Origin of the sequence: Lapidilactobacillus achengensis (genome assembly GCF_003946655.1) — a bacterium.
Classification (GTDB): Bacteria; Bacillota; Bacilli; order Lactobacillales; family Lactobacillaceae; genus Lapidilactobacillus; species Lapidilactobacillus achengensis.
In genome coordinates this window covers 1-57671 of the sequence record NZ_RHOV01000011.1, presented here as the reverse complement: position 1 = coordinate 57671, position 57671 = coordinate 1, and the positions used below count along the sequence as shown (strand labels likewise).

The following is a 57671-nucleotide window of genomic DNA, read 5'->3' as shown; positions in this document are numbered from 1 at the left end:
GCGCCGAAAATGAAGATGAACATAGTATTGTTGGCGCTGAGCATTGAGTTTTTGCCCAGGAAATCTTGATTGGTCGCCAAGGCCATGAACATATAGAAGGTCGCGGCGGCAACGACTAAGCCTGAGAAAAGGACCACGTAATCCTTCAAGCGGCTTTTGATACTGCTAAAAGCTAGCTTTCTTAACATGGTGTCCCTCCTATTCTGTAAAGGTGCCTAGATTATCAAGGATTTCTTGATAAAACGCCGCCCGATCGCGTTCGCCCCGGCGCAACTCGGAACCGATCTCGCCGTCTTTAATGAACAAGATCCGCTGACAATAGCTGGCCGAGAAAGGATCATGGGTCACCAACAAAATCGACACTTGATCGTTCCGGTTCAAACTGGACATGGTTTCCAACAATTCCCGGGCGCTATTGGAATCCAAAGCCCCGGTTGGCTCGTCACCAAATAAAATCGTCGGTTGATGCACCAACGCCCGCGCCGCCGCCACGCGCTGCTTTTGCCCACCGGATAATTCGGTGGGATAATGATCCAGCACGCTTTCGATCGACAAGCGTTTGGCGATTTTCATCACCAAAGGTTGGATCTGCTTCGGCGCGACGCCCTGCAAAGATAATGGCAAAGCAATGTTCTCCGCCGCGGTCAAATTCTCCAACAGGTTGAAATCTTGGAAAATAAATCCGATCTCGTGGCCACGGAAATCAGCCATTTGGTTGCCCTTCAACTGGGTCAGATCCTGCTGATTGATCCGGACCTCGCCACTAGTTGGTTTATCTAAGGTGGATAAAATATTCAACAGCGTCGTTTTCCCGGAGCCAGACGCCCCCATGATCCCCACAAATTCACCATTCTCAACGGTAAAATCAATATCTTTCAAAGCGGTAAATTTCTTTTCGTTACCCTTACCATATGTTTTAACTAGGTGTTGGACTGTTACGACTTCATTTGTCACGCTTACTTCCTCCGTTTCCTTATTTCGTTACCAAGTATAGCAAGGAACCGCGACCGGGTCATTCGCTTCAACTAACAAAACCTAGGTTGAACTAACAGCATCGTAAGGTTTGGCTAGGTCCTTGGGCCGATGACAGAATGTCGTTGCGCTTAATTGCAGGTGTTGGCGGGTGTTACGGACTGGAACGTGGTGGGCGTCGTTTTGAGCCAATCCGCAAGCCCGGCGGCTTGTCTCAAAATCAGGCCTTATTCTAAGCGATAAATCGCTAAGAATAATCTCACCGCTGAGCCACACGTCCTGAGGCGGTTGCTAGGCAGAATTGAGCTTGTCTGCAATCAAAGTTGGGTATCTGACAAAGTGGTTTTGCGAGCTAGAGGTCAAAACAATCGCCCTTTGTGGGGTGGTACGGCAACACCAACGGATTTGGATTAGAAGGTTGGTACAGTTTGCGTAGGTTGAACATCTCTACTTGTTTCCTTAACGATCCCTGGTTAGAAACCGACCGATCCAGCTGATTCATCAAGAACTTGCCTTAGTTCATCAGACAAACTGTACTGGTGTCACCAATTTAAAGCTAGTGACCACTAACCATGGTCGTTAATTGCGTGGTTCCCAATCAATTGACGATAGCTTGCCGGTCGGCGTGAGTGCTCAAATGACTATGGTAACGTTGAGCAGGTGGAGCGGAGCGGGCGTTGGTGGGCTGTTCGTTGGCTGTTCGTTGGCTGGCGGAAGGTCGGGCTGGGGGTGAGTCAGCCGCAAAACGTGTTCGCCGACCTAGCTTCTTCCGCTTAGCTACGCAACTATTCTGGAGGCATAAACCAGCCTCCAAAATAGTTGCTAGGCTAATGCTCAGAAGCTACCCAGGTCGGCTCTCACTCTGAATCAATTATTGTTGGCGATTTATCGCCTACAATAAGGCCGAGCTTGAAGATTTTCGGCGGTTTTCCGAAAAGCTTCAAGTCGTGCCCGCAGCGTTCCACCACCCCCAGCCCGACCTGGAGCCCTACCACATCTGCCAACCACCAACGCCACGCGCAGCGCAAACTGCGGCCGACATTGAAACGTGTTTACCGACCCAGCTCCCTGCGCTTAGCTACGCAATTGTTCCGGAAGCAAAATACAGCTTCCAAAACAATTGCTAGGCTAATGCTCAGGAGCTAACCAGGTCGGTTCACACTCTCGTGATTGACCTGTTTTCTCAAAACGCTTACAATATAAGAGTTCTACCTCAGATAAACTGAGCCCAAACCGAAACGGAGGTTTTTGCCATGACAGTTTTACCAGCGGTGCCGTTGACCGTGCCCTTAGTTGACGAGACCCGTGACATTACATATGAGAACGCGGCGGATAGCAATTACCGCGATTTGAAAATGAGCTTACTGATCCCGCGCACGCCCGAACCCAAACCGGCTGTCCTCTACTTTCCTGGCGGTGGCTTTATCGAAGCTGAGGCCCATAAATTAGTTCAGTTGCGCCTCGCTTTGGCTGAACGCGGGATGGTCGTCGCGGCCGCCGAATATCGGGTGATCCCTGATAAATTTCCGGCGTTAGTCCATGATGGGAAAAGCGCGTTACTATTTTTACACCAGCATGCCCAGGAATTCGGGATCGATCCCCGGCGAATCGCTGTTTTAGGTGATTCAGCTGGCGGCTATCTGGCGCAATTCTTGGGAACAACAAGTGGTAGCGCGCTGTTCATCGCTGACAAACTGGCGGCGGCGCAAACCACGGTCGCGGCGACGGTGTCACTTTATGGCATTAGTGATTTACGAAATATCGGCGCTGGTTTGGTCGCGCCTTTTCATGACACGCCAACGGCCACGGAAGCCTTGTTGGTCAATGGGGTCTCCTTGGGCAGCGATCAGACTAACGCGATCAACGCCGTGCCCCAATTGGCGGCGCAAGCCAGTCCAATTTCCTATGTCAAATCAGGTTTGAACCCGTTCCTATTGATGCACGGGTCCGCGGACGATTTCGTGTCACCGGTTCAAAGTCTGCAAATGGCAACAGCGCTGCAAGAAAAAGGCGTCGCCGCCGAAGCGGTGACCTTAACTGGTGCGGGGCATGGTTCCGCTGACTGGTTCCAACCAAGCGTCATCGCCTACATTACCGACTGGTTGGCCCGACAATTACGGCCGGAAAATACAACAAGCACTGGCACGATGACGCTTTAGGCCAGGCTAGCGCCTGAAACTCAGCACACATTGATTGTTCCAAGCGGCCCTTGCAATAGTTAGCGTGCTTGGTCACTAAAGCCAATCATTCCAATGTATAACTTTTCAATTCAAAATATTTTAGTTCAAAATTTTTAATTCAAAATTTTTCAATTTATCACAAGTAAGGAAGTTTTCTGACAATGACAGTACAGCAGCGAACACTATATGGTTTCGGCGATTCCTTGATTGCCGGTCACGAGTTGAGAATTGGACTGCTTGACGATTTCGCTCAGCGCGAGCATTTGACACTCCACAATTTCGCGGTAAATGGCGCCACAATGATTCCCACCAAACCCAGCGATCACACTTGGGCCAGCGAAAATCATATCCCCGATTTGGCGCGTCAATTGGCCCAGGCGCCAACTGCTGCGCCTGATTTGATTGTTTTTGACGGGACGACCAATGATGCGCTCAATTATGTCGATCAACTTTATCCTTTAGGCGCACCGGCCGCGGATTACCAAGTCACCAGTTTCGACCTGGCGAGTTACGCCGGCTGTTTCGAAAATGTGCTGGCGCAAATGCAGGCGAAATATCCTTTCGCGCCCCGTTATTTTGTGGCGGTGCACCATATGCCGGCGATTCCGCTAGCGCGGCAGGATCAGGTGCAGGCAATGGCGGCGCAACTTTGCCGCAAGTGGAGCGTGCCAGTGATCGATATTTACGGCGCCGGGCAGATCAACACCTTCAATCCTGAAATGGCGGCGCGCTTTTCTTATAATTCTGGCAGTCATCCCCAAGATGGCGATGGGACTCACTTGAACGCCCGCGGCTATCAACGGTACTACACGCCAATGTTGCAAGCGCAAATCAAGTTGGCGCCTCGCTAAATTGACTCTCACTAGACCGGATCTTCCTAGGCCATTTGCCCATACCATCTGGGAAACCAGCGCCCGAACATTTTCCCGACCCACTTCAGCCAAAAGCCAGCAAAAAAGACCAACCTCGCAGCGGCGCGTGCTTTGCGATGTTGGTCTTCTTTTATTCAAATCATTTGTTTTGAGCGACTAGAACTTGTGCTCGCCTAACGCGTGTTGCGCGGCTAAATTCAACAAACTCCATTGGCGATCGAAGCCTGGTTGGAAGAAGAAATCTGCCTCAGCCAAGTCTTCGAGGCGTAAGCCCTGCTGAATCGCCAACGCTAAAACATTGCCTTGGGCGGTAATATCGTAAGTTGATAAAACGGCGCCGCCCAGCAGACGATGGCTGGTTGGATCAAACAACAATTGAACATAAACTTCCGGATTGTCTGGTCCCACTGGCACATACGCCGGCCGTAACCAATCTTGGTAGAAGGATGTTTTGACCGCAACCCCGGCCTTAGCCGCCGTTGTGGTGTTTAACCCACTAGTCGCGAAATGGTAATCGAACACACTCAAAGCCGAAGAGCCCACCACACCCTTGAACGGCGCGCTAGGGATTTTCTCAAAAAGGTGGCGAATCAAATAGCGGGCTTCCCGGCGAACGACCGTCGCTAAAGCAATCGGCATTGGTTGCGCCGCGGGGATCGAATACGCCAGCACCGCATCGCCGATCGCATAAACATCGGGAACATTAGTGCGCAGATACTCATCGGTCTTGATCCAACCCCGGCTATCCAGAGCAACCGTGCCCTGCAACCAAGCGGTATTCGGTTGAACCCCAGCTGCTTGGATCACCAAATCGGTGGCGATCTCTTCGTTGTCCGTTTGCACAGCCGTCACATGGTCTGTGCCCAGATAGGCCTGGATCTTGGCGCCCGTGATCACCTGAACACCTTTTTCATCCAAGTGCTTCGCCAAAATATCAGTCATTTCGTGATCCAAATAAGCCCCTAATGGCCGCTCGATCACATCCAGCAACGTGACCGATTTACCCGCCTTGCGACTGGCTTCAGCTGCTTCGATCCCAATATAACCGGCGCCAACGACTGTCACATGCTTAACTGCGGGATCTTCCAACTTAGCCTTGATCTTCGTCGCCCAATCCAAGCCGCGCATCAAGTAAACATTCTGCAAATCAGCGCCAGGAACCGGCAACGATTTCGGTGTGACCCCAGAGCTTAAAATCAATTTATCATAAGGAACGGTTGTGGTCGCCTGCGTCTTTTGATCAACGACGGTCACGGTTTTATCTGTGGTGTTGATCGCCGTGACCAAATGATTGCTTAGAATATGCACGTTATTTTCAGGGAAACTTTCTGGGCTGAAATTGCGCACATCATGAACGTCAGTGACTTTGTTCTCCAGATACAGTTCCATGCCACAAGACATAAACGAAATAAAATCGCCCGCCTCAAATAATGTGATTTCCACATCATCATAGCGGTTCAATAATTCCAAAATCGATTGGTGCCCACCATGGGATGCACCGACAATAACAACTTTTTTAGTCATTAAAACAAACCTCCTAAGGATTCTTGCCAGATTTTAACGATTCTAAACTGTACGTCTCCAGTATAGGGTTCTTATTCCGGCGATGCAACTTTCCTACTTGGATCGTTTGTGGGTATTTCGGTGGCGACCTCTATTCGAAGCTCGGTGCTTAATTACAGGGGCATCGTTTGAAGCCAATCCGCAAGCCCAGCGGCTTGTCTTCAAATCGAGCCTTATTCTAAGCGATAAATCGCTAAGAATAATCTCACCGCTGAGCCACACGTCCTGAGGCGGTTGCTAGGCAGAATTGAGCTTATCTGCAATCGAAGCGCAGGATTTGACGAAGTGGTTTTGCGAGCTAGAGGTCAAAACAATCCCATCTTTTTTTGATGGTACGGCAATACCAACTGATTAGGATTAGTAAATCGTGGATTTTCGCATGGGCGGAGCTGGTTGCTAGGCAGAATTGAGCCTATTTGCAATCAAAGCGAAGGATTTGACGAAGTGCTTTTGCGAGCTAGAGGTCAAAACAATCCCATCTTTTTTTGATGGTACGGCAATATTAACCGATACGAATTAATCAGTCTGGATATTTAGGTGGTCTAACAGCACATCTCACTCATTTAATTAAATTATGGCCGGAAACTACCCGACTCAACTGATTCATCAAGAACTTGCCTCAGTTCATCAGACAGACTGTCCTGGTGTCACCAATTTTAAGCTGGTGACCACTAACCACGGTCGTCAATTGTGTGGTTCCCCATCAATTTGCCATAGCTTGTCAGCCGGCGTGAGCGCTCAAACGTCTGTTATAACGTTGAGCGGCTGGAGCGGAGAAATTCGGGGTGAGATCGCCGTGAAATGGTTGAGAGTGTGAGCCGACCTGGGTAGCTTCTGAGCATTAGCCTAGCAACTATTTTGGAGGCTGGGCTTTGCCTCCGGAATAGTTGCGTAGCTAAGCGGAAAAAGCTAGGTCGGCGAACACGTTTGGCGGCTTTGCCGCTTAGGACAAGGCCTGATTTTGAGACAAGCCGCGTACTTTGCGGATTGGCTCAAAACAGCGCCCACAGCGAGCTCACCCCGAATTTCGCAGCGCAAGCTGCGGACACATTACTTTTGTCTGCAGAACAACCCACCTCAGCCCAAGCAAGCACCCACTGCCAAAGACAACCAGTTTTTTCTGCTTTACGCTGGTGGACAATCGTGTTAAGATGAACTTATCTATAAAAGAAAGGACTGTCAAGAATGCGTTTGAGAATCGCCCCAAAACAACTTAACTCGAACACAACTAAATAAGCATTCACACGATTGATGACAGTTCCTTGGTCTTTTATTTTGATTGATAAAATTACCGGAGCCGCTTGAGTCGGCTCTTTTTTATGCCCAAAATCCGACTGTCAACCTCGCCTAGATGCTTATCTTTAACTAGGAGGTATTGCTTTATGACTGAAACTTATCAAACGATCCCTACCCGTGAGCGGGTAATTATTGGCGGCCTGAGCCACGGCAAGGCTAGCTTTGAATACACAATGACCGAATTGACCGAATTGGCGCGAGCCGATAATCTTGAGGTAATCGACCGGGTCACCCAGAATTTAGACCGGGTGGACGCGGCAACTTACTTCGGCTCCGGCAAGGTCAATGAAATCAAAGAATTGGCGCAAGGTTTGGACGTGGGCACGATCATCATCAATGATGAGCTATCGCCTTCGCAATTGGCCAATTTGGAGAAACGCACCGGACTACATTTTATTGATCGGACGGAATTGATCTTGGAGATTTTCGCGGATCGGGCCCATACGCGTGAAGCCAAGGCACAGGTGGAAATCGCGCGGCTGCAATATGCTTTACCGCGGATCCATCCCTCAGCCAACACTTTGGACCAGCAACGCGGCGGCGGCGGTTTAATGAACCGTGGCGCTGGGGAAACGAAATCCGAATTGAATCGGCGGACGATCCGTAAGCGGATCAGCGACTTGAAACAACAGCTGGCAGCCATGACGAAAACAGAACAAACCAAGCGCGAGCGACGGCGTAATAGCGCCTTGCCGCAAGTGGCCTTGGTCGGTTATACCAACGCCGGCAAGTCAACGACTTTGAACCAGCTACTGGAAGTTTTCTCCGGGGTAGCTGGCAGCAAGAAGCAAGTATTCGAGAAAAACATGCTGTTCGCCACCTTGGACACCAGCGTGCGCGAAATCCAATTACCAACGAATCAGCGCTTTCTCATGAGTGACACGGTCGGCTTCGTTAGCGACTTGCCCCACAACTTGATTGAATCGTTCAAAACCACCTTGGCCGAAGCGGCCCAAGCGGACCTGTTGATCCAAGTCGTGGATTATTCCGACCCGAACTATCGGGAAATGATGGTGACCACGGCCCAAACCCTGCAAGAAATTGGCATCAGCGATATTCCCATGATTTATGCCTTCAACAAGGCCGATCTTAAAGGTGACACCAAGTTTCCTGAACTGGATGGTCATGATATTACTTACTCTGCCAAAGATCCCGACTCCATCAAATTGTTAGCTAAATTGATCACCTCGATCATCTTCGCCGATTATAAGACCGTCAATTTATTGCTACCTTTCGACCGCGCCAAGGATGTGGCCGAACTTGAAGCCAGCGCCAACGTTCACCAGAAGGACTACACGGAAACCGGCACTCAGTTGAACGTCACTTTGTCGCCCCAGCAATTGAAAGAATATGCAGCTTTTCAAGTTGACCCTGTTCAGCCGTAAGCTCAGCGCACCCAGGTTGATGCCCACTAAATCAATGTGTGCCAGTTGCAACCACCCGAATCAAGTGTCTTTTGATTCGGGTGGTTTTGTATTTAGACAAGCCACCGCGAAATCGACTTTCAAGCATCCCGGGAAAGAAGCGCGCAATTGCGAACTTAAGAGTGTCTGCCACAAGAACTCATCGAGCAGACTAAGGTCAAAAAATGTCCAGACCAATTAGAAAACATTAATGGTCACAGTTAACCAGTTCTTTAGTCATCCGCCAAATCATCGAAAAAACAGATGTCGTTTCTGTCTAGACCGCTTCCACAAATGGGCATGGTATCGCTGGATTTATGGTGACCAAGTGATTAGCGTAACAAAAGCGCTTACTCAGACTAAATCTAATGATCCAAAAAAATAAATCGAATTAAATCGCTTTATTGTTCATTTTGTTCGATTTCGTGATTGACTTAATAAATCGTTTCAACTAATATACTTATAGATTGCAACAAAGTTCCAAAACAGTCGGGTCGGCATCGCCAAGTTCGACGCGAAATGAAGAATCGGGCAGGTTTTTTTCAAATAATTTAGGACAAACTTATTAAACTTAATGACGAGATCATTCCACGAATAAACATGCAATTCAATTGCGGTTTAATTGCGGATGAACTAGAATGGACAGTAGATGTTGCCACTTTACAAAGTAGACCCTACCAAATCCAAGACTGAGGAGGCGATTTGATGTATCGGTTTTTTGCCCAGCCACAAATCAATGCAAGAGATAATTCCGTATATGGTTATGAAGTGCTGTTACGCCAGAAGGATTGTAATATCTGGCATTTGCCTAAAGACTTCAATGATGTTTCGATCCAGGAGCAAACACGAATGTTGGAAACAACGGTTAATCAGCTGAAAACGGCGGTCAACCATCGGGTGCTCGCGTTCAATATCAACCTTGATCAAGTCAACAACCCCCTAACTTTGGGTTCGTTGATCGCCTTGAAGAAACGGATCGATCCGGCGGCTTTAATGATTGAGCTAACGGAGGCGCCTACCTTGCAACAGGTCAAGGAATTGAGCTTGACCTTGCATCAGTATGGCATCGGTTTGGTGCTGGATGATGTGGGCACTGGCTCGAATACTTACGAGAATATCAAGCATTTCCTGCCTTATGTTGACCAGATCAAACTGGCCATGCAGAATTTGCGCGAAAGCGGTGATGGCGAGCGGATTCCAGAATATTTGAAATTCTGGTCGAAGCAAGCTTACGAATATCGCTTGGATGTGGTCATCGAAGGTGTCGAAGATGAGCGCGACCAGATGTTGGCCCACGAATTTGGCATCAACATCCATCAGGGCTATCTGTACGGTCGTCCTAGTCTCGTTTAAATCTAAAAATACAAAAACTGAAAAGCATCGCCGCATTTAGTCACTGTCGTTTGACGATCAACTGACTGAATGTGGTGGTGCTTTTTTTGGCTAGCTTCACCGCGATAATAACGACCACAATCCAGCGAGTCTCCCACTCCCAACTACAGACTCACAGTAACTTCTCCGCCCTTCCGAACAGCTCTACTCGGTTTCTTCTGACCCTGTGCGCGACGATCCAGCGAATCCCTCCTGAAAGAGCACAGACGTCGCTTTATTTGGACATAATAAGACTTATATTTTTGCAGTTTGCATTATTTATGATATATTAGCAGTATATTATGTAGATAGTATGTCCAGATAATTTCTGATCTAACTTCATTTCAAGGAACTGGGGGGGTTACTTTGAAAAATCAAGTCGGAAGAAAAAGTAACATGGGGGTTCGACCGGTTTTACGTTACAAAATTTATAAGGATGGTAAATTCTGGGTTTACGCCAACATTACGGCCTTAAGTTTAGGGCTGTCCATGGCAATCACACCGACAAACGCGCAAGCGGCCACTGTCACAGTGGCGACACCGTCGGCAATCACAGCAACTGAAACGAATCAAGCAGTAGCGACTGATCATTCAGGTTCGCTCTCTTTTGGCACGCCGGAAACCACAACGACTACCAATAATGACATTGACGATGCGACAACTAAGAGCGTTGCTGATGACAACGCGGACCGCGAACAGACACCGCCAACAGCCGCGGAGGATGCGAACACCACACCCACTAAAGCGGAGGATTTGAACAATACCTACACTGACGCCAAGGACCAAACGGACAATGCAAACAAGGCCGCTACTGACGCCAACAAGAGTTTAGCCGTTCTGCAAGCATTATTGGCTGACGAAAAGCTAACACAAACCGACGGCTGGCAGGCTAAGTTGCAGGCCGCCTTGGACGATTTCAAAGCCAAGGCAGATGCTTTCACTGGTTCCGTCACAGATACTGACGCCACCGTAGCCGCCTACCAAAAGGCCATTGATGCGTTGATCGTCAGCAAGCCCAACGCTGTCGATAAAGTAACCCAAGGCGAGGATGGCAAAGGCAACACGATCGCTGACTATGACAACTTGGTCAAAGCTTACAAGGAACAGGTTGAGCAGCAATTGGCGGGTTTACAAAACAATCTTGACAATTACGACAATGCTACTGGCGTTAATGCGGCGCAAACGGCTTTGAAGACAGCGGCCGTGGCTTTGAACGATGCGATCGATAAATCTAATACGACTACGACCGTTACTAACTTGACTGAGTTGAAAGCCGCTTATGACGAAGCTTTAGCGGCTTACAATGCAGCAGTGGACACTTATAATGAGAACGAGAATGCAACAACCAAAATTCCAACTGTTCAAACCAACGCTGACGGCGAAACCGATGATGGTAAGAATCCTAGCGACCAAGCCTTTGAAGATGTGAAAAATTATTTGAACGCAAAAGAGGCGTATACCGCAGCTAAGAATGCCTACGATAATACGGCTGGTAAAGCTGACCAAGTGACGAAGCATTTGACGGCTTGGCAAACGGCAGTCACCCAATACAATGAAGCTTTGAAGACGTTACAAGATATTGATTTGTCAGGTATCACCGCCGCAGATACTGCTAAAATCAAAGAGGCCAAGGCGGTACAAGATGCCTCTGTTGCAACGATCAAAGCTCAAAAAGCCTATGATGCGGCCACTTCTGCCGATGAAAAAGACGCTGACGAATTAGCCAGCACAGCCAAAGAATTGAGTACCAAACTAGCAACTTTGCAGGCGACAGTCGATGCTTGGAATAAGACTTATACGGCGTATTTAGCCGCAGTAAAAGAGAAGGCGGCTGAAGATATCGCCATACCGGATTTGGGGACTTTAGGCCAAAGTGTTACCACCGCCCAAACGGCATTAAGTGGTTCGACAGTGGCCCTACAAACGAGCCAAACTACGTATAAAAATGCCTTAGACGCTTATCAAGCTGCGTTAGATGCCTACAATACTGGTCAAAACGCCGCACGCGGCGATTTGCCAGATTTGACAGCCTTCAATGACAGTTTGCAAACGCAATTCACCGCTAACAACCAGACGATGGCTGGCGCTAACGCCTTAGTCGCCGTGAAAAATGCCGAACGGGCTTTACAACAAAAAGTCAATGAGATCAATGGTTATGTGACGGGTATCAATAATACGCAAGCGGTTTGGCAGGTGACTGCTGACGCTGGTGCTGAAACTGGGGCTTGGAATTTATTGACCACGCAATTGGCGGCCATTGGTAGTCAACTATCGACGACCGGCGCAGCTTATCAAACCGCGGGCAAGAGTTATGAGACTTTGGTGAACAACTATTTGGCAAGTATTACAGCTTATAATAATGCTGTCACCGAAAAAGATCGTTTAGTAGCGTCAACTTACACCGATGTAAACACCGTCACTAGCAGTATCAGTGCGTTTAAGGAGTCACTGGATACTTTTCAAAATGCTTATGACGAGCTGATGAATACCATTGCAACTAATGCCCCTGATCTAGACGCAAATGAAAAGGCCCAGACTAGTTTGAGCAATGGGACCCAACTGTCAACGGATGGTACGGTATCAAAAACCAGTGACAGGGGGGTGAGATTTTTTCCGCAAGGGATTTATATGATCGGCGGGTCGAGCTTAGAGAGTATTGCCAGTCAGCCTTTTGATGAGAAAGATCTGGCAGAGGGTTTAGTTAATTTGAACATTGGTCAGGAAACTTTTGACGCTAACGATCTAGGTATAATTAATAAAGCGGATTTAATAAAAACTGAGGATGAACAAGGCAATGCAATTTACAAGCTAAAAGAAGCTGATAAAGCTCGATGGATGGGCGTTTTTAGGCGAAAATTACTGTCGACCTATGTGGACAATGGTAAGACTTATCATTTAGCGGCTTACTTTGTTCCGGGGACAAATGCTGATAACACTAACCCGGCCCGACCTGGTGGTTATTATACGTTTACGACCCTAGATCCAATCACCGAATTTTTCAATAATTTTTTGGGTAGTTCGCCGAATATCGGTAACAATCCTTACTTTTATTTCTATTATGTGGCTGAACCGGATAATATAACGAAGACAGAGACCGATGAAGCGGGCCAAACGAGTACGGTTTCGGCCATTACGATGCCAACAGCTGCAAGCATCGACAATTTAACCGCGGTCAACACAAACTTGGCGTTAACCGCTAATGGCACACTGGCCTCAGAACCGACCGTTAGCGAGATGACTGATGATTCGGCAACACTGAAATATCGTGGCGGTGATACCGTTGAAACAACTCTAGGAGAATTAAGTATTGAATCAGCGTCAACCATTACTTTGAACCATGCAGAAGTGCCGACCGATCCAACTGACCCAAGCAAACCGGATGGCTCGACTGATTCAACTGACCCCACAGACCCAGCAGATCCAGGTAATCCTAGCCGGCCGGTGAACCCTGATAATGGCAGCAATCACGATTATTCTGGTGATGATCATGGTAACCCAAATGATGATGACGCTGAAGAACCTGGCGGACTAGACAAAGATGAGAACATCGCCTTGCCCCAAACCGGCGCGAGCAAGACCGTCAAACAACAAGTGATATCAGCACTGCCACAAACCGGTGATCGCCAAACGCAACAACGGCGCCTTCAAGTCATTGGCACGGCGTTGTTATCTCTAGTTGTCTTAGTTGGTGGCTTGACCATCCGCAAACGTCGGGACCAACGAAACTAAGCTATTTTTTCGGTCACGGCTGTGAGCGTGAGCGTTGACTGGCTTTGAATCGCAAATAGCCCTAGAAATCGAAATTTGATTTCTAGGGCTATTTTTTCATCTTTTCGAGTGGCATTTATTCTCAATCTGGTGACTCAGTTTCATCCGCGACCACGTGGAGCAAATCACCGGGTTGACAGTCTAAGGCGGCACAGATCGCCGCCAGCGTGCTGAAGCGGATCGCCCGGGCCTTGCCGGTCTTCAGAATTGACAGATTGGCCAAGGTTAGGCCGACTTGTTCTGAGAGTTCAGTCAGGGTCATTTGCCGCTGGGCCAACAAGTGATCCAGTTCAACGACGATTCTCATCGGGTCACCTCATTTGAACCGAGCGTGGCTTGCTGCTGACTCAACTGCCACAGCAAATAAGCAAGCACCCCTAAGCTAAAAACGCCGAGGAAGAACACAAGGTTGAAGGTAAGAACTTGGGGGGTGCGGCTAACGTAAGCGTAACGCCACCAGCCAGGCAAACACAATAATTGCAGACCATTGATCCCCCAAAGTAGCCCTTGGATCCAGTGCAGGCGTTGCCGCACCAGGGGCGCGCCAAAACTAGTTTTGGTCAGACTTTGAAGGACAATAATCGTTAGTCCCAGCGCGATAAAACAGAGGATCCCGGCCAGATACATGATGATGCCTAACCCGATCGCGCCAGGGAGCCAGCCCACCAGACGAAGCCAATCGCCTAGGACGAAGGGCACCAGGTCAACTAGAATCAGACCGGCCAATGCGGCAATCAGTATCAACATCGTTTGCAGAAAGCGAATACTTTTTCTCATGATCATACGCTCCTTCTTTTGAAACGTGTTCGCCACCCCAGCGCTTTCCGCTTAGCTACGCCATTGTTCCGGAAGCAAGGTGCGCTTCCAAAACAATGGCTAGGCTAATGCTCAAGCACTACCCGGGGTGGTTTGCACTCTCCTTTTGAAACGTGTTCACCACCCCAGCTTCTTCCGCTTAACTACGTCTGGCTTCTGGAGGCAAGCCCCGCCTCCAAAATCCCGACTAGGTTAATGCTCAGAAGCTAACCGGGGTGGTTTGCACTCTGCTATATGGTTAAGTCGTGTTCTTCTTGAAGTTCCAGCGCTTGTTGCAAGAGTTGCTTCAAGACGCCGGCGAAAACGCCGATCACCAAGGCCGCGCCGACAAAGACAATGGCTAGCGCTAATAACCCAGGCGCATCGTCGCGATCGGCCCAAATGAAGAAGATCGGTAGTTCCAACGCATAAATCAAACTGATGGCCAACGCCTGATTTCGCAGGCGCGCCAAGGCGGTCACCGACGCCAGCGCGAAGGCTTGGCGCCGCTGGATCCGCCGCACCAGCTCCCCTGCTTGCCATAAGATACCCGCAAAGAGGAGCGCGGTTAGATATAGCCCTATTCCCATCAACGTCGGCCACCACCAAGCGCCAGGAAAGAGCCGCGCTAACCCAATTAAGAAGTGGGGAATCACAATGGCTGCCACCGCAGCCAAGCCCAGCGCCAGTACCAATAAGGCCAACTGCAGCAACCTTGTCTCGCGTTTCATAGTTTTCCTCGCCGTCCTTTATTATCGATTATCGATAAACTATATCTTGATTATAGCACCAATTTATCGATAAACAATAAACCCATCGCCATGTGACAAAACTGTTCGTTACTCTCAGCATACAAAAAACTGGTCCACGCCGCAAAATCACAGGCACTGGACCAGTTGGTGTTAACAATTTTTATCTGTGCGACACTTTTACCAAGCGGCTCGGCTTACCACAACGTGATCTTCGGGAAGATTTCTTTCAACCCGGAGAGAATCAAGGTTGGCAGGGCCGGAATGAAAATCACGGCCAAATACAGTTGCCAAGTCAGGGTCACCGTGCCGAAAACAGCGGTGAACAGTGGGAACATGGTCACAACCAATGACGCGACCGCCGCGAAGGAAACGGCGGCAACCAAGTGAAGATTGCTGAAAGGATTCCGGCGGAACAAGGTACGGGTGCTCCGCGCGTCAAACACGTGCCACAGCTGGCCGAATACCAAGGTCAGGAAGGCGATTGTTTGCGCCTCAGCGGCAGAATAGCCGGCTTGGGCCGCCCAAACGAAGGCCGCGAAGACCAAGCCGCCCATGAGCACGCCCCGGATCAAGACCCGTGACAAGAGACCGTTGGCGAAGACCGATTGCTTCGTGTCCCGGGGTTTCTCACTCATGATGTTCCGCTCCGCCTCATCATAGCCCAAGGCAAATGACGGCAGCGCGTCACTGATCATGTTCACCCACAAAACCATCAAGGCAGTTAAAGTCGGAGTCAATTCGGAAATCTGACCGATTGGCTTGGTAATGAAGAACACGCCCAGCAGCAAGGACAGCACTTCCGCCACATTGGTGGTCAACTCATGGCGAATGAAATTCTTGATGTTGCCGAAAATCGTCCGACCGGCCGCCACTGATTTCTCAATTGTCGTAAACTTATCGTCCATCAAAATCAAATCCGCGGAATCTTTGGTAACTTCGGTGCCATTGATGCCCATGGCGATCCCGATGTCAGCCGCGCGTAAAGCTGGCGCGTCATTGACACCATCACCGGTCATCGCGACGATTTCTTGATGGCCCTGCAACGCCTTGACCACCCGCTGTTTGTGTTCCGGAGAGACCCGCGCGTACACCCGAATCTCTGGCACCACTGCTGCTAGTTCCGCGTCACTCATCGCTTCGATCTCCCGACCTTGGACAACACGAGCTTGTTCGTCGTGAACGATTCCCAGCCGATACGCGATTGCCCGCGCGGTTTCCGCATGATCACCGGTAATCATCACCACATTGACACCAGCTTTAGCCAGCACCGCCACCGAACGTTTAACTTCGGCCCGGGGTGGGTCAATGATTCCCGCGATTCCTAATAATTGTAAATGCTGCTCCAATTCGGCCTGCGTCCCATTTTCAGCCAATTCCAACGAGATCGTTCGCTCAGCCACCGCCAACGTTCGTAACGCTTGTTGCGCGTAATGGTGGATTTGCGTTTCAACTTGCTCCTTGGCTGTCGCGACCGGCGTCATTTGATCGCCGAGCCAGACTTGATCGGTTTTGGTCAGGATCACATCTGGCGCGCCTTTGGTCAACACTTTGTATTGCGTGCCGTCTTTGACCACCACACTCATCATTTTCCGGGTGCTATCGAAAGGGAAAACCCGCAAAATGTCATAGTCATCCTGACCAGTTTGGTTCAACAGATCGTCACGGAAGACCTTGTCCTTCTGCCCGAGAACGATCAATGAGACATCGGTAGGATTGCCAAAAGGACGATATTGGCCGTGCTCGTTTTGCGAAACACTGGCCTCATTGTTCAAGACTGCCGCATGAACGAAGCGCTTGTAATCAAAACGTCCCACATCGGCTTCATCGACGGGCTCGATCTCCCCAATGGGCTCGTAGCCATTCCCATCGACTTCATAGGCGATGCCATTGGCCCAGAAATCAGTGACTGTCATTTCATTTTTGGTTAACGTCCCGGTTTTGTCCGACGCGATGAAAGTAGTGGCGCCCAGCGTTTCCACGCTGTTCAAGGACTTGATCAGGCCTTTACTTTTCGCCAGACTGGTGGCGCCAATCGTCAGTACGATCGATAAAACGACGGGCAAGGCATCAGGAATCGCCGCTACCGCCAAAGCAATCGCCGTGGACAGATTATCCGCCACGCCACTGACCGTCAACTGACCTGTGGCAATTACTTCTTTAGCGATGCCATAACCCAGCACGATCACCACGATCGCCGCTGCCACGTACATTAATTTGCGCGTCAAATTCGCCATGGTTTGTTCGATTGGTGTCTTCTTCGTTTCCACGCTATCCAGAAGATTGGCGATATGGCCTAGTTCGGTGGTCATCCCGGTCGCGACCACCACCCCGACCCCATTGCCATTGACCACGGTAGAGCCAGAAAAGCCCATATTGGTGCGATCACCTAACTGCGTGTCATCCGCCAACATAAAGCGAGTTTTCGCGACGGGCTCCGCTTCGCCGGTTAAGTGAGATTCGTTGATCTGCAATTCATTGGTGGCCAACCAGCGCAAGTCGGCGTCTAGGAAGTCGCCCATCTTCACGGATACAATATCACCAGCGACCAATTCAGCGGCATCAACCTTTTGCCAATCCTCATCGCGGAGCACGGCCACCTGATGATCGGCCAGTTGTTTCAACGAATCCAGTGACTTCTGCGCCTTAGTTTCTTGAACATAAGATAACACTGCGTTGCCAATGATCAAGGCGAAAATCGCGATCGCCTCGTATAAAGAAGCCTTCCCGTGACTGAAATCGCCGTTAACTTGAAAATCATAAACCGCGCTTAAAATCGCCAACCCAACCGCGATCCACAAAACGATCACGATGGGTTCCTTGAACGAGCGAATAAAGATTTTCCAGCCGGGATCCGGCTGTTTCTGAACCAATTCATTGCGACCATCACGTTCTAACCGTGCCGCCGCTTCTGTTTCAGTCAACCCGCGAAAACGGGAAGTTTGTAGTTTTTCGAGGACCTCTTTTCGATGTTGGTTATAAAACATAGTAAACTCCTTTTCAATTCAGACCGACAAAAAAACTATGCCTAACAGGCCCTTCTTCACCCCAAGAAGGTTTACCTTGAAAGCATAGCTCCAACCGATCGTGCAATATTTCGTTACAATTATTATTCCAGAAAAAACGGGTCCTTGTCAAGTGGCAAGTTACATTTTGTTACCAAAAACTCAGGAATTACTGTCAGCGCGCCGCTTGCGGGCTCTGGTTGAAAGTTGGTTGCCTTGAGCTAGATTGACAAAAGTAGGTAGGCCGCAGCTTGCGCTGCGCTGGGCGTTGGTGGTTAACAGATGTAGTGGGGCTCCAGGTCGGGCTGGGGGTGGTGGAACGCGGCGGGCACGACTTGAAGCTTTTCGGAAACCCACCGAAAATCTTCAAGCTCGGCCTTATTGTAGGCGATAAATCGCCAACAATAATATCGCGGCTGACTCACCCCCAGCCCGACCTTCCGCCAACTAGTAAACAATCCACCAACGCCACGCTCCGCTCCAGCCGCTCAACGTTATAGCAGTCGCTTGAGCACTCACACCGACCGGCAAGCTGTTGCCAATTGATGAGGAGCCACGCAATTGACGGCCGTTGTTAGTGGTCACAAGCTCTAAATTGGTGACACCAGTACAGTCTGCTTGATGAACTAAGGCAAGTTTTTGATGAATTAGCTGAATCGGTCGGTTTCCAACCAAGGATTGTTAAGGGAACAAGCAGAAATGTTCGGTCTGCACAAAATGTCCCAATTTCTAATCCGAATCCGTTAGCATTGCTGTACCACCAAAAAAGAAGCAATTGTTTTGACCTCTAGCTCGCAAAACAGCCTCGTCAAATCCTTCGCCGTGATCGCAGATAGGCCCAATTCTGCCTAGCAACCGCCTCAGGACGTGTGGCTCAGCGGTGAGATTATTCTTAGCGATTTATCGCTTAGAATAAGGCTCGATTTGAAGACAAGCCGCTGGGCTTGCGGATTGGCTTCAAACGATGCCCACTGCGTTCCAGCCACGACAAACGTCCTGAGGCGGTTGCGTCCACATCCAAACCCAGCCCATCTGCAATCAAGCGCAAGTCCAGCCACAGATTCGCCCTATCCCACACAACCATCGCCAACGCCTATTCCGTGCTCAACATGATCAGCACATCATCCGTCTGCATCGTCAGATCGGCCGGCACGGGAATGATGATTTTTTGATCACGAATCACCGCCATGATGTTGTAGTCGTATTTGTTACGAATATCCAGATCCGCCACCGTATGGCCAACCCATTGAGCCCGGGGGTGCAGCTCGGTAATCGCTTGCCGACCGGCGCGCTCTAAAATATCGATCATGTCCGGATCAACTAAGCTATGGGCGATTTTCTCACCCATTTCAATTTCGGGTAGAATCACCCGATCGGCGCCCAAGCGTTCGAGAATTTTCTTTTGGCGCTGTCCTAAAGCCTTGACGACGACTTTCGGCACGCCTAGCTCTTTGGCGGTCATGGTCGCCATGATCGCGGCCTCGAAATTCTCACCCATGGCCAAAACGACCACGTCGAAATCACCCAGGTCCAACCCTTTCAGCGTATCAGCGTCGGAAACGTCAGCCTGAACCAAGTGACTGGTGTAGTCCGCGGCCTCATTCAAGCGTTCTTCTTTGATGTCGCAAGCCAAAACGGTGGCGTCATAATCGGCCAAGGTGCGAACAATACTCATGCCAAAACGGCCCAAACCGAAAACGGCGAATTGTAAATTAGTGCGATCAATATCCATTTTTCTACTCCTATCCGATCATGACGGTCGCGCTAGGATAGCGCACATCATGCTGATTCATTTGACGCGTTAAGGCCACCATCACCGTAATTGGTGATAGGCGCCCGATGAACATGCACAAGGCGATGACGATTTTCCCGATTTCACTAAGGTGGGGCGTGATGCCGGTGGTCAAGCCCACGGTTCCCAGCGCCGAACTGACCTCGAAAATCAGATCCAATAAATTGTGGGAGAAACCTGAATTTTGTTCGGAAAAGGTTAAAATCACAACAGCGCCCAGCACCAAAAGCACAAACATGGAAACCACGGTCAAGGCTTTCTGGAGCAGTTGCAATGGTAAGGTGCGGTGAAAAGCGACCAATTGTGAGCGTCCCTTGATGGCCGCATGCACCGCGATCAAAATCAGCGCGATCGAAACCGTTTTGATCCCGCCGGCGGTGCCAGCTGGCGAACCGCCCACCAACATCAACATCGAGGAAATCCCCTTACTCAAGTCGGTCAAGCCCGCTTGGTCGATGGAGAAATAGCCCGCCGTCCGCAAAGTGACTGATTGGAAGAAGGCGTTGAGAATTTTGTTGCCCCAAGAAAGTGGGCCCAAGGTGGCCGGATTCTGCCATTCCAGCCCTAAAATCACCAAAGTTCCCACTAACAATAAGCCACCAGTCATGACCAACACGATTTTGGCATGAACCGAAAGCATCTGTAACCGCCGGCGCACCGACCATTGCCGCTTACTGCGCAACCGTTTGAAGAATTCAATGATCACCGGAAACCCTAAACCGCCGAGAACGATCAAGGCGCTGACCGTCAAGATAATGGGCCAATTACCTTGAAACGGTTGCAGGCTGCTGTTGCCGAGAATATCGAAGCCGGCATTACAGAACGCCGAAATCGCATGGAATACCCCTTGATAAGCGGCTTTCCCCCAACTGATCGATTGCGCCTGATGGAAGAAAACCGTCAATAAAATCGCGCCGCTCAACTCAATGCCCAAAGTGATTTGAACGACTCGCTTGATAAACGCGCCCATTCCCCCAATACGATCCTGACCAAAAGCTGTTTTGATGACCACGCGATTTTCCAAAGAAATGCGCCGGTTGAAGAGCAATAGACTGGCCGAGAAAATCGAAATGAAGCCAAGCGCGCCTAACTGGATCAAAGAAATAATCACCAATTGACCGAACAAGGTCCAGTGGGCCAGCGTGTTGACCACCACCAACCCAGTCACGCAACTAGCCGAGGTGGCCGTGAACAACGCATTCAAAAAGCCCACCGATTGCTGATCTTTGCTGGCGATGGGTAGATTTAATAATAGTGTGCCCAATAAAATCAGCCCGACGAAACTCAACGCAATCAACTGGGTGGCCGTTAAATGTTGGACTTTCTTCCCGTTCAAAAACGAAACAACCCCTTACCTAACTCGATTTGATTGCTTTCAGTATAGCACAAGTCCGCCTGCGGTTGGTATGTCGTTGGTAGCGGCAGGTGTGGTGGAAAGACAAAAGTAGCTTGGCCGCGGCTTGCGCTGCGAAATTCGGGGTGAGCTCGCTGTGGGCGCTGTTTTGAGCCAATCCGCAAAGTGCGCGGCTTGTCTCAAAATCAGGCCTTGTCCTAAGCGGCAGAGCCGCCAAACGTGTTCACCGACCTAGCTTCCTCCGCTTAGCTACGCAACTATTTCGGAGGCAAAGCCCAGCCTCCAAAATAGTTACTAGGCTAATGCTCAGAAGCTGCCCAGGTCGGCTCACACTCTCAACCATTTCACGGCGATCTCACCCCGAATTTCTCCGCTCCAGCCGCTCAACGTTTTAACAGTCGTTTGAGCACTCACGCCAACTGGCAGGCTATGGTCAATTGATGTAGGGCCACGCAAATGACAACCATGGCTAGTGGTCACCAGCTTTGAATTGGCGACACCAGTGCAGTCGGTCAGATGAACTGAGGTAAGTTCCTGATGAATCGGTTGAATTGATCGGTTTTCACTCAAGAATTGTTAAGGAAACGAGTACAGATCTTCGGCCTACACAAAATGTCCCAACCTCCTAATCCAAATCCGTTGGCATTACGGTACCATCCCAAAAAGGGCGATTGTTTGACCTCTAGCTCGCAAAACCACTTCGTCAAATCCTTCGCCTTGATTGTCGTGAAATTGTCCTTGGCGGCTTTGCCGCTTAGGACAAGGCTCGATTTGAAGACAATTCCCGCTTTTGGAATTGGCTTCAAACGATGCCCACCACGTTCCAGTCCGCAACAGCAGTCCCAGCCGGTTGCGCTCACGCGCAACACCCACTATACCTGCAATTAAGCGCAAACTGCTGGAATCCGTTGGCATTACCATACCACACCGAAAAGCGGCGCACGCAATTCAAAAAGCCGCCAGTTGACCAGCTGACGGTTTATTTTTGAAAGTCGATTTTTAGGTGTTTATCCTCGAAAATATAGCCAAAGCCGCGCACGGTTTTGATGATTTGGGGATTTTTGGAATCCAACTCGATTTTATCGCGCAGATGGCTGACATGGATGTCAACGATTCGCGAAGATTCCAGCTCGTCGTAGCCCCAAACCTTGTTTAGAATCTGTTCCCGACTCAAAACCTGACCATTATGGTTGATCAAATAAATCAGTAATTTGAATTCTTTCGGCGTCAATCCTAAATCAACCCCGCGGCGCAACACCTGATAATGTTGCAGATCAATGGTCAGATCGTCCAGATGGATCGCGGATGATTTGACCTCGTCCGCCAGCTCCGGATGCACCGGGCGCTCATGTTCGTGAGTCTTATACACCCAGATCCGCTGCTGGATCCGCGCGGATAGTTCCGCAAAAGAAACTTGGGCCGCCAAGTAATCATCAACTCTGAGCGCGAACAATGCCAGCAAATTATCTGGCGTGGGCGCGGCATCCAAAATCACGATGGGACCATTGATGGCGTCGCGATTTTGCGCGACCAGTTGGCTGGACGCTTCAAAACCAAGGCAGTCTAAGTCAACGATCACAGCGCTGAATTCTTGGCTGGCAATAGCCTGGGCCGCGCTTAAAGCGGATGTGACGTTAAACACCGAGAAGTGTTGTTCGGCGAGTTTTTCGTTAAGCATGATAAAAATTTTGAGCTGTTTGGTCAAGACCAATATCTTATTTTGCATTAGTCTACACCTAAACTTTCGCTTCTTGTCTTGGCACCTTTTTTGTTGAAATTGCTTATTCTTCTGATTGAGAGTAGGTTGCCCGCAGCTTGCGCTACGAAATTCGGGGTGAGCTCGCTGTGGGCGCTGTTTTGAGCCAATCCGCAAAGTGCGCGGCTTGTCTCAAAATCAGGCCTTGTCCTAAGCGGCAGAGCCGCCAAGGACAATTTCACGGCGATCTCACCCCGAATTTCTCCGCTCCAGCCGCTCAACGTTTTAACAGCCGTTTGAGCACTCACGCCGTCCAATAAGTTATGGCCAATTAATGAAGAACCACGCAATTGAAGACCGTGGTTAGTGGTTACAATCCATGAATTGGTGACACCAGCGCAGTCTGTCTGATAAACAAACCTAGTTATCAGTGCATCAACTGAATCAATCGGTTTTCACTCATGAATCGTTCAAGAGTACGAGTTGAGATGTTCAGCCTACGCAAAATGTCGCAACCGCCTGATCCAAATCCGTTGGTGTTGCTGTACCATCCCAAAAGTGGGCAATTGTTTGACCTCAATCTCGCAAAACCACTTCGTTAGATATCCAGCTCCGATTGCAGATAGGCTCAATTCTGCCTAGCAACCGGTTCGGGCCATGCGGCTCAGCAGTGAAATTATTCTTTGCGGCTTTGCCGCTTAGAATAAGGCTCGATTTTGAGACAAGCCGCGGGTCTTGCGGATTGGCTCAAAACGATGCCCACTGCGTTCCAGCCGCACAAATGGCCCGAACCGGTTGCGCTCACGCGCAACACCCTACCACACCTGCAATCAAGCGACCATCCAAGAATAGAAGCTGCCGATTCTAGCTCGGCGCCAAACATTGCCCATGCACTCAGCGGCGCTTATCGTTACTCAATTCCACAATATTCCCGGTTTTGCTATAAACAATCCATTCCGTAATATTGACGATATGATCCCCAATCCGCTCCAAGAACCGCGCGACCATCAGATAACTGGCGCTGGCCGGCGCCAGATCGACAGTTTGCGACTCGGTGTCGGTGATGGCTTTGCGAATCGTAATGAACTGTTGGTCAATCCCCAAATCAGCCTTCGCGACGTTCTCTGCAACAGTCGCATCTTCGTGGAAGTACGCGTCCAGCGCTTCTTCCAACATTTTGCGGACGCTGTTAGTCATTTCGGCGATTTGTTCCTCAACTTTGGGGATCCGTTGATTACCTTTAATATAAATCGTTTCGCGGGCAATGCCAACTGCATGGTCTCCGATTCGCTCTAAATCTGAACTAGCTTTGAGGATCGAGATCACTTCGCGGAAATTGGTGGCCACGGGTTGTTGCAAAGCCATTAAATAAAGGGCCTGTTTCTCCAAGTCGATCTCGTTTTCGTTGATGTCATGATCAGTGCTGATCACCGCGTGGGCCAGCTTCTTGTCGTGATCAATAAAGGATTTGGTGGACTGATAGATTTGTTCACTGACGGTGATGCCCATATTCATGAAGTTGGTTTGCAAACTCTTCAACTCATCAAAAAATTGTTGTGCCATGATTGTCTCCTATCCGAAATTATCCGAATTTCCCATTCAAATAATCACTGGTTGCTTGTTCCCGCGGCGTCATAAAAATCGTCTTGGTGGCGTCGGCTTCGACCAAATCGCCATTCAGTAAAAACGCGGTTTGATCAGAGATCCGGCTGGCCTGTTGCAAATTATGGGTCACGATCACGATGGTGTAGCTGTCTTTCAGACTTAGCAAGGTGCCTTCGATTTTAGCGCTGGCGATTGGATCCAACGCGCTGGTCGGTTCATCCAACAGGATCACTTCCGGCGCCCCGGCCAAAACACTGGCGAGGCAGACCCGTTGCTGCTGGCCGCCAGATAGCGATTGGGCCGAGCGCTGGAGTCGATCTTTAACCTCATCCCAAATTGCGGCTTGACGCAGGCTGCGCTCCACGATTTCGTCCGCTTTCTGGCGATCATGCAGGCCGATCATCCGTTGACTGAAAATCACATTCTCATAAATTGAGAAGGGAAACGGCGTTGGCTGTTGGTAAACCATGCCGATCTGAGTCCGTAAAGCGACCACATTGACTTTCGGCCCGTAAATATCTTGCTGCTCAAACTCGATCTCCCCACTGACAGTCACATCGGGAAGTAAATCGTTGCTCCGATTCAAACAGCGTAAAAAAGTCGATTTGCCGCAGCCGGAAGGTCCCATCAAGGCCGTGATTTGATTCTTGGGGAAATCCAAAGTCACGCCATGGAGGCTTTCGTGCTGACCATAGCTAACTTTAACATCTTTGGTTGTCAAACTATTCTCTGTCATGATCATCACCCGAAATTCCCTGACAAATAATCGTCAGTCATCGCCAAATGTGGCTTGATAAACAGCTGCGCGGTCGCGTCATATTCCATTAAATGACCGTCGTAAAAGAAGGCGGTATAATCGCTGATCCGCGCCGCTTGTTCCAAATTATGGGTCACGATAATGATCGTATAGTTCTGCTTTAATTCTAGCAAATTTGCTTCTATTTTGGCAGTCGAAATTGGATCTAAGGCGCTGGCCGGTTCATCCAAGAGCAAAACTTGCGGCATCGACATCAACGTCCGCGCTAAACACAGCCGCTGTTGCTGCCCGCCGGATAGTTGCAAGGCGTTGCGCTCCAGATCGCCATCCAATTCGGTCCAAAGATCAACCATGCTGAGCACCTGCTCCATCCGCTGGTGCAAATCACTGGCGCTGATCTTCTGATGTTCCAACACGCCAAAGGACAAGTTAAACCGAATCGAGCGCGCAAACGGATTCGGCTGCTGAAACAGCATTCCCACCTGTTGCCGCAATTGATAAACGTTCAGCTTGGGATCGTTGATGTTGATGCCATCAAGCATGATTTGGCCACCAATCGCGGCGACCTCATCATTCATCCGATTCAAACAACGCAGAAAGGTTGACTTACCAGAGCCTGATGGTCCGATCAAGGCCGTGATCCGATTTTTTGGGAAAATCGCGGAACATGGCTGCAAGGCCAAGGTTTCATCGTATTTAACGGTCAGATCCTTGGTCGTCAAGGCGTTGGGCAAATCGGGGAATTTCAAATATGTTTCTGCAGTATCGTACATCATTACACCTCATTAACAGTCGCGGCCACAACGGTGACGGCTAGCACTTAGCGATAGATTTTCCGTTGTAGTCGGTGGGACAGTTGCCGCGCCAGCAGATTGAACACCAAAATGGTCAAAATCAAAATAACGATCGTGCCTTTCGAGATTGCCTCGGCATTGGCGCCCAGTCCTTCGGTATTGACTTTCCAAATATGGACCGCCAATGTTTCCGCAGGTCGCAATGGATTCAGAAAGCTATTCGCGTCGAAAATATTCCAGTTCAGGTAATCCAACTTCGGCGCGCTTTGGCCAGCCGTATAAATCAAAGCTGCCGCTTCACCGAAAACCCGGCCGGCGCTAAGCACGATGCCTGAGATCATTCCCGGCATCGCCTCGGGCAAAATCACCTTGGTGATCGTATGCCATTTGGAAACACCAAGGGAAACGCCAGCGGTCATGCGCGCCTCTGGTACCGTCGCGATCGCCAAGGAAATACTTTGGGTCAAGATCGGCAGATTGAAGAAGGTCAACGCGATCGCGCCTGACAGCACGGAAAAGCCGATTTTGAACTTCAGAACTAACAACAGGAAGCCAAAGAGCCCGATGATGATCGAAGGTAACGAGCTTAAGGCTTGGATCGCCATTTCCGCGATGGCGGCGAACCGACTTTTCTTGCCGTAAATGGTTAAGGCAATGGCGGAACCTAAGGCGATGGGGAAAGACAACAGGAGCGTCAAGATCAACAAATACAATGAGTTGAAGAGTTGATCGCGAATGCCCAGCCCATCATCGCTGGCGGTGGTCAGAAACGACCAGCTGATCGTGGACCAGCCTTGAACCAGCAAATAGCCAATAAAGACGGCAATCAAGGCAATGATCGCGCCAACAATGGTGTAGATCAGGCCGCGGGCAAACTTGTCATTTCGATAACGATTCATTTGGCCTCGCCTCCTCGGGTGAATCCTTTGACGATCAAGTTAAAGGCCAAGGAGATCAGCAAGAGGATCAAGGCCAAGGTCCATAAGGCGTTATTGGGCAGCGTACCATCAATGGTGTTGCCAATATCGGTGGTCAATTTACTGGTCAGCGTTGCGGTGGGCGAGACCAGACTTGTGGGCATTTGAACGGTATTGCCGATCACCATCTGGACTGCCAGCGCTTCACCAAAGGCCCGGGCGATCCCATAAATCACGGCGATCATCAGTTTCTTCGCGGAGATCCGCAACATGACGTGATAGATCATTTGCCAATGGGTGCACCCCAAAGTATAAGCAAATTTCTGGTAACTGGGATCCACACTGCGCAAGCTTTCGATCGACAAGGACGTGATCGTGGGCAAGATCATCAAGGCCAAGATCAACGCCCCGGCCAAGATCCCAAAGCCTGTGCCACCGAAACGCCCGCGAATGATCGGTACCAAAACGGTCAAGCCGATGAACCCGTAGACAACTGAAGGAATTCCCAGCAGTAATTCAATCACTGGTTGGACAAAACGTTGCCCGAATTTCGGCTTTAGCGCCACCACGTAGATCGCGATAACAAAAGCTAGCGGTGTCGCCACAGCGGCCGCTAGCATAGTTGTCGAAAACGAGGTTGTGATCAAGGCTAAGGCCCCAATGTCCGCATGCCCATGGGCATCCAAGCTGGTGTTCCAATCTGCTGTTGTCAGAAACGACCAAACATTAACGTGATTTTTGGTGAACGTCTGTAGGCCTTTGCTACTAATGAAGTAGACAATCGTCACAACCAGTAGCAACAAGATCGTGACGCTGATATAGCAGAGTAGCCGGCCCCAATTATCTTGACGGATCTCCTTGGAGCGGGCAAAGAGTTTATCCTCTTTCATAATCTCACTTCTCGCTTACTTTATTTTTCGCTGACCTTGTTCTTCGCGTCCTTGACAACTTTCATGTCATGCATGCTGATATAGCCAAGATCTTTGACTGGGCCAGACTGAACATCTTTTGAGTCCATGTATTCCAGAAACTTCTTAGTCGCGCTGTCGATTTTTTCCTGAGTATACATATGTTCGTAAGACCAGATCTTCCATTCGTTGGTGGTCACGTTCTTGTCAGTCGGTTCAACACCATCGATCGATAATGGTTGGATATCATCTTTGAAGTATGAGAAAGCCAAGTAGCTGATCGAACCTGGCGTTGAGCGGACGATTTGTTGAACAGTCCCGTTGGAATCTTGCTCTTGTGACTTAACTGCCTTAGCGCCATCAAGCACCGCGTTTTCGAAAGTCGCGCGGGTCCCGCTACCTTCTGCCCGATTGATCACAGTGATCGCGCCATCTTTGCCGCCAACGTCTTTCCAGTTGGTGATCTTCCCAGTGAAAATATCCTTCAATTGAGCCATGGTAATGTTCTTCACGCCAACTTCTTTGTTAACGACTGGTCCCATCCCCACGACCGCAACTTTATGATCGACCAATTTAGAAGCGTCGATCCCATCTTTGGCCTCAGCGAAAATATCCGAGTTTCCAATGGTGACCGCGCCTTGCGAAACTTGACTTAACCCTGTGCCGGAACCGCCACCTTGAACGTTGACCACGATGTTGCTGTTTTCCTTTTGGAAATCCTTCGCCGCTTGTTCGACTAATGGTTGTAACGCGGTTGAGCCGACGACCATGATTTTAGCTGATTCTGCTTTCTTGCTGCTGGAGCTACTGCTGCTACCATTGGAAGCGTTGCCTGATCCGCTACAAGCGCCCAATAACATTAATCCGGCAGCGATCAGTGAACCTAATGCAAGTTTTTTCTTCATATCTCTACACTCCTGCTCTGTGTCATCCCTAATTTTGAATACAACCACAGTTTACCCAGTGAGTATAAATTTTCAGTATGATTTATGTAAATATCTTGTAAAGTTGCCACTTTTTCGTGAAAGTTTCTTTTTAGTAAGTGAGCGATTTTCAGCAAAAGCCAACAAAAAAACCAGCAAGGAGGCAGCTTGCTGGCAGGCAAATTAAAATATGGGTTAACTGCTATTTTGAAAAACTTGGGTGTCCGGCGCTTATCACAGAAAATGGATCAGCAAGTAGACAATGAGGGCGATTCCCAAGATGATCCCCATTCCGATAAAAATAACGTTATTGGCATGGATCCCGAAGTTGATATTACTGAAGATGTAATCAAACTTAGTCCCACGAAAAACAGAATCAGAGATTTCAATCTTGGCCATGTTGGGAATCATCAGGAGATTACGCTTGAACAACTCGGCATTTTCCACATTGAGGATCTCGGTGAACACGCGTTTATCTGTGGTCTGGAAGTCTAAGGTATACCAGTGCAGCACATTGCGGCGCCAAGGTCGGTTGTTATCGGCGGGAATAGATTCGCGATGCTTCTTCAATTTAAGCACAGGGATTCGATCATAATAGTAGGAATAATAAACCGTGGGATCGTCAATAAATTCGATCATCACGAAGAAAATCATCCGTCGATCCGTGAAAATCATCAGGCGATTGTCCCGCAGGCTGTCTTGTTCCTTGATGTAGTCCGCGGCGGTTGCGGTTTTAGCGGCATACATGCCCATCACCCCGCTGGTCGCCGCGTTCGAACCATTCTCATTGGTGACCGGCATCATATTGACGATTTTCTCATCAGGCTCCAGAATTTTATCAACTTCCTGTAACGCCTTCTGCAAAGTAATATATAGCTTGACTTTCTTGACCCGATAACGTTCGTGGAGCTCCGGGGTCAACCCGTTAAAGTAGCGGCCTTTGGGTCGTTCCGGAAAGCCATTGATTTGGTTAACAACATCAACAAACGGATTAAGTAAAGTAGTCATTGATAACACCCTCCTCTTGTAGTTTCTTGCGTCCGCGTGATAAATGCTTATAAACGGACCAGCGCTTCATCCGTAACTTCTTACCAATTTCTTCAGGCAAGAGATCATCACGATAAAATAACATGAAAACTTCCCGTTCTGTCTTCGAAAGCGAGGCGAAAATCGTCTCGTAATCTAATTCCTCCGTAATCGGCGGCGTAGACAGAACCACATGATCCAGCGTGGTGTTCTGCAGCATCGCTTTCAATCCCCGCTGATAATCGATCGTTTGATGCTTGACGATCGCGCTCAGCCAATTTTTGAAAGTGCCTTTATCCGCATCATACTGCCCGATATGCGACCACACTTGATAAAAGCAACGATTGGCAATATCCGCCGTGAAATCTCGTCGAAAATCATTCGGCAAATTGTGCAGAATCACTTGATTGATAAACCCGCCATAGCTAACGACCAACTCCGTCAAAGCCACTTCATCTTGTGCCCGCAAACGAGCAATCAACTCCGCTTCTTCCATCTCGACCCTTCTCCTTCCTTGACAAGAATCAAACCCTGTCATACTCGCTTACACCCTATATTACGATAGAACCCCCTGAGGTCTGACATTTTGCGCCAAAATAATTATTTTCTGATCAAAACAAAAAGCCAGCAAGGCGGCAACTTGCTGGCTGCGAATTAAAAATATGGGTTAACTGTTATTTAAGAACAATAAATAATCGTCACTTGAGAAAATAGGTCACGAGCTTCGGCAGGATGACTAATAAGAATAAAAGCACTCCCCCAACAATCAGCATGCCATTGCCACTCCAAATACTGAAATTGACGTTACTCATCGCAAAATCAAACTTGCTCCGACGCTTTACTCGATCGGTGACTTCGATCTCGGTCATCTTAGGGATCATCAGGAGATTGCGTTTGAACAGATCGGCATTATCCGCATTGAGGATCTCCGTAAAAACACGCTTATCCGTGGTCTGGAAGTCTAAGGTGTACCAGTGCAGCACATTGCGGCGCCAAGGTCGATGATTATCGGTTGGAATAGATTGTTTATGTTGCTTTAATTTAAGCGCCGGGATCCGATCGTAATAGTAGGAATAATAAACAGTCGGGTCATCAATAAACTCGATCACCACGAAGAAGATCATCCGCCGGTCCGTGAAAATCAACAGTCGATTATCCCGCAAACTGTCTTGTTCCTTGATGTAGTCTGTGGCTGTTGCGGTTTTGGCGGCATACATACCCATCACGCCACTTGTTGCCGCAGTTGAACCATTCTCGTTCGTGATCGGCATCATATTGACGATTTTTTCATCAGGCTCAAGGATTTTCCCCACTTGCTCTAAGGCTTTTTGCAAGGTGATGTACATTTTGACTTTCTTGACCCGATACCGTTCTTGGATGCCGGGACTCAGTTGCTTGAAATACAGCGAATGTGGTCGTTGTGGAAACCCATTGATTTGATCGACGACCGCCACAAATGGATTAGTTAAAGTAGCCATGAAAGACACCCTCCTCCTGTAGTTTTTTGCGCCCGCGCGACAAATGTTTGTAGACGGTCAAACGCCTCATTCGCATTTTCTTGGCGATTTCTTCTGGTAGATAATCCTCCCGATAAAACAGCATAAAAACTTGCTGTTCTGTCTTGGAAAGGCTCGCAAAAAGCTTGTCATAATCCAGCTCTTCTGTGACTGGCGGTGTCGGCACGATCACTTTATCCAGACTGATCGCCTTCGTTGTCGCCTTCAACCCGCGTTGATAATCGATCGTTTGGTGCTTGACGATCGCGCTCAACCAATTTTTAAAAGTGCCCTTATCCGCGTCATACTGTCCGATATGCATCCACACTTGATAAAAGCAACGGTTAGCAATATCCTCAGTGAAATCGCGCTGAAAATCGTTCGGTAAATTGTGTAAAATCACTTGATTGATAAACCCGCCATAGCTGACGACTAACTCCGTCAAAGCAGCTTCATCTTGGGCCCGCAAACGAGTAATCAACTCTGCTTCTTCCATCTTTGCCCTCCTCCCTCCTTTATAAAACCAAACCTCGTCAGATTCCTTACACCCTATATTACGATAAATCTTCATGAAACCTGACATTTTGCGCCAAAATAATTTTTTTCTGATCAAAACAAAAAATCAATCCATTGAAAAATGAATTGATTTCTTTTTTGCCGCAGTCCGAAGTATTTTCTGAGCGTTAATCTTGCTCCTCCGGCCGATACCAACAGAAAGTGATCAAAAAGGTCGCGCCAAAAGCAATGGCCACGGTGATCAGCGCATGGACGATATTCATTGGGTTGGCGCCGATAAACGCCGGCAAAGCCGCCAGTCCCGGCGAAACAAACGCATAACGCACCAGACCACTCAGGCCAGCGTACCAGCCGCCCAACGCGCCACCAATCATTGCCGCGATCAAAGGTTTACGTAAAACCAAGGTCACCCCATAAAGCGAGGGCTCCGTGATCCCCATTAGTGCGGTCAGTCCGGCAGAAAGGGCCGTTTGCCGCAATTGATGATCACGCGTCCGCAACGCGACCGCTAATGTCGCGCCTCCTTGGGCAATATTAGAGGCCAGCATCCCCGGGCCATTGATCGTTTCAAATCCCTGCTTGCTAAGTTGCATCGTGGCAATCGGGGTCATCGCCCAGGCGGTCCCGGTAATGATCAATAATGGTTGCAAGCCACCCATCAACAACGGGATCAACCAACTGACCCGTTGATTTAACCAAGCCGCGCCAGCCGCAATGCCATCGTTCAAGAATAACCCCACCGGTCCGATGGCGATCAGCTCTAACGGACCAATAATCAGCAGGATCAACAGCGGCTTGACGAAGAATTTGACAAAGCCGGGTAAGTTTTTCTCTAAGAAACGGTCCAGCTGGGCCAGCAGCCAAACCGTGAACACGATTGGCAAAACTGACCCCGCGTAATCCGAGGCCGCCACTGGTAATCCCAAGAAATGAACGTCTTTTCCCGACGCGAAAAGTTGTTGCAAGCTGGGATGTAACAGAATTCCCGCCACCGTGATCGCCATCGCGGGATTGACGGCAAATTGCACGGCCGCCCCATAAGCCAACAACATCGGCATGAAATAGAATGCCGCGTCCGCAATCGTGTTCAAGAGCTGATACGTCTGCCCACTAGCGGATAACCCCCCGGTCAAAACCAACAATGACAGGACAGCCTTGACCATCCCCGCGCCAGTCAGCGCCGGGATCATCGGTGTGAAAATTGTAGAGATCAAAGCAATCAAATTTCTTTTGGTTGGCACCGCCGTGGTTGGCGTCGCCGCAGTCGGCAACAACGCGCTGACTTGGCGATACAGCAATTCCACTTGCGCGCCAACAACGATCTGCAATTGGCCGCCATGGTTCACCACACTGATGATTTCTGGGAAACTTTGCAGCTTGGCGAACGCCACCAGTTGTGGATCTTTCAATACAAAGCGTAGTCTGGTGGCACAATGAGTCAAACTGACCACATTGTCTGCCCCGCCCACCAATGCCAACACTTGGCTTGCTAATTGTGTCATGGTGACACCCCCTTGATATCTCATTCGTGTTCACCACGTAATGAGAATAAATCTATCATGGTCGCCGGTTCATACTCAAGCGCTGTTCCGACTTTTTCTGCCTGGATTCTCTGTAAAAAATGACAGGCGGCTTTGGTTGGGGTTGCTTATTTGACTGACTTAAAGTAGACTGGCCGCAGCTTGCGCTGCGAAATTCGGGGTGAGCTCGCTGTGGGCGCTGTTTTGAGCCAATCCGCAAAGTGCGCGGCTTGTCTCAAAATCAGGCCTTGTCCTAAGCGGCAGAGCCGCCAAGGACAATTTCACGGCGATCTCACCCCGAATTTCTCCGCTCCAGCCGCTCAACGTTTTAACAGTCGTTTGAGCACTCACGCCAGCTGGCAAGCTATCGCCAATTGATGGGGAACCACGGAATTGACGACCGTGGTTAGTGGTCACCAGCTTTAAATTGGTGACACCAGGACAGTCTGTCTGATGAACGAAAGCATGGTTATGTTGAAACATCTGAACCCATCGACAGATTCAGCCAAAGTTGGCTTGGAAATAGTGGCAACGTTATCGACGCTTCTCAAATCGGTTGGCATAATCATCCAAATCCGTTGGCGTTGCCGCTCTATCAAAAAAGGGCAATGGTTTTACCATCACCCTTGCAAAGGCACTTCAGTAATCTCTTCACTTCAATTGCAGAACGGCTCAATTCTGCCTAGGAACCGGTTGGAACCACGGAATTAACGGCCGTGGTTAGTGGTCCCAAGTTTCAAATTGGTGACACCAGCACAGTCTGCCTGATGTACTGGGGCAAGTTCTTGATGGATCAGCTTAAGCGGCCGGCTTCCACCCATGAATCGCTAAGGAAACAGGTAAAGATGTTCAACCAATGCAAACTGTGCTAACCAACAAATCCAAATTAGTTGGCCTTGCCGTACCACCTCAAAAGAAGGCGATTGTTTGACCTCTTACTCGCAAAACCACTTCGTCAAATCCTTCGCTTCAATTGCAGATGAGCTCAATTCTGTTCAGCAACCGGCGGGGACTGCGCGGCTCAGTGGTGAAATTGTCCTTGGCGGCTTTGCCGCTTAGGACAAGGCTCGATTTGAAGACAAGCCGCGCACTTTGCGGATTGGCTCCAAACGATGCCCACCACGTTCCAGTCCGCAACAGCAGTTCCAGCCGGTTGCGCTCACGCGCAACACCCAACTCTACTGCCATCAAGCGTAGACTCAAAAAGAGAAATCCAACTTTTCAAAGCAAAACTAGCCGGCCCACTTACTTCAGCCGCTTCGCCAACGCCCGCGATAAACGGCTGAGTAAGAAACAAATCGCGAAATACAAAACCGCTAAAGCCACAAACATGGGAATCATATAGTTACTATTCTGCCCATAAATAATCTGCGCGTGATACATCAACTCTGGCAAGAGAATGATCGTCGCTAATGAGGAATCCTTGACCAGCGACACGAACTGGCTCACGATCGGCGGAACCATGCGGCGGAGCGCTTGGGGCAAAATAATGTACCACATCGCCTGTAAATAGGTCATCCCGTTGCTACGGGCGGCTTCCATTTGGCCATGGTCAACGGAAGCGATCCCGCTTCGAATGATCTCCGCCAGCATCGCCGATTCAAAGACGGTCAGAGCAACGATCGCCGCGGTCACGGTATTCAAGCGAATTCCCAAGGTGCCCGGCAGGCCGAAGTACATGAAGAAGATGATCAATAGTAACGGTAGATTACGAATCAAGTCGATCACGAACCCGACGATCATCGAAAGATATTTAACTTTGACATAACGAACAAACCCAAGAATCGCGCCAATAATAAAGCTCAGCACCACTGAAATAACGGAAACATAGATGGTGACCCACAAACCTTCGAAAAGGAAATGCATGTTGAGCCAGCTGTAAGCGTCAATAAAATTTTGCATCAACAAGTCCTCCCTTAATCATTGGCAGGCTGTTTTGCCCACCGTTTTTCCAAATAGCGCATCAAGTAGCTTAACGGCATGGTCATCAACAGGTAGAGCAGTCCCACCGCCAAATAGGTATCCGTGGTTTTCAAGGTTGAGGACACGATCAAGTTGGCCTGATACATCAAATCAAAGCCCGCCAAAAAGGCTAAGACGGACGAGTTCTTGACCAGGTTGACGAATTGGTTGCCCAAAGGCGGGATCACGATCTTAATCGCTTGAGGCAAGACAATATACCCCATCGCCTGTAAGTAGGTCATGCCGTTACTCCGAGCGGCCTCCATTTGCCCAATATCCACGCTTTCGATCCCGGCGCGAACCGTTTCGGCAATAAACGCCGAGGTGTAAATGGTCAGCCCAATGGTGCCGGCGGTGAAGCCATCGATCTGCACCACAAATTGTGGGATCACAATGTAGAAGAACAGCGCCACCACCAGCAAAGGAATGTTGCGGAAAATTTCAACGTAAATATTACCGATCACCCGCAATGGTTTCAACGGACTGATCACAAATAACGCGAAAATCACGCCAATGATCAAGCTGCCTAACAACGCTAACAAGCTGGCGGATAAGGTGATGCGCAGTCCAGCGACTAAATCAGCCCAATGATCTGTTAAAATCGTTATCATTTCACCACACCTCCATCAAATCCGTCGATCTTGCCAAACCATTTTTTCACGATTTTCGCGTAGGTGCCATCGGCTTCGATGGTTTGCAACGCCTGATCAACCGCTTGGTGGAACTTCTCTTGGCCCAAATTAATACCCAAGCCATAAGGTTCCTTGGTGAAAGTCCCACCGACGATTTCATAATCCGAATCATCCGCGGCCAGACCGTAAAGAATCGCGTTATCACTGGTCATGGCATCACCTTGACCCGATTTCAAAGCGGCAAAGGCTTGCGCGGCATCAGGCAATTGCAAAATCTTCGCTTCCGGCGCGGCTTTTTTAACGTTCTCCACCGAGTTGGAGCCTTGCAGCCCAATAACCTTGGTGCCCTTAGTCAGATCTTTAACGCTTTTGATCTGACTGCCCTTCTTGACCATCAGCGCCTGGCCGGCATTGAAGTAAACTTCTGAAAAGAGCACTTCTTTCTTACGTTCAGGGGTGATCGTCAAGGTTGAGGCCAAGGCGTCCACGTTGCCGTTCTTCAGTAAAGACATCCGCGTATTGGACGTCACCGGGACAATATTGACCTGGACTTGGTCGCCGAAGATCTCCTTAGAAACCGCCGTGGCAATATCCACATCAAACCCCTCGACTTTACCGGTTTTGATGCTCATCAGCCCAAACAAACGGGTATCACTTTTAACGCCCCAAGAAATTTCATTACTGGCTTTGACCCGAGTCAGCACATCTTGGCTGGCCAGATCATCACCACAGCCAGCTAAAACCAGCAATAAACTGGCCAAGGTCAACCAAAGGGCGATCAATTTCTTCTTTTTCCGTTGCATCGCTGGCCCTCCTAGCTGTTGTGAATGATTTTACTGAGAAATTCCTGCGCGCGAATATCTTGTGGGTGGGCAAAGAATTCTTTCGGCTCATGACTGTCTTCGCGGATTTGACCATCCGCCATGAAAATCACCCGATTGCCGACCTCGCGCGCGAAGCCCATTTCATGAGTAACCACAATCATCGTCATGCCTTGCTTGGCGACCTTCTTCATCACGTCCAGAACATCGCCGATCATTTCTGGATCCAGCGCCGAAGTTGGTTCATCAAACAGCAAGGCCTTAGGTTTCATCGCCAATGAGCGCGCGATGGCGATCCGCTGCTTCTGCCCCCCAGAGAGCATACTCGGCAACTTTTGCGCCTGGTCTTCCAAGCCAACCAGCTTCAACAACTGCATGGCCTCCGCTTCCGCCTCGGTCTTTGAATGTTTCAAGACCTTCTCTGGTCCGAGCGTGATGTTTTGCAAAACCGTTTTGTTGGCATACAAATTAAAGTGCTGGAAAACCATTCCGACATTCTTGCGAATCTTATTCATGTTGGTCTTGCGATCAGCCAAGTCGAAATCATCGACGATCAGCTGCCCCCCAGAAACCAGCTCTAACCCATTGATTGTCCGTAATAACGTGCTTTTACCGGAACCCGAGGGACCGATGATCGTCACGATTTCGCCCCGCTCGATCGTTAAATTAATAGCTTTCAACGCCTGAAATTTCCCGTAATATTTCTCAACGTTGTGGAATTCGATCATTGACATAAAATTACCTCCAAATTCTCATAAAGATCAGTGAATGTTCGCTAGCGCCTGAACATTATTTATATGTGACCCATGATACTAAAAAATACTGCTCTTTTTATCTTAATTGAAGCAGACCAACTCTGGCAAGAAAAAAATCACAGTACTGATTAAAATTTTTCGATTTTGCTTGTTTCCAAATGATTATGAATAGTCTAATCATAGCACAACAGCAAGGATAATGAGTACTTATTTTTTATTTTTCTCTCCCGCAAAATTCATTTTTTATGTTAAATAAAATTCACTGGCGTTATAAAAGGCGAATTCGCCGCATTAAGTCCTTATTAAGCTTTAATAATGTCAAGATCGGCGGCTTTTTCTCGTTCTGACAATCCGAACATTAGTCCAGAGATTGTGAAGATTGGTCGAGAGTTGGCGGTTGGCCTGTGTTTAATTGCAGGTGTGGGTGGGTTTGGTGGGGACGCAACCGCCTCAGGACGTTTGTCGTGGCTGGAACGCGGTGGGCACTGTTTTGAGCCAATCCGCAAGCCCGGCGGCTTGTCTCAAAATCAGGCCTTATTCTAAGCGATAAATCGCTAAGAATAATCTCACCGCTGAGCCACACGTCCTGAGGCGGTTGCTAGGCAGAATTGAGCCTATCTGCAATCGAAGTTGTGTATCTGACGAAGTGCTTTTGCAAGTGCGGTGGTCAGAACAATCACCCACTTTTGAGGTGGTACGGCAATGCCAACGGATTTAGATTAGGAGGTCGGGACACTTTACGTAGGCAGAACATCTCTACTTGTTTCCTTAGCAATTAATTGATGAAAACCGACCGGACTTATTTGATTCATCAAGAACTTGCCTCAGTTCATCTGACAGACTGCACTGGTGTCACCAATTTAAAGCTGGTGACCACTAGCCATGGTCGTCAATTGCGTGGCTCCTCATCAATTGGCCATAGCTTGCCAGCTGGCGTGAGTGCTCAAACGGCTGCTATAACGTTGAGCGGCTGGAGCGGAGAAATTCGGGGTGAGATCGCCGTGAAATTGGTCTTAGTGGCTATGCCACTTAGACCAAGGCTCAGCTTTGAGATTCGCGGGTTTTGCGAAGCTCAAAGTGACGCCCACAACGAGCTCACCCCGAATTTCGCAGTGCAAGCTGCGGCCAACCTACTTTTTATCTGAGAAGCGCAACGTTCCGGCAACGATTTACAAACACCGCGAAAACAGGTAAAATGCAAAGTGTTACATCGCATTAAGGAGGAAACTAAATATGAAGTTAACAAATTGGGCTAAAGTGGGGCTGACCTCCCTCGTGGCCTTAACTTTGCTGACCGCTTGTGGCGGCAATAGCAAAAAGAGCAGTACGGGCAAGAGTGAACAGGTCTTCACGCGAATGGAGGGTGACGTCATCGGCGGCATGGACTCCGCCGCCGTCACCGATTCGATCTCGGGACAAGCGTTAGTTGACACGATGGATGGGCTCTATCGTTACAACGGCGCCAAACTAGAACCGGCCGTGGCAACCAAAGTGGTCAAGCCGACCAACGATGGCAAGACCTACACCTTCGACCTACGCAAGAACGCGAAATGGAGCAACGGCGATCCTGTCCAAGCTCAAGATTTTGTCTATGGTTGGAAACGGGCCGTTGATCCCGCGACTAAATCACAGTATGCCTACCTCTTCGCCGGCGTCAAGAACGCGGACGCCATTATGAAAGGTAGCGAGAAGCCTGAGAACTTAGGGATCACCGCTGTCGATGCCCACACCTTAAAGGTTGATCTGGACTACGCTATTCCTTACATGGATGGCCTGCTGACCAACCCCGTCTTTTTCCCACAAAACGAAAAAGCCGTTAAGAAATATGGCAGCGAATATGGCACCGCCTATAATAAAGTTGTTTATAATGGTCCTTTCAAGCTGACTAAATGGACCGGAACGAACTTAAGTTGGAGCGAAGTCAAAAACAAGAGTTACTGGAACGCGAAAGCCGTGAAGTTAGACCGGATCGACGTGCAAGTCGTCAAGGAACCTTCCACCGCCTTGAACCTCTTCCAGAGCGGTAAATTGGACGACGCCATTTTAAGTGGCGAGTCCGCGCGGCAAATGAAGCAAGATCCATCCTTCAAGGCGCAACCGCAAGCCTCAACGTTCTACTTAGAATTGAACCAAAAGAAAGTGGCCGCTTTCCGTAACAAGAATATTCGGCTGGCCATGTCTAAAGCCATCAATCGGAAAGAATTTGTCACCCAAGTTCTGGGTAACTCTTCACTGGTGGCCCACACAGCTGTACCACAGAATCTGGCGCAAATGCCTGACGGGACCGATTTCGCAAAAGCGGCGACTAAGGGTCATGACTACCCAACAACTTTCGACAAGAAAGAAGCCCAAAAGCTTTGGAAGCAAGGCTTGAAGGAGCTCGGGATCACCAGTCTTAACGTTGATTTCTTGACTGACGACTCAGAAAACGCTAAGAAGTCCTCTGAATACTTCCAAAGTCAATTGGAAAGTGTGCTGCCCGGCCTGAAAATGAAGATCACCTCATTGCCGTTCAAATCGCGGCTAACGCGCTCTGAAAGTGGCGACTTCGATATTTGTATCACGCTTTGGGGCGCTGACTTCCCTGACCCGATCACTTATCTGGATCTCTTCACCACCGGCAACCAAAGCAACAATGGTAAATGGTCCAACGCAGACTACGACAAATTGATCCAAGCTAGCAAGACCACCGATGTAACCGACGAAAAGAAGCGGTTCAACGATCTCTTGCAAGCCCAGAACATTCTGACAGATGAGGCCGGGATCATTCCGGTTTATCAGACTGCCCAAGCTCACTTGGTCAACCCCAATGTCAAAGATGTCGCTTACTCACCATCAAACCAATACAATTTCGTCCACACCTATATCGCCAAATAATCGCAATTCAAGCAGATCTGCGAATGTAACAGACCCAGTTAGCACCGTGGTAAAAAAGCCGCGGTGTTTTTTTGAACGAAAAAATGACGGAAATTTATTGAAGTCGTGCAAATGAGTGCCTCCAGCTACCAAGAGCCCCCCAAAAATCTAGTTTAAAGCACGTTATAGCCTTTTTTGAAAACAGTTACCGACGTTCCTCCGAAGTTTAAAGGGTGCTTATGTCTTAACGACCATGCCAGGATTTGGCGCCAGGCCAAGATGTCGGTTTTCGCCAGATATAGCAGAAAAGAAGATTTGGCTATCAAGATTCAGGAATAAGCATAGATGTTCTCGGCTCATAGTCTGAGCTTCCCGGTAAATGGTGTTGTGGTAATCCATTTTACAGGGATCAGGGGGGGCGAACACATTTAAAACTGGAACGAAACTAGTGGTCGCATCAACCGCAGTGCCAGCTAGTAACAAATGGCTAATTAATGTTGCGACCTAATTTCTTCTCATAATAGAATTCGTTAGTTTTGTGAAAAGGATGAATTCAGGTGCTTCATTTATCCAAACGTGCGCCACCAAGCCATTTGTTAAAATTAAGAAAATATGAAAATGCTATTTACTTTTTAATCAAAGCGGGGTATTATAAAAACACGTAATCAATTTCCTGATTACGCTTTAAGCCTTGGACGTTTAAATGAGATCCCATTTCATTTTGTTGAAGTGCTTAAAAAAAGGGTGTGCGTTACCGCTGATTTCAACCACATCTTTCGTTATCCGTTTTCTCCTTATTTTTGATAAATAATTATTTTTATAATTATTTATATCTCCTTAATGCTGAAAGGAAATCCCGAGTATGGTCATGCTCGGGGTTTCTTTTTGTTTTCTCAGAAAGAAACTGCTATTTTGCGTCATAATCAGGTGATTCTACCGTAAATAAAAAGATAAATGAGATATTTTTGAAGTTTATTATTTACTTTTTAATCTCGATGTTGTATGATATTGCCTAATCACATTAGTTCGTCGTGATAAATCAGGCTTGGCAAGGTTAATGTCCAACAAATAAATGAGAGAATGATAATGACCTGGACAATCATTCGCTTTCTCTCAGATTCGCAGCACTATTTACAGGAGGAATCATGATGAAGTGGCAAAAATTAGCAAAATTAACAACCGTGGCCCTGGCCGCGGCAACCATTCTGGCTGCCTGTGGATCGAACAATTCCGGCTCAGGTAGTTCATCAACAAGTAGTTCCGCCGCCAAACAAGTTTTGACGCGGATGGAAGGCGATGTCATCAGTACGATGGACACGTCAGTCATGACAGACGCGATTTCCGGACAGGCAGCGGTCGATACGATGGATGGTCTCTATCGTTATAACGGTGCCACGTTGGAACCGGCGATCGCGACCAAGATCGTTGAGCCCACCAATGAAGGCAAGACTTACACGTACAAATTGCGGAAGGATGCCAAGTGGAGCAATGGCGACGCGGTCACCGCGGAGAACTTCGTCTACGCTTGGCAGCGAACCGTTGATCCCGCGACTAAGTCACAATACGCTTATCTGTATTCGGGTATCAAAAACGCCGACGATATCATGAACGGCAAGAAGGAAGCCAGCACCTTGGGTGTCAGCGCTAAAGATAGTCACACGCTGGTAGTCGAATTGGAACACGCTATTCCTTATTTCAAGACCATGGTGGTTAACCCAGCCTTCTTCCCACAAAATCAAGAGGTTGTTGAGAAGTACGGCGATAAATACGGCACTTCTTCTGATAAGGTCGTCTACAACGGTCCGTTCAAGTTGACTAAGTGGACTGGAACTAATAACAGTTGGAGTGAAGTGCGGAATAAGAGCTATTGGAACGCGAAAGCCGTCAAATTGGATGAAGTTAAGGTCCAAGTTGTCAAAGACAGCTCAACTGCTTTGAACTTGTTCCAAAGTGGCAAGATGGATGATGTCACGATCAGCGGCGAAACCGCGCAACAAATGAAGAACGATCCAAGTTACAAGCCATTGGCGCAAGCGACCGTCTTCTACCTCGAACTAAACGAGAAGAAAGTGCCCGCCTTCAAGAATGAAAAAGTACGTCAAGCTATTTCTAAAGCAATCAATCGTAAGGAATTCGTGAATAACGTTTTAGGTGATTCTTCGATTCCTGCCGCTAACCTTACGCCGCAGAATTTGGCCCAAACGCCAGACGGCACTGACTTCTCGAAAGCAGCCGCAAAAAACGCCGGCAACTCAACGAAGTATGACGCCGCCGAAGCGAAGAAGCTGTGGACAGAAGGCTTGAAAGAAGCCGGTGTGTCAAGCTTGAACTTGGAATACCTAACCGATGATTCTGAAGGCGCTAAGAAATCCGCCGAATATTTCCAAAGCCAGTTAGAGAAGAATCTGCCTGGTCTGAAGCTGACGATCTCCACCGTGCCATTCAAGAGCCGCTTGACCCGTTCTGAAAACGGCGATTTCGACATCGTCATGACGGCTTGGGGCGCTGACTTCCCAGACCCAATCACCTTCCTCGACTTGTTTACCAGCGACAACTCATACAACAATGGTAAATGGAACAGCCCTGAATATGATCAGCTGATCCAAGCTAGCAAAACCACTGATGTCACTGACGAAGACGCTCGTGCCCAAGATCTGTTGAAAGCCCAAGAAATCTTGACGAAAGAACAAGGGATCGTTCCAATTTATCAACGTGCTCAAGGCCACCTGATCAACTCAAAGATCAAGAACTTGGCGTACTCGCCAGCAAATATGTACAACTTCGTACACACCTATATTGCTGGCAAGTAACAAGCAAAGCATTTTTGCTTCAGGAGCTGACTTCTCAATTAGTTCCTAAACCTCTCCTAAACCGCAAGCTGGACACCGCCAGTTTGCGGTTTTGTTTTAAAAGTTGGCGCGTAGTTCGTCCGCCAGCGCCACCGCTGACAAGCACGGCCAGCGACGCGAAGTTGACTTCCTTTCTACCTATATAAGAGGTATGAACTTTTGCGGCGACTCCAAAGGGCGGCCAATGCGTTGGCGCCGCGGGCTTTATTTTCCACCCGATCAGGTGTCAAAATGGCGGTTCTCATTATTCACTTAGTCTGGCGCGCTCATTCAAACTTTGTCACAGCACAACTTCGTCCAATCAATCCGAAATTAGATGAGAAATTAATTAAAAACTCAATTTACAATTTGATCGTTTTACTGTAAGATAGGAACATGCGAATTAAGTAGCAGGTGATTCGGCGATCATTTTATTTATTGAGGCATATAGGGAGTGTAAAACATGAGGAAATATATTTTCAAACGTATCATGTACATGATCTTGACCCTGTTTATCATTGCGACGGCAACTTTCTTCCTAATGAAGTTGATGCCGGGCTCGCCTTACGCGAACCAAGCAAAAATGACGGCAGAGCAACGGGCGATCATGGATGCGCAATATGGGCTGAATAAACCCGTTTACCAGCAATATTTCATTTATTTGATTGGGATCGTCCAAGGTAACTTTGGGACATCATTCCAATTCAATAACCAACCAGTGTCGTTCTTGATTTCTAGTCGGATCGGGCCTTCCATGCAAATTGGGGCTCAGGCGATTGTTTTGGGTACGGTCTTGGGCATTCTTTTGGGCGCGTTAGCCGCGATCCGGAAGAATACTTGGGTCGATACACTGGCCACCTTTTTCGCGATTTTGGGACGTTCGATCCCGAACTTTGTTTTCGCCGTTTTACTCCAGTTCTACTTAGCATTCAAGCTCAAAATTTTCCCGATCGCTTTGTGGGATGAAGGATTTCGTTCGAGTATTCTACCAACGATTGCTTTGTCAATGGCCCCACTGGCAACAACTGCCCGGTTCATGCGGACAGAAATGGTCGATGTTTTGAACTCGGATTATATTGAATTAGCGCGGGCTAAGGGGAATACCCCTTGGCAAACCGTGGCTAAGCACGCATTACGTAATTCGCTGATTCCTGTTATCACGATCATCGGACCGATGGCGGTCGATCTGATGGTTGGTTCAATGGTCGTCGAGAATATCTTCTCGATTCCTGGTATCGGCGATCAATTCGTCAAATCAATCACAACCAATGACTATCCAACAATCATGGGACTGACCTTGTTGTACTCATTCATGTTGGTTGTTGTGATCCTGATCGTTGATATCCTTTACGGATTCATCGACCCACGAATCAGACTTAGCGGAAACGAGGGCTCTAACTAATGGCTGATAATACTTCTGATATCAAACTAAACGCGGACAGTTTCAAACCTGTCGCGGCCAATAACGTTGACGAACAAGAGAAGATTTCTGCGCCTTCCCTGACCTTCTTCCAAGACGCGATCCGCCGGCTACGGAAAAACAAAGCGGCGGTTTTCTCTTTCTGGTTGTTGGCGATCATTATTTTCATTTCGATCGTCTCGATTTGGTGGACGCCTAGCGATCCCAACGCGCAACATGTCGCCTACGCGAACTTACCACCGAAAATCGCGAATGGTAACATCCCTGGTTTCACTGGGAAAGCCAATGTTGGCGGCAATATCGTCGATAAATATGCGGCGGCGAAGGTTCCTAAGGGAACTTACTATGTTTTAGGCACCGACTATTTAGGCCGTGATTTGTTCTCGCGGCTGATGAAAGGGGTGGCCTTATCCCTGTTGATCGGTTTACTGGCGACTTTGTTCGACTTGGTGATCGGGGTGCCATACGGAATCATTTCCGGGTGGAAAGGCGGCAAAACCGATACGATCATGCAGCGGATCATTGAAATCATTTCTTCGATCCCGAACTTGGTCGTGGTGATCTTGATGTTGCTACTCTTCACACCAGGACTAGGTTCAATCGTCGTCGCCATGGGGATCACTGGCTGGATCACCATGGCCCGGCTAGTCCGGGCAGAAACGCTGACCTTGAAAACCCAAGAATATATTTTGGCAGCGCAAACTTTGGGCGAATCGCCTTTCCGGATTGCCCTAAAGCATCTGATCCCGAATCTATCCTCAACGATCATTATCCAGACGATGTTCTCGATTCCCACGGCAATCTTCTTTGAAGCCTTCTTAAGCTTCATTGGGATCGGGATCCCAGCGCCAAACGCTTCGTTGGGTACCTTATTATCAGATGGGCAAAAGACCTTCCGCTTCTTGCCTTATCAAATGTGGTATCCAGCGGCAGTCATCAGTATCATTATGATTGCTTTCAACTTGTTAGCTGACGGCTTACGTGATGCTTTTGATCCAAAAACACAGGAATAGGAGCGGCACAAGATGGAAAAGATTCTAGAAGTGAACGACTTACAAATAGATTTTGATACCTTCGCCGGCTCAGTGAAAGCTATTCGTAACGTCAATTTTCATTTGAACAAAGGCGAAACTTTGGCAATCGTTGGTGAATCCGGTTCTGGCAAATCGGTCACAGTCCGTAGCATCATGGGCTTATTGGCCAACAACGCCAAAGTCGCCAGTGGCTCGATCGATTTCAAGGGCCGCGATATTTTGAAATTAAGTAATCGTGAGATCGAAAAGATTCGCGGGAATGATATTTCGATGATTTTCCAAGATCCAATGACCTCTTTGGATCCAACCATGCCGATCGGCAAACAAGTCGCGGAGCCACTGTTGATCCATGGCAATGTGTCGAAGAAGAAGGCGATGGCCCGCGCTGAAGAAGTACTGGAACTGGTTGGGATCACCAACGCGAAGAATCGGATGAAGGACTATCCGCACCAATTCTCTGGTGGGCAGCGGCAACGGATCGTCATCGCCATCGCCATTGTCAACTACCCAGAGATCCTGATCGCTGACGAACCCACGACCGCTCTGGACGTGACGATCCAAGCGCAGATCATCGACCTCATGAAAGAATTACAAAACAAGATCGAAACATCGATCATCTTCATCACCCATGACCTGGGTGTGGTTGCTGGGATCGCCGATCGAGTCGCGGTCATGTACGCCGGCAAGATCATCGAATATGGTTCCGTTGACGAGATTTTCTACAATCCGCAACATCCTTACACTTGGGGGCTGCTGAATTCCATGCCGACCCTGGATACTGATTCCGATCGTTTATACGCGATTCCCGGAACGCCGCCGAACTTGCTGAACCCACCTAGGGGTGACGCGTTCGCACCACGTAATCCTTATGCGATGCAAATCGACTATCAGGCCATGCCACCTTTCTTTAAGGTCTCTGATACTCATTATGCGGCAACTTGGCTCCTTCATCCCGACGCACCCAAGACCGAACCACCAGTCGCCATTAGAAAGCGCCAGGAAGAATTCCGACGTTTGGTCGCTGAAGGTAAGATCACTCAACCTGAAAATGACGAAGGAGGCGTGAAGGACGATGCAGAATAATCCGCAACCTAACGAGCGCAAGAAGCTGATTGAGGTCAAGCATCTCAAACAATACTTCAACGCTGGTCGCCGCAATGAAGTCAAAGCCATCGACGATATCAGTTTTGATATTTATGAAGGTGAAACTTTCGGGCTTGTTGGTGAATCCGGCTCCGGCAAAAGCACCACCGGCCGCAGTATCATCCGGCTGTATAATCCAACCAGCGGTGAAATCAAATTCAACGGTACCGACATTAGCAAGATCAAGCATAAAGATATGTTACAATTCCGACGGGAAATGCAAATGATCTTCCAAGATCCTTATGCCTCACTGAACCCACGAATGAAGGTTAAGGACATTATCGCTGAGGGCTTGGACATCCATCATCTGGTCAAAACCGACGAAGAGCGTGATGCACGCGTCAACGAACTGCTGGATCTCGTTGGCTTAAGCCACGATCACGCCACCCGCTATCCCCACGAGTTCTCCGGTGGACAACGGCAACGGATCGGGATCGCCCGCGCCTTAGCGGTGGAACCACGCTTTATCATCGCTGATGAGCCGATCTCCGCCTTAGACGTGTCGATCCAGGCGCAAGTTGTCAACTTGCTGCGCGACATTCAAAAAGAGCAAAATTTGACTTATCTCTTTATCGCCCATGATTTGTCGATGGTTAAATACATCAGTGATCGCATCGCGGTTATGCATAATGGTCGCTTGATGGAGCTTTCCACCGCCAATGAGGTTTACAATCACCCCCTGCATCCGTACACCAAGAGCTTGCTCTCGGCCGTACCTTTGCCTGATCCGTTTTACGAACGGAATCGTCATCGTAAGAACTATGACAATAGTATCGAGAATGATGGCCAGATTCGTTCGTTGCAAGAAATCGTTCCCGGGCACTTTGTCCTCGCTACCGAGGAAGAAGTCGCTGGCTATCAAGCCGCCGCCGAAGAATACAATCTCGGTGACTAAATTTTGAATGCTTCCCCCGCTCGTCAGAGAACGCCTCTGACGAGCTTTTTTTGTTCAGAGTTCAGAACCAATCTGAGTAGCTCCTGAGCATTTGTCTAGCAAAAGTAGGTTGGCCGCAGCTTGCGCTGCGAAATTCGGGGTGAGCTCGCTGTGGGCGTCACTTTGAGCTTCGCAAAACCCGCGAATCTCAAAGCTGAGCCTTGGTCTAAGTGGCATAGCCACTAAGACCACTTTCACGGCGATCTCACCCCGAATTTCTCCACTCCAGCCGCTCAACGTTATAACAGTCGTTTGAGCACTCACGCCAATTGGCAAGCTATCGCCAATTGATGGGGAGCCACGCAATTGACGACCGTGGTTAGTGGTCACAATCTTTAAATTGGTGACACCAGTGCAGTCTATCTGATGAACTGGGGCAGGTTCTTGATGAATCAGCTGAGTCGGTCGTTTACCAGCAGAAATCAGTTTAAATGGGTGAGATAAAGCCACTGACTCTATCCGAAATATACCGACCTACTAATCCAAATCAGTTGGCATTGCCGTACCACCCAATAAATGGGCAATTGTTTGATCTCAATCTTGCAAAACCACTTCGTCAGATACCCAACTTCAATTGCAGATCGGCTCAATTCTGCCTAGCAACCGCCTCAGGACGTGTGGCTCTATCTAGAGTGAGAGCCGACCTGGTCAGTTTCTGAGCATTAGCTTAGCAACTATTTTGGAGGCGTGTTTATGCCTCCCGGAATAGTTACATAGCTAAGCGCAGGGAGCTACGTTTCCAGCCACGACAAACGTCCTGAGGCGGTTGCGTCCCCATCCACCCCCCGCACCTGCAATCAAGCAAAAGATTTAGAACAACCGATCCATCACCCATGGTTTGTTGCGAAAACAAATAGAGATGTTCAGACTACCCAAATATACCGACCACCTAATTCAAATCCGTTGGTGTTACAGTACCACCAAAAAGTGGGCAATTGGTTGACCTCTAGCTTGCAAAAGCACTTCGCCAAATCCTTCGCTTCGATTGCTGATAATCGCAATTCTGCCTAGCAACCGGCTGGGACTGCGCGGCTCAGTGGTGAAATTGTCCTTGGCGGCTTTGCCGCTTAGGACAAGGCTCGATTTGAAGACAAGCCGCTGGGCCTGCGGATTGGCTTCAAACGACGCCCACCACGTTCCAGTCCGCAACAGCAGTCCCAGCCGGTTGCGCTCACGCGCAACACCCACCAAAAGCCTGCAATTAAACACGGATTCAAGAACAGAAAGCAAACAATGCCGACCACGTTTCAGAGTGCGGAACACAACGGGTTTGACTTTGAGCATTAGCCCAGCAACAAAAAAACGCCCCTACCAGGGACGTCTGATTGATGCACATTTTTCAATTAAGCCGCTTGCCACTGGGTCAACGCATCGGCCGCTAGCGCGATACTGATGGCCGCATCCTTCGATAAGTTCTGGCGGACCAGCTCCGTGCTGCTGATGGCCACGACCGCGCCCAACACCTTGAAGCTATACGCGATGATTTGCAGGTCCTTACGCGGCGAGTAGCCTTCGGAATAGCTATCCTCGTGATTATATTCAAACTGGATCTCACCATCGGCTAAGGCGCCGTCAACGTGATTGACCAGCACCCGGTCCTGTAATTTGCTCATGGTGTCGCGCTCACCTGGTAAGGTCAGCTTGTGATCGGAAACCGTCCGATAGTAGGTCTCCTGTGACATGGTCAAATAAGTCGTCACGGGCTGTTCGAAAATATGCAGCGTGTCGATCAGTTGATAAACCTTGTCGGCCTCAAATTTGATTTTTTGCGCCACGATTTCATTAGTATTGGTTTGTAACCAATCAGCGTATTGTTTGATTGCTTCGCGTTCCATCTCTCGTCCTCCTAAAAATATCTATCCGCTTTTCATTTTACTTGTCTAACGGGCAAGAAACAACCCTCAGCCCTGACAAACGTCCTCAGACGGCGGTAGCGCGATGCTACCCCGCCGCACCTGACAAACCACACACACTTCTAACCATACCCCGGCCAAAATGGCTCAACCGTTCTAAATCAACATGCTAAATCAAGGTATGATCATGCATCGCATAATTGTGGTCAAAGGTGATCTCGGCGGTAACATCGCCGAGGATCTTCCGCAGATCGTGGTTGATGCCCACCAGCAATTCATCATCGCTAACCTTGACAGAATCGGGAACGATCACATCAAACTGGATCAGATGATCGCTGTTGACTAACCGCTCCACATGAAAGTCGTGGGTTTGCAAGCCCAACTGATAATGACCAATGACAGCTTGGACCGCTTCATAGATCTGAGCGGATTTCCGGCTCCGAATATCGATGGGATCCACATGGCAGACCATATGAATGTGTTGCTGATGCCAGAAATCATGTTCGATTTTGTCGATCACCTTATGGGCGTGGTTCAAGGACCAACCACTGTCCAACTCAATATGGACCGTGGCGAAAATACTATTGGGACCGTACTGGTGCACCATCAGGTCATGATAGCCCAGGATCGCCTCGGAGTCGTCCAAAAGAGTGGTCATTTTCGCCAGCAAGGCGTCTTCCGGCTGGTGACCTAGGAGCGAGCTGATAAAAGAGCGAATCATGGTCAAGGCGCTGATCAAAATATAAATGGCCACCGCTAACCCGACATACCCATCCAACTGCCAACCAGTCATATTCTGGATAACGGCGGACACAAGGACGGCGATGGTGGCATAAACATCATTCAAGCTATCTTTAGCAGTGGCAACTAAGGTCAACGAGTCAATGATTTGCCCGACTCGCCGGTAAAACAGCACTTGCCAGATCTTCAAACCGATCGACAGTGCGAGCACCACATAAACCGCCGGCGCATAACTTACACTGACTGGATCCAAGATTTTCTTAAACGACGTTGTGGTGAACTGCAAGCCAACAAACAGAATCACCATTGAAATCAGGAACCCTGCGATCGTTTCCGAACGTTCGTGACCATAGGGATGGTCGTGATCGGGTTTCTTCTCCGCCATCTTAAACCCGATCACCGTGACCACCGATGACAACATATCGGATAAGTTGTTCACAGCGTCGGTGATGATCGCGATACTACCCGAAATCACACCAATCACAATTTTCAACCCAAAGAGAATCAAGTTAGAAATAATACCAACCAAGCCAGCAAAGAAGCCGTAATTGGCCCGCCGCTCAAGCGCTGAGCGATGGCGATTCTTCTTCGCTAACCAATTTAAAAACAGTTGCATTGCTCACGCCTCCTTATGCCCCTAACTTACCTACCAGTATAGCACGGGAGCAACCGTAACCACAGCGATTGCCCTAAGAGACAATCTCCCCGATCGACCTAAAAGCCAAATAAAAAAACGCACCACCGAATTCGGAGGCTGCGTCCTTCTGCGTCCTTCCATGAAAGCTTACGTTAAATACCAAGAACTCTCAATCTACTACGATCAGAAAGACCAGTTCGTGGTGGAACCCCTAATTATTATTAGAGCTCGTTTCTTCAGCGTTCTGTGAACCTGCTCTGAGAAAATCAGCCCGCTCGCTAGCCAAGCGATCAGCCGCCGAAATCTTATCCGCCATATTCTCGTCAGCGGTGATGGTCAAATCGGTCGCCTCACTAACGATTTGATTGCCACCATGGCGTTTAGCAGTATAAGTTAATAAATCCACCCGATCAAAAAACTCCTTTGAAGTTTCATCCGTGGGTAAGGTCGAATTCAGCCCACCTGAAAAGGTCAAATCGATAATATTGCCTTTATATTGAAAGACCGTATCACGAACTTCCATCAGAACAGCTTGACTCGCAGCCTCCGCATCCGTGGTTGAGACCTGCGAGAAAACCAGCGCGAATTCCTCGCCCCCGATTCGATAAAAAGACGCGTCCTGCTTCGACTTTAAAGCTCGTTTCACCGCGAGACAGAAATTAATCAGGACATAGTTACCCGCCAAATGGCCATAAGTATCGTTAATGCACTTAAAGTGATCCAAATCCATGATCATCATGGCCAGTGGCAAGCCCTTCTCTTGACTTCTCTGGAAAGTATGCTCCATATTCAGGTTAAAAGCATGGTAATTATAGGTGTGCGTCAAACCATCAATATACGCTGCCTGGGTCCGTTTAAAAATCATTTCTTGGTTCAGCTGCATTGAATACGACAACATGTAAGGAATCGAAATCAACACCACCATTTGAATCATATAGGTAACGACTGTCGATAAGCTTGCCGTATACGTTTTAGCGTAGAGAACGTTATAGCTATAATAGCCCACCCAAAAAAGCAGACCGGCCAAGTTGAACAGAATCAGACGAACAACCCAATGCTTGATGTGCGGCGTATTTCCGATAAATAAAATCACAAAAAAAATCGCCGCATACATCATAATATAGAAGAGTGAGTTAACCGTGATTCCCCGAAAAATCAAATAACCCAAACAAATAATGTCGAACGACGCGATGACCACATCAGTACTCACGAACATCATCACCAGAATCAAGGTGACCAGTTTCAGATTAACCAGCAGCATAGGCGACGCATCATTATACTTCTGGAAAATAAACATGATCAGGCCGACCGAGGAGAAAAAAGCGGTTGCTAAAATCCGCAAACGCCAATCCATTTTTCCAACCCAGATTGCCTCGTTAGCATGACGCGAAGTGTAACTATTGCTAACGAATTGAAATAAGAAAAAAATCCCTAAAATGACCATGAGTTCAATAAACGCGAACCCATTACTATTAATTCGAATCATCTCAACAGCTCCAAAAAGAAATTCATACGATCAACACTCAATCGTTAAGCCCGTTCATCAACCGCGGTCCCACAGTGATTTGATCACGGCCTTTTTGTTTCGATAGATAAGTCAGACCATCGACCCGATCATAAAATTGCCGTGAGGTCAGGTCATCCGCTCCGGTTTGGGCCAATCCTCCGGAAAAAGTCAGTCTAATCGCCGTACCGCGATATATAAATTCGGCATCCCGTACACGCTGCTCGATTTGTTTAGCCAAAGCGAGCGCCTGAGTAGACTCTGTCTCAGAAAAAATCAGAGCGAATTCTTCGCCGCCAATGCGATAAAGTTTATACTCACTACTAACAGGGAGTTGCTCAAGCACCACTTCACAGAAATGAACCAAGACATAATTCCCCGCCAAGTGACCATAGGTATCATTGATGTGCTTGAAATGATCCAAATCCAATACCATCATTGATAAGGGTGTCTGATTCTCCTGACTAAATTGAAAGGCATGTTCCAAGTTCAAGTTAAAGGCGTGATAATTATAAACATGGGTCAAGCCATCAAGATAAACTTCCTGAGTCCGTTTGAAAACCGTCAATTGATCCAGCTGCATTGAATACGCAACCGTATAAGGTACCGAAATCAACACAATCATTTGTAACAGATAATAGAATAACTGGCGCACCGACATGTCCAACACATGCATGATTTGGACGTAAAATGCGTAGGTCGCCAGCCAATACAGCGCGCCCAAAAGATTAAAGAGCAGTAGCCGCCACCAAGGGCCGACTTTGGTGTTGCGCGTCACTCCTAGCAGAAAGCCGAATAAAACCGCATAAAAGACCACATAGGCCAAGGTGCTAGGATCAATGCCATGAAGCGCGAAATAATATAACGCCGTCACATCAAAGACAGCCACGATCACATCCTGGCTGACAAAGGTCATTACCATAATCATTGAAGCAATCACTAGATTGACCGCGATGCGTGAATCACTGGCAGTTAATTTCTGAAAGGTAACCAAAATAATCCCAACGAGACAGAAAAGAATCGTGGTAATCAAGCGTAACTGCCAATCCATTTTCCCGACCCAAACCGCATCATTTGAATGCCGCCGTGAATACGAATTCCCAACAAACTGAAAAACAAACAAAGTTCCAAAAATAACAAGCAATTCCATGACGATCAACGTCACGCCACTGATTTCAATCATTTTTCCTTCCTTACGAAATGTTTAAACCAACGGCACGATTGGGTTGAGCAACCGTACTTGCCCAACATTTCAGCGAGCATCATCATCAACGATTAGCATGATGATATGAAAAATGGAGGCCAGGCCTCCACCGATTTATTGTGTAATAAGAAATATACAACCTAAGTAAATAATACGTCTTTTATATATAATTATCAACTATGATTATCAGGTGAACAACCAAAAATAGGCTACTTTGATAAAAATATCTGTAACTACTGTGACCAGTTTGGATCAGCCATTAAACGCTCCACAAATGGTCAGACCTTGTTGCTGCGGCGTCGAAGCCAGTCAACCAGCCTTAGACGACCGGCAGCCGTGGCCGGTTCCTTAATTCGCGGTTTTGGCGCGACAGCCGACGAGATGATCGTCCACCACCCCAACTGCCTGTAACCACGAGTAAATCACAGTGGGACCGACAAATTTGAAACCCCGCTGTTTCATATCTTTGGCAATCGTTTTGGCCAAAGGTGAGGTGCTAGGCACATCAGCATCTTGGCGCGGCCGATTGATGATCGGTCGACCATCAACGAAATGCCACAAGTAAGTAGCCAAGGAGTCATACTCGCCGCTTGCGTCCAATTTCAAGATTGCCTGCGCGTTATTGATCGTGGCACTAAGCTTCAGCCGATTGCGAATAATGGTCGGATCTTGCAACAGGCGTTCCAAATCGTTGTCCGTCAGCGCCGCGACTTTGGTCAATTCAAAATCGGAAAAAGCTGCTTCGAAAGCCGCTTGCTTGTTTAGCACCGTTTGCCAACTCAATCCTGCCTGATAGGTTTCCAAACACAACCATTCAAAGAGCAACCGCTCGGAATGTTCTGGTCTCCCCCAAATCTGATCATGGTACTGTTGTAGCGCTGGTGACCCCTGCGCCCAAGAACAATTAGCCATCAAAAAAGCCTCCATTCACCGTTCACCTTATTTTAACAGAGGTCAACGGAAATGAGGGCAATGGTTAGAATTATTTGGCTACTAATAATTTGAGACGCTTCAGGAATTATTTCTTACGGCGCCGACCTTGATACTTGTTTTCCAAATCGGTCCGAACGATCAACACATCGCACGGTGCCTGACGATTGACATATTCAGTGACCGAACCCACCAGAACACGTTCCACCGCATTTAAACCAGTCGCGCCGATCATAATCAAATCAGTATGATGATCCCGGGGAAAATCTTTGGCAATCACGACTTTAGGATTTCCAAAACGGACATGGATACCAATATCTTTCAGCCCATCACGCTCGATCGTGGCCGCCCGAAGATTCTCAAGATAGCTTTGCGCGTCCTCAGAAATCTGGTAGATCGCATCGCCAGTTAAGCCGCCACCATAATTGCCAACAAACTGTTTTGTATCCAGCACGGTCAGTAGATCCAAATGTGCGCCGTTTGCTTGAGCGACTCGCTTGGCCTTGTTAAAGGCTAACTCTGCTTCAGGCGAACCATCGACTGGAACCAAGATATTACGATATTCTTGCTCTAACATTTCTAGCACCCGCTTTCTCTTCTATACTAAAATCATAAACTTAAACGTTGATAAATACAAGAATCAAGACATATCATCTTCGCCACCCAGCATAGTCAAAACTAATCATGCAGTAACTTCAGCACTTCTTGAGTCGTAAACGATAGACTTTGGCGAACTTCGACTTGTCCCGGATCAGCCTCCGTAAAGGACTGTGGCACCTGCATCCCAATCAAGGTCGGCAAAACCAGCAAGCTGACTGTTGGCCACGGTGTCCGCGCTGCCGGCAAGCTCCGGCTCAATGTCATGAGTACCGTCGGCAATTGCACCAACGCGCATTGTTCCGCAAGATGATAGATCAAGGAATCAACAAAGTCATCATTGACCGCGCCAGCCGTTAACAAAGCAGCATCAAAGCCGCTCATTATTCTGTCCAGATCCAAAACGCGGATCAGCCACGCGAATGGATCTGTCTCGATCGTCGCCCCTAAGCAAGACAAGGCGCCAGCCACGCCACCGGCCGCACCGGTCCCCACCGTTTCGTTCAAATCAACACTGAATAACGTCCGCAAGGTGCGATTGACCGCACCAGCACGGACATCTAGACGAACCACTTGTTCCGACAGTAAGCCCAACTGCTTACCGGCCTTAACGATGCCACCATCATGACCACTATAATTCGTGGTTTCCTTGGTCAAAACGGTGAGATGGACCTTCGCCAATAATTCTGAAGTCTTGGCCAAATTGATCGAGCCAAAATTGATCAACGGATTCTCACCAACGGGGATCGGATCCCCGCTCTCGTCAGAAATCACGGCGCCCAACGCCTGCAACATTCCCAAACCACCATCGATCATCCCCGTCTCGCCCAGGATCAAAACGATCTCCTTAGCCTCATTAGTGACCGCATCCAGGATCAGCTGGCCTAGGCCATAGCTCGTCGCGTGGAACAAATCATGATTCTGATAAGTTTGACTCAAAACAGGGTTACTGAAACTCGTTGTATCGATCAAGGCGGTGGTCTCATCTTGCAAAACCGTCAATAAATAGGTGGTCTGCGCGCTACCCCAGGTCGGACCATAGAAGGTAAAATCAACCAGCTCACCATCATTCCATTCATGCATCCCAGCAATGACCTGATTCAACTCCCCATTAAATGGCAATGAGGTCACCTCATGATCCCGATGATCTTGTTGTAAAACTTCCTGCAGAACTTGGCCACAGTCCGCACCTGAAACGTTCGCGGCCAAAGCCTGATTTGCAATCAAAATTCGCATAGTGCACCTACCATTCTCAAAATAATCAAAAAGATGATCCAAACGAAAAAATGACAAACAATTGCATGACACTGATTCTCTGTTATGATTAAGACGTTCCCAATAAAGTGATTGTGAGGTTTATTAAATGACAACACGTCTTCTAAAAATTGAAAGCGGGCACAATTTTCGCGAATTGGGCGGCTATGCCACTCAAGATGGACGCCATCTGAAATATCATAAAGTGATCCGGGCCGGCCATCTCTGCGATCTTTCCACGACCGACCAACAGAAACTAACTGCTTATGGCGTTCGCCAAGATGTCGATTTCCGGTCGCGCGATGAGGTCGACAAGGGCCCTGATCGGGTGCCCCAACAAGCTGATTATATTTTCAATCCGATCTTTGCCGTTGATGAGACCCGCAGTACCGAAAGCGCCGCCCAAATCGCCGCGACGCTAAAAGCGGATCCAAACGCCGGCTACCAACAGATGATCAAGGTCTACCATAATCTTATCACGGACCCGCACGCACAGAAAGCCTTTCGCCAATTCTTTGCCTTACTTTTGGCCAATGACAAAGATAATGAAGCCTTACTGTTCCATTGTACTGGGGGCAAGGACCGTACTGGCATTGGCGCTTACTTGTTCTTGAATGCTTTGGGCGTTGATCAACGGACGATTCGCGAGGATTATCTCTTGACCAACACCGTCACGAAAACATACTTGGATGAATTCTTGACCAGTTTACGAAATAAAGGCGAGAGCGAGATCTCAATCCAGAATACCCGCTCTTTCTGGGTCGTCGAACCTGGTTATTTAGATCAAGCCGAGCACGATATCGCAGAAACTTCTGGAAATGTTCACAATTTCTTAACAAATATCTTGGATTTAAGTGAAAACGACTTACGTGATCTCCGCCGCATTTACTTGACCGCTGAGTAGCAGCCCAAGCTTCGAAAAATCGAAATCAATTGGGCACAATTGCTTCATAGCTTTCCTTTACTATAATAAGCGTAGTCAATAAATGACTTCCCCCCCCAATAATTTTGAAGCACAAATTTCTTTTTCATCTCCCCCCAATACTTGAAAAAGATAACATTCGATAAGAATGGAAAAGACAGGCCATAGGCGCCTGTCTTTTTTTGTGCTCTTTTTTTGGGTCTAGAATTTTGCGAACTTCCGGGTCTAGAATTTTTGGTGTTGAAAGATGATTTCACACCAGGAGTTCTAGACTTTTTTGATGACATAAAAAGGCATCTACGCCTCCTAGTGCTATACTTTAAGTGACTAAACCAAAGGTAAGCGAGGTAGGTATAGATGTCCCAA

Annotated in this window: 60 protein-coding genes, 1 pseudogene and 1 other annotated feature (1 of these 62 running past the window's edge); of the genes and pseudogenes, 18 read left to right on the top strand and 43 right to left on the bottom strand. The window is 48.5% G+C overall.

All coding sequences use genetic code 11. The features are described 5' to 3' along the window. From EKM94_RS07520 to EKM94_RS07510, 3 genes are all read right to left on the bottom strand, one after another. On the bottom strand, positions 1-188 hold the 5' end (the start) of the coding sequence (locus tag EKM94_RS07520) for an ABC transporter permease (protein ID WP_125599873.1). The gene continues 1663 nt to the left of window position 1, outside the view; the window shows 188 of its 1851 coding nt (coding positions 1-188); its start codon is at positions 186-188; its stop codon lies beyond the left edge, outside the window. 10 nt (positions 189-198) lie between these two features. Further along, positions 199-954: an ABC transporter ATP-binding protein gene (locus EKM94_RS07515; RefSeq protein WP_125599870.1), complete on the bottom strand. Its 756-nt coding sequence runs from the start codon at positions 952-954 to the stop codon at positions 199-201. A gap of 81 nt (positions 955-1035) precedes the next feature. Then, the gene (locus EKM94_RS07510) at positions 1036-1248 is read right to left on the bottom strand and encodes a hypothetical protein (protein ID WP_125599867.1); all 213 of its coding nucleotides are present in this window, start codon (positions 1246-1248) and stop codon (positions 1036-1038) included. A 307-nt stretch (positions 1249-1555) separates the two neighbouring features. On the opposite strand from EKM94_RS07510, the gene EKM94_RS12390 reads away from it, so the two are divergent. From EKM94_RS12390 to EKM94_RS07500, 3 genes are all read left to right on the top strand, one after another. Further along, complete coding sequence (locus EKM94_RS12390) at positions 1556-1705, top strand: hypothetical protein (protein WP_164511151.1); 150 nt, start codon at positions 1556-1558, stop codon at positions 1703-1705. 520 nt (positions 1706-2225) lie between these two features. Next, positions 2226-3131: an alpha/beta hydrolase gene (locus EKM94_RS07505; RefSeq protein WP_125599864.1), complete on the top strand. Its 906-nt coding sequence runs from the start codon at positions 2226-2228 to the stop codon at positions 3129-3131. A gap of 182 nt (positions 3132-3313) precedes the next feature. Beyond that, on the top strand, positions 3314-4003 hold the full coding sequence (locus EKM94_RS07500) for an SGNH/GDSL hydrolase family protein (RefSeq protein ID WP_125599861.1): 690 nt from the start codon (positions 3314-3316) through the stop codon (positions 4001-4003). A gap of 177 nt (positions 4004-4180) precedes the next feature. On the opposite strand, the gene EKM94_RS07495 is transcribed toward EKM94_RS07500, so the two are convergent. Then, complete coding sequence (locus EKM94_RS07495; RefSeq protein ID WP_125599858.1) at positions 4181-5548, bottom strand: FAD-dependent oxidoreductase; 1368 nt, start codon at positions 5546-5548, stop codon at positions 4181-4183. An 82-nt stretch (positions 5549-5630) separates the two neighbouring features. On the opposite strand from EKM94_RS07495, the gene EKM94_RS07490 reads away from it, so the two are divergent. The 6 genes from EKM94_RS07490 (at position 5631) to EKM94_RS07465 (ending at position 13386) form a co-directional block, all read left to right on the top strand. Then, complete coding sequence (locus EKM94_RS07490) at positions 5631-5816, top strand: hypothetical protein (RefSeq protein WP_125599855.1); 186 nt, start codon at positions 5631-5633, stop codon at positions 5814-5816. Between the two features lie 345 nt (positions 5817-6161). Then, positions 6162-6404, top strand: coding sequence for a hypothetical protein (locus EKM94_RS07485; RefSeq protein WP_125599851.1), 243 nt, complete (start codon positions 6162-6164; stop codon positions 6402-6404). A gap of 110 nt (positions 6405-6514) precedes the next feature. After that, the gene (locus EKM94_RS07480) at positions 6515-6742 is read left to right on the top strand and encodes a hypothetical protein (protein WP_125599848.1); all 228 of its coding nucleotides are present in this window, start codon (positions 6515-6517) and stop codon (positions 6740-6742) included. A 227-nt stretch (positions 6743-6969) separates the two neighbouring features. Beyond that, a complete protein-coding gene (gene hflX, locus EKM94_RS07475; RefSeq protein ID WP_125599845.1) occupies positions 6970-8268 on the top strand; it encodes a GTPase HflX in 1299 nt (432 codons plus the stop codon). A 723-nt stretch (positions 8269-8991) separates the two neighbouring features. Continuing rightward, entirely contained in the window at positions 8992-9639 is a 648-nt protein-coding gene (locus EKM94_RS07470) for an EAL domain-containing protein (protein ID WP_125599842.1), read from the top strand. Between the two features lie 384 nt (positions 9640-10023). After that, on the top strand, positions 10024-13386 hold the full coding sequence (locus EKM94_RS07465; protein WP_125599839.1) for a KxYKxGKxW signal peptide domain-containing protein: 3363 nt from the start codon (positions 10024-10026) through the stop codon (positions 13384-13386). A gap of 121 nt (positions 13387-13507) precedes the next feature. Here EKM94_RS07465 and EKM94_RS07460 read toward each other — a convergent pair whose 3' ends face one another. The 13 genes from EKM94_RS07460 to EKM94_RS07405 all read right to left on the bottom strand — a co-directional run bounded on the left by EKM94_RS07460 (position 13508) and on the right by EKM94_RS07405 (position 23166). After that, on the bottom strand, positions 13508-13732 hold the full coding sequence (locus EKM94_RS07460) for a helix-turn-helix domain-containing protein (RefSeq protein WP_125599836.1): 225 nt from the start codon (positions 13730-13732) through the stop codon (positions 13508-13510). Further along, on the bottom strand, positions 13729-14202 hold the full coding sequence (locus tag EKM94_RS07455) for a hypothetical protein (RefSeq protein ID WP_125599833.1): 474 nt from the start codon (positions 14200-14202) through the stop codon (positions 13729-13731). Before EKM94_RS07455 ends, EKM94_RS07460 begins: the two co-directional genes overlap by 4 nt. A gap of 269 nt (positions 14203-14471) precedes the next feature. Beyond that, positions 14472-14951, bottom strand: a complete 480-nt coding sequence (locus tag EKM94_RS07450; RefSeq protein ID WP_125599831.1) for a DUF2975 domain-containing protein — start codon at positions 14949-14951, stop codon at positions 14472-14474. 215 nt (positions 14952-15166) lie between these two features. Continuing rightward, positions 15167-17956, bottom strand: coding sequence for a cation-translocating P-type ATPase (locus EKM94_RS07445; protein ID WP_125599828.1), 2790 nt, complete (start codon positions 17954-17956; stop codon positions 15167-15169). 50 nt (positions 17957-18006) lie between these two features. Beyond that, positions 18007-18052: a sequence feature (sodium ion sensor (DUF1646 type); this cis-regulatory element may regulate processes involved in with the transportation of sodium ions), on the bottom strand. 369 nt (positions 18053-18421) lie between these two features. After that, positions 18422-18649: a hypothetical protein gene (locus EKM94_RS07440; protein ID WP_125599825.1), complete on the bottom strand. Its 228-nt coding sequence runs from the start codon at positions 18647-18649 to the stop codon at positions 18422-18424. Between the two features lie 185 nt (positions 18650-18834). Beyond that, complete coding sequence (locus EKM94_RS12805) at positions 18835-18960, bottom strand: hypothetical protein (RefSeq protein WP_263853232.1); 126 nt, start codon at positions 18958-18960, stop codon at positions 18835-18837. A 107-nt stretch (positions 18961-19067) separates the two neighbouring features. Then, positions 19068-19706 carry a potassium channel family protein gene (locus EKM94_RS07435; protein WP_125599822.1) on the bottom strand — a complete coding sequence of 213 codons (639 nt, stop codon included), beginning with the start codon at positions 19704-19706 and terminating at the stop codon, positions 19068-19070. Between the two features lie 10 nt (positions 19707-19716). Next, complete coding sequence (locus tag EKM94_RS07430; RefSeq protein WP_125599819.1) at positions 19717-21102, bottom strand: TrkH family potassium uptake protein; 1386 nt, start codon at positions 21100-21102, stop codon at positions 19717-19719. Between the two features lie 19 nt (positions 21103-21121). Further along, positions 21122-21337 carry a hypothetical protein gene (locus tag EKM94_RS07425; protein ID WP_125599815.1) on the bottom strand — a complete coding sequence of 72 codons (216 nt, stop codon included), beginning with the start codon at positions 21335-21337 and terminating at the stop codon, positions 21122-21124. Positions 21338-21447: 110 nt separating this feature from the next. Beyond that, on the bottom strand, positions 21448-21690 hold the full coding sequence (locus EKM94_RS07420; RefSeq protein ID WP_125599813.1) for a hypothetical protein: 243 nt from the start codon (positions 21688-21690) through the stop codon (positions 21448-21450). Positions 21691-21765: 75 nt separating this feature from the next. Then, complete coding sequence (locus EKM94_RS07415; RefSeq protein WP_125599810.1) at positions 21766-21993, bottom strand: hypothetical protein; 228 nt, start codon at positions 21991-21993, stop codon at positions 21766-21768. 106 nt (positions 21994-22099) lie between these two features. Then, complete coding sequence (locus EKM94_RS07410) at positions 22100-22846, bottom strand: response regulator transcription factor (RefSeq protein WP_125599807.1); 747 nt, start codon at positions 22844-22846, stop codon at positions 22100-22102. After that, positions 22846-23166, bottom strand: a complete 321-nt coding sequence (locus EKM94_RS07405; RefSeq protein ID WP_125599804.1) for a hypothetical protein — start codon at positions 23164-23166, stop codon at positions 22846-22848. Before EKM94_RS07405 ends, EKM94_RS07410 begins: the two co-directional genes overlap by 1 nt. A gap of 320 nt (positions 23167-23486) precedes the next feature. On the opposite strand from EKM94_RS07405, the gene EKM94_RS07400 reads away from it, so the two are divergent. Continuing rightward, positions 23487-23684: a hypothetical protein gene (locus EKM94_RS07400; RefSeq protein ID WP_125599802.1), complete on the top strand. Its 198-nt coding sequence runs from the start codon at positions 23487-23489 to the stop codon at positions 23682-23684. A gap of 26 nt (positions 23685-23710) precedes the next feature. On the opposite strand, the gene phoU is transcribed toward EKM94_RS07400, so the two are convergent. The 17 genes and pseudogenes from phoU to EKM94_RS07315 form a co-directional block, all read right to left on the bottom strand. Further along, on the bottom strand, positions 23711-24379 hold the full coding sequence (phoU, locus tag EKM94_RS07395) for a phosphate signaling complex protein PhoU (protein WP_125599799.1): 669 nt from the start codon (positions 24377-24379) through the stop codon (positions 23711-23713). Positions 24380-24398: 19 nt separating this feature from the next. Continuing rightward, a complete protein-coding gene (gene pstB / locus EKM94_RS07390; protein ID WP_125599796.1) occupies positions 24399-25157 on the bottom strand; it encodes a phosphate ABC transporter ATP-binding protein PstB in 759 nt (252 codons plus the stop codon). A 5-nt stretch (positions 25158-25162) separates the two neighbouring features. Then, entirely contained in the window at positions 25163-25954 is a 792-nt protein-coding gene (locus tag EKM94_RS07385) for a phosphate ABC transporter ATP-binding protein (protein ID WP_125599793.1), read from the bottom strand. Positions 25955-25998: 44 nt separating this feature from the next. Continuing rightward, positions 25999-26871, bottom strand: coding sequence for a phosphate ABC transporter permease PstA (gene pstA, locus EKM94_RS07380; protein ID WP_125599790.1), 873 nt, complete (start codon positions 26869-26871; stop codon positions 25999-26001). Beyond that, positions 26868-27779: a phosphate ABC transporter permease subunit PstC gene (pstC, locus tag EKM94_RS07375; protein ID WP_125599787.1), complete on the bottom strand. Its 912-nt coding sequence runs from the start codon at positions 27777-27779 to the stop codon at positions 26868-26870. The genes pstA and pstC overlap by 4 nt, the downstream gene beginning before the upstream one ends. 20 nt (positions 27780-27799) lie before the next feature. Continuing rightward, positions 27800-28702, bottom strand: a complete 903-nt coding sequence (locus EKM94_RS07370; protein WP_125599784.1) for a phosphate ABC transporter substrate-binding protein PstS family protein — start codon at positions 28700-28702, stop codon at positions 27800-27802. Between the two features lie 252 nt (positions 28703-28954). Continuing rightward, the gene (locus EKM94_RS07365) at positions 28955-29728 is read right to left on the bottom strand and encodes a hypothetical protein (RefSeq protein WP_125599781.1); all 774 of its coding nucleotides are present in this window, start codon (positions 29726-29728) and stop codon (positions 28955-28957) included. Then, the gene (locus tag EKM94_RS07360) at positions 29712-30242 is read right to left on the bottom strand and encodes a sigma-70 family RNA polymerase sigma factor (protein WP_164511150.1); all 531 of its coding nucleotides are present in this window, start codon (positions 30240-30242) and stop codon (positions 29712-29714) included. Before EKM94_RS07360 ends, EKM94_RS07365 begins: the two co-directional genes overlap by 17 nt. 202 nt (positions 30243-30444) lie before the next feature. Then, the gene (locus tag EKM94_RS07355; protein ID WP_125599775.1) at positions 30445-31224 is read right to left on the bottom strand and encodes a hypothetical protein; all 780 of its coding nucleotides are present in this window, start codon (positions 31222-31224) and stop codon (positions 30445-30447) included. Beyond that, positions 31208-31738 carry a sigma-70 family RNA polymerase sigma factor gene (locus EKM94_RS07350; protein WP_164511149.1) on the bottom strand — a complete coding sequence of 177 codons (531 nt, stop codon included), beginning with the start codon at positions 31736-31738 and terminating at the stop codon, positions 31208-31210. The genes EKM94_RS07355 and EKM94_RS07350 overlap by 17 nt, the downstream gene beginning before the upstream one ends. 217 nt (positions 31739-31955) lie before the next feature. Then, positions 31956-33284: pseudogene (locus EKM94_RS07345) on the bottom strand (PTS transporter subunit EIIC); the annotation flags it as partial. A gap of 135 nt (positions 33285-33419) precedes the next feature. Beyond that, on the bottom strand, positions 33420-33761 hold the full coding sequence (locus EKM94_RS07340; RefSeq protein WP_125599766.1) for a hypothetical protein: 342 nt from the start codon (positions 33759-33761) through the stop codon (positions 33420-33422). A 486-nt stretch (positions 33762-34247) separates the two neighbouring features. Further along, on the bottom strand, positions 34248-34466 hold the full coding sequence (locus EKM94_RS07335; RefSeq protein WP_125599763.1) for a hypothetical protein: 219 nt from the start codon (positions 34464-34466) through the stop codon (positions 34248-34250). 57 nt (positions 34467-34523) lie between these two features. Then, positions 34524-35180, bottom strand: a complete 657-nt coding sequence (locus tag EKM94_RS07330) for an amino acid ABC transporter permease (RefSeq protein ID WP_125599760.1) — start codon at positions 35178-35180, stop codon at positions 34524-34526. 14 nt (positions 35181-35194) lie between these two features. After that, positions 35195-35851 (bottom strand): amino acid ABC transporter permease, encoded by a 657-nt coding sequence (locus EKM94_RS07325; protein ID WP_125599757.1) that lies wholly within the window; start codon positions 35849-35851, stop codon positions 35195-35197. Next, the gene (locus tag EKM94_RS07320) at positions 35848-36675 is read right to left on the bottom strand and encodes a transporter substrate-binding domain-containing protein (RefSeq protein ID WP_125599754.1); all 828 of its coding nucleotides are present in this window, start codon (positions 36673-36675) and stop codon (positions 35848-35850) included. Before EKM94_RS07320 ends, EKM94_RS07325 begins: the two co-directional genes overlap by 4 nt. An 11-nt stretch (positions 36676-36686) precedes the next feature. Further along, the gene (locus EKM94_RS07315) at positions 36687-37427 is read right to left on the bottom strand and encodes an amino acid ABC transporter ATP-binding protein (protein ID WP_125599751.1); all 741 of its coding nucleotides are present in this window, start codon (positions 37425-37427) and stop codon (positions 36687-36689) included. Between the two features lie 803 nt (positions 37428-38230). On the opposite strand from EKM94_RS07315, the gene EKM94_RS07310 reads away from it, so the two are divergent. The 7 genes from EKM94_RS07310 (at position 38231) to EKM94_RS07280 (ending at position 47624) form a co-directional block, all read left to right on the top strand. Continuing rightward, on the top strand, positions 38231-38593 hold the full coding sequence (locus EKM94_RS07310; RefSeq protein ID WP_125599748.1) for a hypothetical protein: 363 nt from the start codon (positions 38231-38233) through the stop codon (positions 38591-38593). Between the two features lie 88 nt (positions 38594-38681). Then, positions 38682-40325 carry a peptide ABC transporter substrate-binding protein gene (locus EKM94_RS07305; RefSeq protein WP_125599745.1) on the top strand — a complete coding sequence of 548 codons (1644 nt, stop codon included), beginning with the start codon at positions 38682-38684 and terminating at the stop codon, positions 40323-40325. A 1127-nt stretch (positions 40326-41452) separates the two neighbouring features. Further along, positions 41453-43114 (top strand): peptide ABC transporter substrate-binding protein, encoded by a 1662-nt coding sequence (locus EKM94_RS07300; RefSeq protein WP_125599742.1) that lies wholly within the window; start codon positions 41453-41455, stop codon positions 43112-43114. A gap of 481 nt (positions 43115-43595) precedes the next feature. Then, the gene (gene opp3b / locus EKM94_RS07295) at positions 43596-44534 is read left to right on the top strand and encodes an oligopeptide ABC transporter permease (RefSeq protein ID WP_125599741.1); all 939 of its coding nucleotides are present in this window, start codon (positions 43596-43598) and stop codon (positions 44532-44534) included. Continuing rightward, positions 44534-45565 carry an ABC transporter permease gene (locus EKM94_RS07290; RefSeq protein WP_125599738.1) on the top strand — a complete coding sequence of 344 codons (1032 nt, stop codon included), beginning with the start codon at positions 44534-44536 and terminating at the stop codon, positions 45563-45565. Before opp3b ends, EKM94_RS07290 begins: the two co-directional genes overlap by 1 nt. A gap of 12 nt (positions 45566-45577) precedes the next feature. Next, complete coding sequence (locus EKM94_RS07285; protein ID WP_125599735.1) at positions 45578-46669, top strand: ABC transporter ATP-binding protein; 1092 nt, start codon at positions 45578-45580, stop codon at positions 46667-46669. Continuing rightward, on the top strand, positions 46659-47624 hold the full coding sequence (locus EKM94_RS07280) for an ABC transporter ATP-binding protein (RefSeq protein WP_125599732.1): 966 nt from the start codon (positions 46659-46661) through the stop codon (positions 47622-47624). Before EKM94_RS07285 ends, EKM94_RS07280 begins: the two co-directional genes overlap by 11 nt. Positions 47625-47678: 54 nt before the next feature. Here EKM94_RS07280 and EKM94_RS07275 read toward each other — a convergent pair whose 3' ends face one another. The 9 genes from EKM94_RS07275 to EKM94_RS07235 form a co-directional block, all read right to left on the bottom strand. Further along, entirely contained in the window at positions 47679-48113 is a 435-nt protein-coding gene (locus EKM94_RS07275; RefSeq protein ID WP_125599729.1) for a hypothetical protein, read from the bottom strand. Between the two features lie 459 nt (positions 48114-48572). Continuing rightward, the gene (locus EKM94_RS07270) at positions 48573-48851 is read right to left on the bottom strand and encodes a hypothetical protein (RefSeq protein WP_125599726.1); all 279 of its coding nucleotides are present in this window, start codon (positions 48849-48851) and stop codon (positions 48573-48575) included. 155 nt (positions 48852-49006) lie between these two features. Next, the gene (locus tag EKM94_RS07265; protein ID WP_125599722.1) at positions 49007-49498 is read right to left on the bottom strand and encodes a hypothetical protein; all 492 of its coding nucleotides are present in this window, start codon (positions 49496-49498) and stop codon (positions 49007-49009) included. Between the two features lie 187 nt (positions 49499-49685). Next, positions 49686-50873, bottom strand: coding sequence for a cation diffusion facilitator family transporter (locus tag EKM94_RS07260; protein ID WP_125599719.1), 1188 nt, complete (start codon positions 50871-50873; stop codon positions 49686-49688). A 232-nt stretch (positions 50874-51105) separates the two neighbouring features. Beyond that, positions 51106-52380: a GGDEF domain-containing protein gene (locus EKM94_RS07255; RefSeq protein WP_125599716.1), complete on the bottom strand. Its 1275-nt coding sequence runs from the start codon at positions 52378-52380 to the stop codon at positions 51106-51108. Between the two features lie 37 nt (positions 52381-52417). Further along, on the bottom strand, positions 52418-53581 hold the full coding sequence (locus tag EKM94_RS07250) for a GGDEF domain-containing protein (RefSeq protein WP_125599713.1): 1164 nt from the start codon (positions 53579-53581) through the stop codon (positions 52418-52420). Between the two features lie 369 nt (positions 53582-53950). Continuing rightward, positions 53951-54514 carry a DNA-3-methyladenine glycosylase I gene (locus EKM94_RS07245; protein ID WP_125599710.1) on the bottom strand — a complete coding sequence of 188 codons (564 nt, stop codon included), beginning with the start codon at positions 54512-54514 and terminating at the stop codon, positions 53951-53953. Between the two features lie 106 nt (positions 54515-54620). Continuing rightward, positions 54621-55109 carry a universal stress protein gene (locus EKM94_RS07240; protein WP_125599708.1) on the bottom strand — a complete coding sequence of 163 codons (489 nt, stop codon included), beginning with the start codon at positions 55107-55109 and terminating at the stop codon, positions 54621-54623. A 101-nt stretch (positions 55110-55210) separates the two neighbouring features. Further along, entirely contained in the window at positions 55211-56365 is a 1155-nt protein-coding gene (locus EKM94_RS07235) for a glycerate kinase (RefSeq protein ID WP_125599705.1), read from the bottom strand. 127 nt (positions 56366-56492) lie between these two features. Between EKM94_RS07235 and EKM94_RS07230 the strand changes: the two genes are divergently transcribed. After that, positions 56493-57287 (top strand): tyrosine-protein phosphatase, encoded by a 795-nt coding sequence (locus EKM94_RS07230; protein WP_125599702.1) that lies wholly within the window; start codon positions 56493-56495, stop codon positions 57285-57287. The last annotated feature ends 384 nt before the right edge of the window (positions 57288-57671 follow it).

What these genes read in the sequence shown, in the direction of transcription:
- EKM94_RS07470 (WP_125599842.1), top strand. Translation starts at nt 8,992, where the DNA reads ATGTATCGGTTTTTTGCCCAGCCACAAATCAATGCAAGAGATAATTCC.
- EKM94_RS07365 (WP_125599781.1), bottom strand. Translation starts at nt 29,728, where the DNA reads ATGACTACTTTACTTAATCCGTTTGTTGATGTTGTTAACCAAATCAAT.
- EKM94_RS07360 (WP_164511150.1), bottom strand. Translation starts at nt 30,242, where the DNA reads ATGGAAGAAGCGGAGTTGATTGCTCGTTTGCGGGCACAAGATGAAGTG.
- EKM94_RS07500 (WP_125599861.1), top strand. Translation starts at nt 3,314, where the DNA reads ATGACAGTACAGCAGCGAACACTATATGGTTTCGGCGATTCCTTGATT.
- EKM94_RS07300 (WP_125599742.1), top strand. Translation starts at nt 41,453, where the DNA reads ATGAAGTGGCAAAAATTAGCAAAATTAACAACCGTGGCCCTGGCCGCG.
- EKM94_RS07315 (WP_125599751.1), bottom strand. Translation starts at nt 37,427, where the DNA reads ATGTCAATGATCGAATTCCACAACGTTGAGAAATATTACGGGAAATTT.
- EKM94_RS07240 (WP_125599708.1), bottom strand. Translation starts at nt 55,109, where the DNA reads ATGTTAGAGCAAGAATATCGTAATATCTTGGTTCCAGTCGATGGTTCG.
- EKM94_RS07230 (WP_125599702.1), top strand. Translation starts at nt 56,493, where the DNA reads ATGACAACACGTCTTCTAAAAATTGAAAGCGGGCACAATTTTCGCGAA.
- pstC (WP_125599787.1), bottom strand. Translation starts at nt 27,779, where the DNA reads ATGAAAGAGGATAAACTCTTTGCCCGCTCCAAGGAGATCCGTCAAGAT.
- EKM94_RS07385 (WP_125599793.1), bottom strand. Translation starts at nt 25,954, where the DNA reads ATGATGTACGATACTGCAGAAACATATTTGAAATTCCCCGATTTGCCC.
- hflX (WP_125599845.1), top strand. Translation starts at nt 6,970, where the DNA reads ATGACTGAAACTTATCAAACGATCCCTACCCGTGAGCGGGTAATTATT.
- EKM94_RS07370 (WP_125599784.1), bottom strand. Translation starts at nt 28,702, where the DNA reads ATGAAGAAAAAACTTGCATTAGGTTCACTGATCGCTGCCGGATTAATG.
- EKM94_RS07450 (WP_125599831.1), bottom strand. Translation starts at nt 14,951, where the DNA reads ATGAAACGCGAGACAAGGTTGCTGCAGTTGGCCTTATTGGTACTGGCG.
- EKM94_RS07460 (WP_125599836.1), bottom strand. Translation starts at nt 13,732, where the DNA reads ATGAGAATCGTCGTTGAACTGGATCACTTGTTGGCCCAGCGGCAAATG.
- EKM94_RS07490 (WP_125599855.1), top strand. Translation starts at nt 5,631, where the DNA reads ATGCAACTTTCCTACTTGGATCGTTTGTGGGTATTTCGGTGGCGACCT.
- EKM94_RS07260 (WP_125599719.1), bottom strand. Translation starts at nt 50,873, where the DNA reads ATGCAACTGTTTTTAAATTGGTTAGCGAAGAAGAATCGCCATCGCTCA.
- EKM94_RS07285 (WP_125599735.1), top strand. Translation starts at nt 45,578, where the DNA reads ATGGAAAAGATTCTAGAAGTGAACGACTTACAAATAGATTTTGATACC.
- EKM94_RS07265 (WP_125599722.1), bottom strand. Translation starts at nt 49,498, where the DNA reads ATGGAACGCGAAGCAATCAAACAATACGCTGATTGGTTACAAACCAAT.
- EKM94_RS07235 (WP_125599705.1), bottom strand. Translation starts at nt 56,365, where the DNA reads ATGCGAATTTTGATTGCAAATCAGGCTTTGGCCGCGAACGTTTCAGGT.
- EKM94_RS07255 (WP_125599716.1), bottom strand. Translation starts at nt 52,380, where the DNA reads ATGATTCGAATTAATAGTAATGGGTTCGCGTTTATTGAACTCATGGTC.
- EKM94_RS07250 (WP_125599713.1), bottom strand. Translation starts at nt 53,581, where the DNA reads ATGATTGAAATCAGTGGCGTGACGTTGATCGTCATGGAATTGCTTGTT.
- EKM94_RS07305 (WP_125599745.1), top strand. Translation starts at nt 38,682, where the DNA reads ATGAAGTTAACAAATTGGGCTAAAGTGGGGCTGACCTCCCTCGTGGCC.
- EKM94_RS07435 (WP_125599822.1), bottom strand. Translation starts at nt 19,706, where the DNA reads ATGGATATTGATCGCACTAATTTACAATTCGCCGTTTTCGGTTTGGGC.
- EKM94_RS07505 (WP_125599864.1), top strand. Translation starts at nt 2,226, where the DNA reads ATGACAGTTTTACCAGCGGTGCCGTTGACCGTGCCCTTAGTTGACGAG.
- EKM94_RS07495 (WP_125599858.1), bottom strand. Translation starts at nt 5,548, where the DNA reads ATGACTAAAAAAGTTGTTATTGTCGGTGCATCCCATGGTGGGCACCAA.
- EKM94_RS07455 (WP_125599833.1), bottom strand. Translation starts at nt 14,202, where the DNA reads ATGAGAAAAAGTATTCGCTTTCTGCAAACGATGTTGATACTGATTGCC.
- EKM94_RS07320 (WP_125599754.1), bottom strand. Translation starts at nt 36,675, where the DNA reads ATGCAACGGAAAAAGAAGAAATTGATCGCCCTTTGGTTGACCTTGGCC.
- EKM94_RS07310 (WP_125599748.1), top strand. Translation starts at nt 38,231, where the DNA reads ATGAAAACCGACCGGACTTATTTGATTCATCAAGAACTTGCCTCAGTT.
- EKM94_RS07410 (WP_125599807.1), bottom strand. Translation starts at nt 22,846, where the DNA reads ATGCAAAATAAGATATTGGTCTTGACCAAACAGCTCAAAATTTTTATC.
- EKM94_RS07280 (WP_125599732.1), top strand. Translation starts at nt 46,659, where the DNA reads ATGCAGAATAATCCGCAACCTAACGAGCGCAAGAAGCTGATTGAGGTC.
- opp3b (WP_125599741.1), top strand. Translation starts at nt 43,596, where the DNA reads ATGAGGAAATATATTTTCAAACGTATCATGTACATGATCTTGACCCTG.
- EKM94_RS07485 (WP_125599851.1), top strand. Translation starts at nt 6,162, where the DNA reads ATGGCCGGAAACTACCCGACTCAACTGATTCATCAAGAACTTGCCTCA.
- EKM94_RS07445 (WP_125599828.1), bottom strand. Translation starts at nt 17,956, where the DNA reads ATGTTTTATAACCAACATCGAAAAGAGGTCCTCGAAAAACTACAAACT.
- pstB (WP_125599796.1), bottom strand. Translation starts at nt 25,157, where the DNA reads ATGACAGAGAATAGTTTGACAACCAAAGATGTTAAAGTTAGCTATGGT.
- EKM94_RS07290 (WP_125599738.1), top strand. Translation starts at nt 44,534, where the DNA reads ATGGCTGATAATACTTCTGATATCAAACTAAACGCGGACAGTTTCAAA.
- EKM94_RS07245 (WP_125599710.1), bottom strand. Translation starts at nt 54,514, where the DNA reads ATGGCTAATTGTTCTTGGGCGCAGGGGTCACCAGCGCTACAACAGTAC.
- phoU (WP_125599799.1), bottom strand. Translation starts at nt 24,379, where the DNA reads ATGGCACAACAATTTTTTGATGAGTTGAAGAGTTTGCAAACCAACTTC.
- EKM94_RS07335 (WP_125599763.1), bottom strand. Translation starts at nt 34,466, where the DNA reads ATGGCAGTAGAGTTGGGTGTTGCGCGTGAGCGCAACCGGCTGGAACTG.
- EKM94_RS07350 (WP_164511149.1), bottom strand. Translation starts at nt 31,738, where the DNA reads ATGGAAGAAGCAGAGTTGATTACTCGTTTGCGGGCCCAAGATGAAGCT.
- EKM94_RS07330 (WP_125599760.1), bottom strand. Translation starts at nt 35,180, where the DNA reads ATGCAAAATTTTATTGACGCTTACAGCTGGCTCAACATGCATTTCCTT.
- EKM94_RS07340 (WP_125599766.1), bottom strand. Translation starts at nt 33,761, where the DNA reads ATGTTTCAACATAACCATGCTTTCGTTCATCAGACAGACTGTCCTGGT.
- EKM94_RS07355 (WP_125599775.1), bottom strand. Translation starts at nt 31,224, where the DNA reads ATGGCTACTTTAACTAATCCATTTGTGGCGGTCGTCGATCAAATCAAT.
- EKM94_RS07325 (WP_125599757.1), bottom strand. Translation starts at nt 35,851, where the DNA reads ATGATAACGATTTTAACAGATCATTGGGCTGATTTAGTCGCTGGACTG.
- pstA (WP_125599790.1), bottom strand. Translation starts at nt 26,871, where the DNA reads ATGAATCGTTATCGAAATGACAAGTTTGCCCGCGGCCTGATCTACACC.